Origin of the sequence: Microbacterium sp. KRD172 (genome assembly GCF_017168295.1) — a bacterium.
GTDB classification, from domain to species: Bacteria; Actinomycetota; Actinomycetes; order Actinomycetales; family Microbacteriaceae; genus Microbacterium; species Microbacterium profundi.
Window position 1 is genome coordinate 2349991 of sequence record NZ_JABFAS010000002.1, and the last position, 57030, is coordinate 2407020.

General features: G+C 67.7%; 53 protein-coding genes, 1 pseudogene and 1 riboswitch (1 of these 55 only partly in view). Of the genes and pseudogenes, 29 read left to right on the plus strand and 25 right to left on the minus strand.

All coding sequences use genetic code 11. The features are described 5' to 3' along the window. Positions 1-40: 40 nt before the first annotated feature. The 6 genes from J1M43_RS11745 to J1M43_RS11770 all read right to left on the minus strand — a co-directional run bounded on the left by J1M43_RS11745 (position 41) and on the right by J1M43_RS11770 (position 5052). Entirely contained in the window at positions 41-607 is a 567-nt protein-coding gene (locus J1M43_RS11745; protein ID WP_084595482.1) for a septum formation initiator family protein, read from the minus strand. Positions 608-656: 49 nt separating this feature from the next. Then, positions 657-1937: a phosphopyruvate hydratase gene (gene eno, locus J1M43_RS11750; RefSeq protein WP_033104865.1), complete on the minus strand. Its 1281-nt coding sequence runs from the start codon at positions 1935-1937 to the stop codon at positions 657-659. A gap of 82 nt (positions 1938-2019) precedes the next feature. Then, positions 2020-2694: an O-methyltransferase gene (locus tag J1M43_RS11755; RefSeq protein ID WP_206476782.1), complete on the minus strand. Its 675-nt coding sequence runs from the start codon at positions 2692-2694 to the stop codon at positions 2020-2022. 59 nt (positions 2695-2753) lie between these two features. Then, the gene (locus J1M43_RS11760) at positions 2754-3704 is read right to left on the minus strand and encodes a CPBP family intramembrane glutamic endopeptidase (protein ID WP_206476783.1); all 951 of its coding nucleotides are present in this window, start codon (positions 3702-3704) and stop codon (positions 2754-2756) included. Next, entirely contained in the window at positions 3701-4705 is a 1005-nt protein-coding gene (locus J1M43_RS11765; protein WP_206476784.1) for a DUF1648 domain-containing protein, read from the minus strand. The genes J1M43_RS11760 and J1M43_RS11765 overlap by 4 nt, the downstream gene beginning before the upstream one ends. After that, positions 4702-5052, minus strand: a complete 351-nt coding sequence (locus tag J1M43_RS11770) for a GntR family transcriptional regulator (protein WP_206476785.1) — start codon at positions 5050-5052, stop codon at positions 4702-4704. Before J1M43_RS11770 ends, J1M43_RS11765 begins: the two co-directional genes overlap by 4 nt. A gap of 105 nt (positions 5053-5157) precedes the next feature. Here J1M43_RS11770 and J1M43_RS11775 point away from each other — a divergent pair, with 105 nt between their 5' ends. Beyond that, positions 5158-5631, plus strand: coding sequence for a DUF4442 domain-containing protein (locus tag J1M43_RS11775; protein WP_206476786.1), 474 nt, complete (start codon positions 5158-5160; stop codon positions 5629-5631). 94 nt (positions 5632-5725) lie between these two features. Next, the gene (locus J1M43_RS11780) at positions 5726-6895 is read left to right on the plus strand and encodes an APC family permease (RefSeq protein WP_241245441.1); all 1170 of its coding nucleotides are present in this window, start codon (positions 5726-5728) and stop codon (positions 6893-6895) included. 52 nt (positions 6896-6947) lie between these two features. Here J1M43_RS11780 and J1M43_RS17185 read toward each other — a convergent pair. From J1M43_RS17185 to nhaA, 5 genes and pseudogenes are all read right to left on the minus strand, one after another. Next, a pseudogene (locus J1M43_RS17185) lies at positions 6948-7612 on the minus strand (CatA-like O-acetyltransferase). Positions 7613-7680: 68 nt separating this feature from the next. Then, positions 7681-8499, minus strand: a complete 819-nt coding sequence (locus tag J1M43_RS11790; RefSeq protein WP_188436048.1) for an SGNH/GDSL hydrolase family protein — start codon at positions 8497-8499, stop codon at positions 7681-7683. Between the two features lie 151 nt (positions 8500-8650). Further along, entirely contained in the window at positions 8651-9910 is a 1260-nt protein-coding gene (locus tag J1M43_RS11795; protein WP_241245442.1) for a HisS family protein, read from the minus strand. A gap of 74 nt (positions 9911-9984) precedes the next feature. Next, on the minus strand, positions 9985-10650 hold the full coding sequence (locus tag J1M43_RS11800; RefSeq protein ID WP_206476789.1) for a MazG family protein: 666 nt from the start codon (positions 10648-10650) through the stop codon (positions 9985-9987). A 21-nt stretch (positions 10651-10671) separates the two neighbouring features. Continuing rightward, positions 10672-11838 carry a Na+/H+ antiporter NhaA gene (gene nhaA / locus J1M43_RS11805; RefSeq protein WP_033106204.1) on the minus strand — a complete coding sequence of 389 codons (1167 nt, stop codon included), beginning with the start codon at positions 11836-11838 and terminating at the stop codon, positions 10672-10674. 161 nt (positions 11839-11999) lie between these two features. Here nhaA and J1M43_RS11810 point away from each other — a divergent pair, with 161 nt between their 5' ends. Next, on the plus strand, positions 12000-14621 hold the full coding sequence (locus J1M43_RS11810; protein WP_241245443.1) for a phosphoenolpyruvate carboxylase: 2622 nt from the start codon (positions 12000-12002) through the stop codon (positions 14619-14621). A 145-nt stretch (positions 14622-14766) separates the two neighbouring features. Next, on the plus strand, positions 14767-16134 hold the full coding sequence (gdhA, locus tag J1M43_RS11815) for an NADP-specific glutamate dehydrogenase (protein ID WP_033104872.1): 1368 nt from the start codon (positions 14767-14769) through the stop codon (positions 16132-16134). A 213-nt stretch (positions 16135-16347) separates the two neighbouring features. Here gdhA and J1M43_RS11820 read toward each other — a convergent pair whose 3' ends face one another. Then, entirely contained in the window at positions 16348-16944 is a 597-nt protein-coding gene (locus J1M43_RS11820) for a gamma carbonic anhydrase family protein (RefSeq protein ID WP_033104873.1), read from the minus strand. A 73-nt stretch (positions 16945-17017) separates the two neighbouring features. Beyond that, positions 17018-20581: a transcription-repair coupling factor gene (mfd, locus tag J1M43_RS11825; RefSeq protein ID WP_206476791.1), complete on the minus strand. Its 3564-nt coding sequence runs from the start codon at positions 20579-20581 to the stop codon at positions 17018-17020. A gap of 191 nt (positions 20582-20772) precedes the next feature. On the opposite strand from mfd, the gene J1M43_RS11830 reads away from it, so the two are divergent. Next, positions 20773-21342, plus strand: coding sequence for a GNAT family N-acetyltransferase (locus J1M43_RS11830; RefSeq protein ID WP_206476792.1), 570 nt, complete (start codon positions 20773-20775; stop codon positions 21340-21342). A 223-nt stretch (positions 21343-21565) separates the two neighbouring features. Continuing rightward, entirely contained in the window at positions 21566-22429 is an 864-nt protein-coding gene (locus tag J1M43_RS11835; protein ID WP_206476793.1) for an Fpg/Nei family DNA glycosylase, read from the plus strand. Between the two features lie 6 nt (positions 22430-22435). Here the strand turns inward: J1M43_RS11835 and J1M43_RS11840 are convergent, their stop codons facing one another. Genes J1M43_RS11840 through J1M43_RS11850 form a run of 3 tightly spaced genes read right to left on the minus strand, consistent with a single transcriptional unit; the run spans position 22436 to position 25470 of the window. After that, the gene (locus J1M43_RS11840) at positions 22436-23533 is read right to left on the minus strand and encodes a LacI family DNA-binding transcriptional regulator (RefSeq protein ID WP_206476794.1); all 1098 of its coding nucleotides are present in this window, start codon (positions 23531-23533) and stop codon (positions 22436-22438) included. Positions 23534-23561: 28 nt separating this feature from the next. Next, positions 23562-24467, minus strand: a complete 906-nt coding sequence (locus J1M43_RS11845) for a PfkB family carbohydrate kinase (protein WP_307823421.1) — start codon at positions 24465-24467, stop codon at positions 23562-23564. A 1-nt stretch (position 24468) separates the two neighbouring features. Further along, on the minus strand, positions 24469-25470 hold the full coding sequence (locus J1M43_RS11850) for an SIS domain-containing protein (protein ID WP_206476795.1): 1002 nt from the start codon (positions 25468-25470) through the stop codon (positions 24469-24471). Positions 25471-25738: 268 nt separating this feature from the next. On the opposite strand from J1M43_RS11850, the gene J1M43_RS11855 reads away from it, so the two are divergent. The 9 genes from J1M43_RS11855 to J1M43_RS11895 all read left to right on the plus strand — a co-directional run bounded on the left by J1M43_RS11855 (position 25739) and on the right by J1M43_RS11895 (position 33783). Then, a complete protein-coding gene (locus J1M43_RS11855) occupies positions 25739-27058 on the plus strand; it encodes an ABC transporter substrate-binding protein (RefSeq protein ID WP_206476796.1) in 1320 nt (439 codons plus the stop codon). After that, on the plus strand, positions 27027-28037 hold the full coding sequence (locus J1M43_RS11860) for a sugar ABC transporter permease (RefSeq protein WP_307823422.1): 1011 nt from the start codon (positions 27027-27029) through the stop codon (positions 28035-28037). The genes J1M43_RS11855 and J1M43_RS11860 overlap by 32 nt, the downstream gene beginning before the upstream one ends. After that, a complete protein-coding gene (locus tag J1M43_RS11865; protein ID WP_241245225.1) occupies positions 28037-28870 on the plus strand; it encodes a carbohydrate ABC transporter permease in 834 nt (277 codons plus the stop codon). The genes J1M43_RS11860 and J1M43_RS11865 overlap by 1 nt, the downstream gene beginning before the upstream one ends. Further along, complete coding sequence (locus J1M43_RS11870) at positions 28867-29721, plus strand: sugar phosphate isomerase/epimerase (RefSeq protein WP_206476798.1); 855 nt, start codon at positions 28867-28869, stop codon at positions 29719-29721. Before J1M43_RS11865 ends, J1M43_RS11870 begins: the two co-directional genes overlap by 4 nt. 33 nt (positions 29722-29754) lie before the next feature. Further along, a riboswitch (FMN riboswitch) is annotated at positions 29755-29901 on the plus strand. A 49-nt stretch (positions 29902-29950) separates the two neighbouring features. Then, positions 29951-30988: a bifunctional diaminohydroxyphosphoribosylaminopyrimidine deaminase/5-amino-6-(5-phosphoribosylamino)uracil reductase RibD gene (gene ribD, locus J1M43_RS11875; RefSeq protein WP_206476799.1), complete on the plus strand. Its 1038-nt coding sequence runs from the start codon at positions 29951-29953 to the stop codon at positions 30986-30988. Continuing rightward, positions 30988-31617, plus strand: coding sequence for a riboflavin synthase (locus J1M43_RS11880; protein ID WP_206476800.1), 630 nt, complete (start codon positions 30988-30990; stop codon positions 31615-31617). The genes ribD and J1M43_RS11880 overlap by 1 nt, the downstream gene beginning before the upstream one ends. Next, positions 31614-32888, plus strand: a complete 1275-nt coding sequence (gene ribA, locus J1M43_RS11885; protein WP_206476801.1) for a GTP cyclohydrolase II — start codon at positions 31614-31616, stop codon at positions 32886-32888. Before J1M43_RS11880 ends, ribA begins: the two co-directional genes overlap by 4 nt. Beyond that, positions 32885-33379, plus strand: a complete 495-nt coding sequence (gene ribH / locus J1M43_RS11890; RefSeq protein WP_206476802.1) for a 6,7-dimethyl-8-ribityllumazine synthase — start codon at positions 32885-32887, stop codon at positions 33377-33379. The genes ribA and ribH overlap by 4 nt, the downstream gene beginning before the upstream one ends. 47 nt (positions 33380-33426) lie before the next feature. Beyond that, positions 33427-33783 (plus strand): Fe-S protein, encoded by a 357-nt coding sequence (locus J1M43_RS11895; RefSeq protein WP_206476803.1) that lies wholly within the window; start codon positions 33427-33429, stop codon positions 33781-33783. Position 33784: 1 nt separating this feature from the next. On the opposite strand, the gene J1M43_RS11900 is transcribed toward J1M43_RS11895, so the two are convergent. Beyond that, on the minus strand, positions 33785-34819 hold the full coding sequence (locus tag J1M43_RS11900) for an LD-carboxypeptidase (protein ID WP_206476804.1): 1035 nt from the start codon (positions 34817-34819) through the stop codon (positions 33785-33787). A 16-nt stretch (positions 34820-34835) separates the two neighbouring features. Between J1M43_RS11900 and J1M43_RS11905 the strand changes: the two genes are divergently transcribed. Together J1M43_RS11905 and J1M43_RS11910 are read left to right on the plus strand one after the other, a co-directional pair. Next, on the plus strand, positions 34836-34970 hold the full coding sequence (locus J1M43_RS11905; protein ID WP_374058523.1) for a hypothetical protein: 135 nt from the start codon (positions 34836-34838) through the stop codon (positions 34968-34970). A 28-nt stretch (positions 34971-34998) separates the two neighbouring features. Beyond that, on the plus strand, positions 34999-36984 hold the full coding sequence (locus tag J1M43_RS11910; protein WP_206476805.1) for an ABC transporter ATP-binding protein: 1986 nt from the start codon (positions 34999-35001) through the stop codon (positions 36982-36984). A 277-nt stretch (positions 36985-37261) separates the two neighbouring features. Here the strand turns inward: J1M43_RS11910 and J1M43_RS11915 are convergent, their stop codons facing one another. Continuing rightward, a complete protein-coding gene (locus J1M43_RS11915; RefSeq protein ID WP_206476806.1) occupies positions 37262-39127 on the minus strand; it encodes a phosphoenolpyruvate carboxykinase (GTP) in 1866 nt (621 codons plus the stop codon). Between the two features lie 108 nt (positions 39128-39235). On the opposite strand from J1M43_RS11915, the gene J1M43_RS11920 reads away from it, so the two are divergent. Then, positions 39236-40678 (plus strand): helix-turn-helix domain-containing protein, encoded by a 1443-nt coding sequence (locus J1M43_RS11920; protein WP_206476807.1) that lies wholly within the window; start codon positions 39236-39238, stop codon positions 40676-40678. 36 nt (positions 40679-40714) lie between these two features. Here the strand turns inward: J1M43_RS11920 and J1M43_RS11925 are convergent, their stop codons facing one another. Next, the gene (locus J1M43_RS11925) at positions 40715-41788 is read right to left on the minus strand and encodes a winged helix DNA-binding domain-containing protein (protein ID WP_206476808.1); all 1074 of its coding nucleotides are present in this window, start codon (positions 41786-41788) and stop codon (positions 40715-40717) included. Positions 41789-41838: 50 nt separating this feature from the next. Here J1M43_RS11925 and J1M43_RS11930 point away from each other — a divergent pair, with 50 nt between their 5' ends. Continuing rightward, positions 41839-42489 carry an HAD-IA family hydrolase gene (locus J1M43_RS11930; protein WP_206476809.1) on the plus strand — a complete coding sequence of 217 codons (651 nt, stop codon included), beginning with the start codon at positions 41839-41841 and terminating at the stop codon, positions 42487-42489. On the opposite strand, the gene murQ is transcribed toward J1M43_RS11930, so the two are convergent. Continuing rightward, the gene (murQ, locus tag J1M43_RS11935; RefSeq protein ID WP_206476810.1) at positions 42476-43438 is read right to left on the minus strand and encodes an N-acetylmuramic acid 6-phosphate etherase; all 963 of its coding nucleotides are present in this window, start codon (positions 43436-43438) and stop codon (positions 42476-42478) included. The genes J1M43_RS11930 and murQ overlap by 14 nt on opposite strands. Further along, positions 43428-44342, minus strand: a complete 915-nt coding sequence (locus tag J1M43_RS11940; RefSeq protein ID WP_206476811.1) for an N-acetylglucosamine kinase — start codon at positions 44340-44342, stop codon at positions 43428-43430. Before J1M43_RS11940 ends, murQ begins: the two co-directional genes overlap by 11 nt. A 93-nt stretch (positions 44343-44435) precedes the next feature. Here J1M43_RS11940 and J1M43_RS11945 point away from each other — a divergent pair, with 93 nt between their 5' ends. Continuing rightward, the gene (locus J1M43_RS11945) at positions 44436-45293 is read left to right on the plus strand and encodes a MurR/RpiR family transcriptional regulator (RefSeq protein WP_206476812.1); all 858 of its coding nucleotides are present in this window, start codon (positions 44436-44438) and stop codon (positions 45291-45293) included. A gap of 8 nt (positions 45294-45301) precedes the next feature. Here the strand turns inward: J1M43_RS11945 and J1M43_RS11950 are convergent, their stop codons facing one another. Both J1M43_RS11950 and J1M43_RS11955 read right to left on the minus strand, forming a co-directional pair. Further along, a complete protein-coding gene (locus tag J1M43_RS11950; protein WP_206476813.1) occupies positions 45302-46390 on the minus strand; it encodes a DUF998 domain-containing protein in 1089 nt (362 codons plus the stop codon). 23 nt (positions 46391-46413) lie between these two features. After that, positions 46414-46923, minus strand: a complete 510-nt coding sequence (locus J1M43_RS11955; protein WP_206476814.1) for a phosphoribosyltransferase — start codon at positions 46921-46923, stop codon at positions 46414-46416. A gap of 149 nt (positions 46924-47072) precedes the next feature. Here J1M43_RS11955 and J1M43_RS11960 point away from each other — a divergent pair, with 149 nt between their 5' ends. Further along, the gene (locus tag J1M43_RS11960) at positions 47073-48809 is read left to right on the plus strand and encodes a thiamine pyrophosphate-binding protein (RefSeq protein ID WP_206476815.1); all 1737 of its coding nucleotides are present in this window, start codon (positions 47073-47075) and stop codon (positions 48807-48809) included. A gap of 18 nt (positions 48810-48827) precedes the next feature. On the opposite strand, the gene J1M43_RS11965 is transcribed toward J1M43_RS11960, so the two are convergent. Further along, the gene (locus J1M43_RS11965; RefSeq protein ID WP_206476816.1) at positions 48828-50591 is read right to left on the minus strand and encodes a Na+/H+ antiporter; all 1764 of its coding nucleotides are present in this window, start codon (positions 50589-50591) and stop codon (positions 48828-48830) included. A 112-nt stretch (positions 50592-50703) separates the two neighbouring features. After that, complete coding sequence (gene phnF / locus J1M43_RS11970) at positions 50704-51456, minus strand: phosphonate metabolism transcriptional regulator PhnF (protein ID WP_206476817.1); 753 nt, start codon at positions 51454-51456, stop codon at positions 50704-50706. Positions 51457-51636: 180 nt separating this feature from the next. Here phnF and phnG point away from each other — a divergent pair, with 180 nt between their 5' ends. The 8 genes in view from phnG to J1M43_RS12010 are tightly spaced (each overlapping or abutting the next) and all read left to right on the plus strand, a layout consistent with a single transcriptional unit that may run on beyond the window. Then, a complete protein-coding gene (phnG, locus tag J1M43_RS11975) occupies positions 51637-52122 on the plus strand; it encodes a phosphonate C-P lyase system protein PhnG (protein WP_307823425.1) in 486 nt (161 codons plus the stop codon). Then, positions 52119-52757: a phosphonate C-P lyase system protein PhnH gene (gene phnH / locus J1M43_RS11980; protein ID WP_206476818.1), complete on the plus strand. Its 639-nt coding sequence runs from the start codon at positions 52119-52121 to the stop codon at positions 52755-52757. The genes phnG and phnH overlap by 4 nt, the downstream gene beginning before the upstream one ends. Then, complete coding sequence (locus J1M43_RS11985; protein ID WP_206476819.1) at positions 52757-53875, plus strand: carbon-phosphorus lyase complex subunit PhnI; 1119 nt, start codon at positions 52757-52759, stop codon at positions 53873-53875. The genes phnH and J1M43_RS11985 overlap by 1 nt, the downstream gene beginning before the upstream one ends. Next, positions 53872-54768, plus strand: a complete 897-nt coding sequence (locus J1M43_RS11990; protein WP_206476820.1) for an alpha-D-ribose 1-methylphosphonate 5-phosphate C-P-lyase PhnJ — start codon at positions 53872-53874, stop codon at positions 54766-54768. Before J1M43_RS11985 ends, J1M43_RS11990 begins: the two co-directional genes overlap by 4 nt. Next, positions 54765-55577, plus strand: a complete 813-nt coding sequence (gene phnK / locus J1M43_RS11995) for a phosphonate C-P lyase system protein PhnK (protein WP_206476821.1) — start codon at positions 54765-54767, stop codon at positions 55575-55577. The genes J1M43_RS11990 and phnK overlap by 4 nt, the downstream gene beginning before the upstream one ends. Continuing rightward, a complete protein-coding gene (phnL, locus tag J1M43_RS12000; protein WP_206476822.1) occupies positions 55574-56326 on the plus strand; it encodes a phosphonate C-P lyase system protein PhnL in 753 nt (250 codons plus the stop codon). The genes phnK and phnL overlap by 4 nt, the downstream gene beginning before the upstream one ends. After that, positions 56323-57003, plus strand: coding sequence for a DUF1045 domain-containing protein (locus J1M43_RS12005; protein WP_206476823.1), 681 nt, complete (start codon positions 56323-56325; stop codon positions 57001-57003). The genes phnL and J1M43_RS12005 overlap by 4 nt, the downstream gene beginning before the upstream one ends. Beyond that, positions 57003-57030, plus strand: partial view of an alpha-D-ribose 1-methylphosphonate 5-triphosphate diphosphatase gene (locus tag J1M43_RS12010; protein ID WP_206476824.1) — the start only. 1151 nt of this gene lie beyond the right edge of the window; only the first 28 of its 1179 coding nucleotides appear in the window; it begins with the start codon at positions 57003-57005; its stop codon lies off the right edge, out of view. The genes J1M43_RS12005 and J1M43_RS12010 overlap by 1 nt, the downstream gene beginning before the upstream one ends.

Sequence of the window (57030 nt, forward strand, 5' to 3'; positions counted from 1 at the left end):
GCTTAAGGCAGGGGATCCTGGGGAATCGCTCACTGCTGGCCTATCCGCCGGCGCTCGCGTTCTGGGCGAGCCCCGCTCCGGCGATGGTGCGCAGCAGCTGCGGCATCCAGTCGGCGGGCGTCTTCTTCAGCTCATCGCTCACGGGCGTCTGCTCCTGCGGGAGCGATGCGGGGTCGATGTCGTTGTCGACGAGGTAGACGACCTCGCCCGGCTTGACGTAGTAGAGCCGCTCGCGAGCCTGCGTGGTGATGTAGGCCGGGTCTTCCCAGCGCTCCTGCTCCTGCTCGAGCGCCTCGATCTCGTCGGCGCTCACCTGCACCGACGCCTCGAGCGCGGCGATCTTCTGCCGCTGATCGATGAACGTGCCGAGGGTCGGCACCAGGACCCACGCGCCGAGCACGACGAGCGAGAGCATGATGACCATGAAACCGGAGAGCCGGATGCCGGATGCCCACTCCCGCACGTCGACCTCTCGGGTCGCGGCGCGGGACGAGCGGGGCTTCGCAGCGCCGGGCTTCGCCGCGCCGGACGGCGCCGTCTTCGTCTTGCGTGGCGGAGCCTGTGCGCTCGGGTCGGATGCGGAAGGCGGAGTCGGACGTCTCGCCATGACTCCCCCTTCCGTGATCCTGTCTCAGTCGCGCTCAGCCCTCAGGCGCTCAGCCCTGCAGGCGCGGGAACGCGGAGCGACCCGCGAACACCGCGGCGTCGCCGAGCTCTTCTTCGATGCGCAGAAGCTGATTGTACTTCGCGACGCGCTCGCTGCGAGCAGGCGCACCAGCCTTGATCTGACCGGAGTTCGTCGCGACCACGAGGTCGGCGATCGTGGTGTCCTCGGTCTCGCCGGAACGGTGCGAGAGCATCGCCGTGTATCCCGAGCGCTGCGCGAGGCTGACCGCGTCGAACGTCTCGGTGAGCGTGCCGATCTGGTTGACCTTGACGAGGAGCGAGTTGGCGACTCCGCGCTTGATGCCTTCGGCGAGGCGTGTCGGGTTGGTGACGAACAGGTCGTCGCCGACGAGCTGCACCTTTGCACCGAGTGCATCGGTGAGTGCCTTCCAACCGTCCCAGTCGTCCTCGGCGAGGCCGTCCTCGATCGTGATGATCGGGAAGTCGTTCACGAGTCCGACGTAGTACTCGGTGAGCGCGGCGGCGTCCCAGTCCTTGTTGTCGAGGCGGTAGACGCCATCGTTGAAGAACTCGGTGGCGGCGGCATCCAGGCCCAGGGCGATGTCGGTGCCTGGAGTGAACCCGGCCTTCTCGATGGCCTTGATCAGGAACTCGAGGCCGTCGCGGTTGCTGGGCAGGTCGGGGGCGAAGCCGCCCTCGTCGCCGAGGCCCGTCGCGAATCCGGCTGCCTTGAGCTCGCCCTTGAGGACGTGGTAGGTCTCGACGCCCCAGCGCAGTGCTTCGCTGTAGGTCTCCGCACCGATCGGCGCGAGGAAGAACTCCTGCATGTCGATGCCGTTGTCGGCGTGCGAGCCGCCGTTGATGACGTTGAACAGCGGGACCGGCAGGACGTGCGCGTTCGCGCCGCCGAGGTAGCGGAACAGCGGCAGGTCTGCGCTGTCTGCGGCTGCCTTGGCCACGGCGAGGCTGACGCCGAGGATGGCGTTCGCGCCCGTGCGCTGCTTGTTCTCGGTGCCGTCGGTCTCGTTGAGGATCTCGTCGACGATGCGCTGCTCGCTCGCCTCGACGCCCTCGAGTGCCGGGCCGAGCTCATCGATGATGGCGTCGACGGCCTTCAGCACGCCCTTGCCGCCGTAGCGGCTCTTGTCGCCGTCACGCAGTTCGTACGCTTCGAATGCGCCGGTGGATGCGCCGGAGGGGACGGCCGCGCGCTGGACGATTCCGTCGTCGAGGAGCACCTCCACCTCGACGGTCGGGTTGCCGCGTGAATCCAGAATCTCGCGTGCGCCTACAGCCTCGATGAGTGCCACGTATGTGCTCCTTGCTCAGGGAAAGGGTGTTGTGGTGGAGCGTCGTCGATCCATGGTCAGTCTAGTGCGCGGCATCCGTCGTTCACATGCCGACGACGACGGCAACGGCGACGCCGTCCCACCCCTTGATCCCGACGGTCTGCAGCGCCGTGGCGTCGAAGCGAGGATCCTCACCGAGCATCCGGAGAGCATCGCGTGTCCCGATCACGCGCGAGTCCGTCGTGTCGTCGCGGACGATCTCACCCTCTCGGCCGATGTTGTCGAGCACGATCACCGTTCCAGGGCGGCCGAGGCGCGCTGCCCAGTCGAGGTAGATCGTGTTCGACTCCTTGTCCGCGTCGATGAACACGAGGTCGAACGGTTCGGAACCCTCAAGGGTCGGCAGCACGTCGGCACCTCGTCCGATGCGGATGGCGACGCGCTCCCCCACGCCAGCGGCATCGATGCTCGCGCGGGCGATCGCGGCGTTGGCGGGCTCGGCCTCGATCGTCGTCACCGTGCCCTCCGCGCCGACCGCCCTGGCGAGCCAGATCGTGGAGTAGCCACCCAGTGTGCCGATCTCGAGCACTCGGCGTGCGCCGCTGATACGGGCGACGAGGTTCAGGAACTTGCCGCTGACCGGCGCCACTTCGATATCGGGCAGGCCGGCTGCGCGCTGAGCGGCGAGAGCCGCCTCGAGCGCCGGGTCGTGCCCGACGAGAGTGTCGGCGAGGTACTCGTCTGCGCGGCGCCAGTTGTCGGCGGTCGATTCAGCCATGGCTCCACCCAACTCCTGTCCTGGGGCGGCGTCAATAGACGGATGGCGACCCGCGAGGGTCATTCACCGCGCTGACGTGGAGCCGACAGCATCCGTCCTACCGCACCGTCCAACTCCGGCTGCTTGCGGAACTGGCCGGTCAGCATCAGCACGACCACGACCAGCGCGCACGTGATCCACCCTGCCACGCCGAGCATGCCAGCAAGCGCGGGATCGACGCTCGTCCCTGCCGCATAGAACCACAGGATCATCCCACCGGCGGCATTCATCGCCCCGTGCGCGAAGACCGCCGGCCACAGCGAAGCCGAGCGCAGCCGCAGCCAGCCGAGCAGCACTCCCCACGCGATGCACCCAGCCGTCATCAGCAGCACACCGGTGATGTCGGTGACGCCGAAGTTGTAACCGAGCAGGATGAGGGGTGAATGCCACAGACCCCACACCCCTCCGCTGATCAGCAGCGCGGGCCAGGTGCCGTACTGACGCAGCGCCGGCACGAGGAATCCGCGCCAGCCGAGTTCCTCGCCGAAGGCCAGCAGTGCGTTGATCGTGGCCGCGGCGAACGGAATCGCGAGCAGCTGGGCGAGGATCACTGCGGTCGCAGGAGGGGCAGGCACCCCGGCGGGCAGACTGGCCGCCAATTGCTCGGCGAAACCGGAGAACCCGACGAGATCCAATCTCACCCAACCGAACAGCGCCGCCACGGCGACGGAGACCGCGATCACGACGATGGGCGCGAACAGACCGAGCACCATCATCCACACCACGCGCTTCGCGGGGCGCAGCGGCCAGATGCCGAGGAACCGGAGCCGCTCCCCCTTCGGCACCGGGCGCAGCACGAGCATCACGATCAGCACGGCGAGTGCCGGCGTGAACATCATCACCGGAATGAGGGTGCCGGCCAGCGGGTTCGCGAGCCCGCCGTCGATCCACAGCGGCAGAGCGACCAACCATGCCAAGCCCCAGGTGAGCAGGATGAATGCGACGATGGCCGCGGGGCGGATGCGAATCATGAGTCGGTTCCCTTCATTGCGGAGGACAGTACGGATGCCGCGGTGCGAGCATCATCGATCGTGACGACGAACACGCGTCCGCTGCTGCGCGTGACCTGCAGCGCTTCACCGGTGCGAAGCACGACGCCCATGCGCCCGTCGACGGCGATGCGCAGACCCCATCCGCCGAACTCGGCCATGGGGTTCACCTGCACGACCTTCACATCGGCGATCTCCGATGCGGCGATATCCCATCGGGGCCAGCCCACGACCGAGCGCACACGCAGGCCGGCGGCATTGACGCGAACGCGGAACACGAGCGTCATGGCGATGAGTGCGATCAACAGCAGTGTGACGATTGCGAGGATCCACGCGGAGCTGTCGCCGAGCACGAACACCCAGACCGTGGTGGCGCACAGAACGAGCACTGAGACGGCGAGACCGATGATCCCTGGTCGCCCCATCGCGGCTGCGCCGAACCAGGCGGCCTTCTCTCCCGGTGCGAGCCTGAGGTGCAGCGACGCCTCGTCAGATACCTGCCCAGCAGATGTCGTCACGTTCGGCTGCACGAACCAGCCGATGAGTCCGATCACCACGAGAGCGCCGAAGCCGAGCGCCAGCACTGTTCCGATGCCCAGTGCGGAGCTGTTCGACTCGCGCTGCATCGCCACGGATCCAACGAACATGACGGAGAGGAGCGCGGCCGTGCCCAAGGAGATCGCGGCGAGCAACCGGCAGGTGACGCCCCAGGAGTTCTTCATGAGCGCCAGGATCGGCAACGTCAGCAGCAGTGGAAGCCCGAGCCCAAGCACGGCCTGAACCCAGACGAACAGCGCGGGACTCGCATAGCCGTTAGGTCCCTCCGGACCCCAATGGGTGACGATCGTCTCTGGCAGGTCAGGCAACCAGGCGACGATGAATGCGACAGCGATCGCCGCCAGGACGACCGGAACCACGAGTCCGACGAGGAGGAACGAGCGACGAGCGCGGCGGATGTCTTGGGTACTGGCGACAGTGTTCATGATTCGATCTCCGTGACGAGGGCGGCAAGAGTGGCAGGCGTGATTCCGAGCGTGGCGGCGCGGTGCACGAGCGCTGAGACGTCGCTGGCCAACTCGGCCAGCGGCGCGGCCGACGCCGACACCACCGCTCCCCGACCCCGGCGCAGGTCGATGAGTGCTTCGTCGCGCAGCTGCTGGTACGCGCGCAGCACGGTGTGCAGGTTGATGTCGAGCGCCTCAGCGACCTCGCGCGCGGAGGGCAGCCTGTCTCCTGGGACGAGGCGCCCGGCGAGGATGTCACCGCGCACAGACGACGCGACCTGCTCGAACAGCGGTCGCGAGCTCTCCGCATCGATCCTGATCAGCACGTCGCACCTCTCCCAGTAATTACTGTAATTCTAGTTCAACTAGAACAGTTGTCGCAACCCTCCACTTCGCTTTGTGGGGCGCGAGGGCTGCGTCACACTGACGTCATGCGCATCACTCCCCGTCGCCTGGCCACCGGCATGAGTCTGTGGGCTCCGAACCTGTTCAGCGGCATACGCATCCGCCGCTTCAGCGAGGACTGGACGCACGCGACCGTCGAACTGCATGTGAACCTCATCACCCGCAACTACGTGAAGACGGCCTTCGGCGGCTCGATGTCGGCCATGACCGACCCGTACTTCTTCATGCTCGTGATGCACCAGCTCGGCCGCGACTACGTCGTGTGGGACACCCGTGGCGAGATCGAGTTCGTGAAGCCGGGACGCGGGGTGCTGACGGCGGAGTTCCACGTCTCCCCCGAGAAGGTGGCCGAACTTCGCGAGCGCGCCGAGGGCGGCGCCAAGGTGCTCGAGTGGTTCGAGACCGTGATCACCGACCGCGGCGGCGACGTCGTCGCGAGGGTGCGCCGCGAGGTCTACATCCGCGAGAAGAAACGGGTCACTGCGGCGCGCCAGCCCTGAACCCCACCCGTTCACCATCGCGTGTCACGATGACCGGGTGGAACTCGCACGTCGTCTGACGCTCACGGATGCCGTCGCCATCGGGCTTGGATCGATGATCGGCGCCGGAGTGTTCTCGGTGTGGGGACCCGCGATCGAGGTCGCGGGGTCAGGGCTGCTGATCGCGCTCGCGATCGCAGCGGTCGTCGCCTTCTGCAACGCCACCTCATCCGCGCAGCTCGCCGCAGTGCATCCCGTCTCCGGCGGCACCTACGCATATGCCAGGGCCGAGATCGGCCCGTGGTGGGGTTTCATCGCCGGCTGGTGCTTCGTGATCGGCAAGATCGCCAGCTGCGCGGCGATGGCACTGACGTTCGCCGCATACGCCGCGCCGGACGGCTGGCAGGTGCCGGTCGCGATCCTCGCCGTGGCCGCCCTCGCCACCGTCAACTGCTTCGGTGTCACGCGGACGGCTCTCCTCACCCGCATCCTCGTGATCATCTCGCTGATCGGACTGACTGTGGTGGTCGCCGGAGGGTTCACGGCATCCGCTTCCGCGACCCCCGCGCCGCTCCCCGATGTCACCGCCTACGGCGTGCTGCAGGGCGCAGGGCTCCTGTTCTTCGCGTTCGCCGGTTACGCGCGCATCGCCACGATGGGCGAAGAGGTCGTCGACCCCGCACGCACCATCCCGCGGGCGATCGCACTCGCGCTCACCGGAGCAGTCGTCGTCTATGCGCTCATCGCCGTCGTCGTGATGCTCACCCTCGGGGCGGATGCCGGATCGACCGCGGCACCGCTCGCAGCGGTGGTCGACGCCGCGGGTTGGACCGCGCTCGCCCCGGTCGTGCGCGTGGCCGCGGCCTCGGCATCCCTCGGTGCTCTGCTGGCCCTGATCACAGGGATCGGCCGCACGACGCTCGCGATGGCGAGAGAGTCCGACCTGCCGCGCTTCCTCGCCGCCGTCCACCCGCGGTGGAAGGTGCCTCAGCGAGCGGAGATCGCGATCGCCATCATCGTGATCGTCATCGTGCTGTTCGCAGATCTGCGGAACGCGATCGGATTCTCGTCGTTCGGCGTGCTGCTGTACTACCTGATCGCGAACGCCGCTGCCTTCCGGCAGTCAGGGGCCGCTCGACGCTATCCGCGGGTGCTGCAGGTGGTCGGAGTGCTCGGCTGTCTGGTGCTCGTCAACACGCTGCCGATCGTCGCCTCGCTGATCGGCACCGGCGTCGTGCTCGTCGGCGTGGCGTATCGGATGCTGCGGCTGCGACTCGTTCGCTGAACGGGCGCGCCACAACTGCCGTCAGGACGACCGGCAAGCGCTCGGCATCGTCTCAGGTGGTTGTCGAGGTGAGCCATGTCGGGTCGCCCACGAGAGCCGTGAACTCGTCGATCAGGCGCGCGGTGTGGAATCCATCGGCGGCGGCATGATGCATCTGGATGGCCAGCGGCAGGAACGTGCGACCGTCGCGCTCGAAATAACGGCCAAGCGTGAATATCGGCAGCAGGTGGTCCCACCCGCCGTCGATCTGCAGCGAGAAGCCGGTGAACTGCGTCCACGGGAGACTCGACACATCGAAGGTGTTCGGGGGCATATCCCCTTGGGGAAGAAACTCGTCGCGCTCCGGTGCATCTCCAACAGCGGCGCGGCCGCATCGTGGAACCGTGCGAAATCGCTGTCGAAGGCCGACCAGACGCACGCGAAGGTCTCTCGCTCCGGGTTGAACACGGTGAACGCCGGGTGCAGCACGTCCCAGACGGCCGGCTCCCCATCGTCGGTGATTGTCATGCGGAACTCGGCGTGCCTGTTGACGATCGACGCGAGGGCCCAGACCTGTGCGATGTAGGTCTTCCGCCCGCTGTCGCGCAGCGCGGCCACCATGTCTGTCACGTCGACATCGACCGTGATGGCATACGTGCACGGCACTCGCTTGCGGTAATGCTCGAAATGCTCGCGACGCGGCCATGTGGCGAGGTCGATCGGGTGTGCGACGTTCATCGGTTCATCCCCTGCAGGCGTTGTGCTCCACGATACCGAGCCCGGCGCACCCGGTCGGTGCTCGGCGATCAGATGTCGAGTGCTGTTCTCGGGGGCGCCACGCTCACCCCGCGCGACTCGAGTGCCGTGAGCACCGCAGGCAACAGGGCGTCGGCCGTGGCGCGGTAGCCGGCAGCACTGGGGTGGAATCGGTCGAGGCTGAACATCTCGTCGGGCTGATCATGGAATGTCGGGCCGAGAACCTGTCGCAGGTCGACCGGAACGGCTCCAGTCCGCCAGGCGACCTTGGTCTGTTCCAGGGCGAGTCTGCGCGACATCCGTGACATCAGCGCTCGCAGCGGCTGCGGCACCGGCTGGAGCGTGCCGAGATCGGGACAAGTACCGACGACCACTGCGGTACCGGCATCCCTGAGCCTGATGATCGCCTGTTCCAATCGTTCTGCTGCCGCAGACGGCGGGATCGTATGGGTCACGTCGTTCCCACCGACCACGATCACCGCGACATCGGCCCGGTAGTCGCCCGGAAGGTCATCGAGCTGTCCGGCGAGCGCAGACGATTCCGAGCCGACGACGGCTGCCGTGCGCAACCGCACCGGGCACTGCATCCGCTTCGCCAGCCCCTTGGCGATACGTCCGCCCAGTGTCTCTTTGCGATGCTCCGCACCGAGACCTGCCGCGAGAGAATCTCCCAACAGCAGCAACTCGATCGGTCGACCGTCGAGTGAGCGCTTCCACACCCGGTCCGCGACCAGAGACTGTTCGCCGAGAGGCTTTCCGATTCGCCGCCGTGCGATCGCGGCCTGGTGGACAAGGAGCGATCGCCCGCCCAGCACGATCGCGGATGCCACCGCCGTCGCCACGGCGATCGCGGTGCGCACTCCTGCCATGCACACCATCACACCGCGCGGGAATGAACGCGGCGTGAACGTCAGCACACCTGTCAGCTGAAATCACGGATGTCGGCGGAGAATGCGCATTCTCGACCGACGGCCGTGATCCGTACCGACGGATGTGCTGCGGGCGACACGACAGAAACGGTCAGGTGAGCGGCTTGAGCTCCAGCGCGCCGACCTCGGCGCCGGCGGAGACCGTCGCGAAGGCGGTGTATCCGTCGGCGGCCGATCGCTCGAGCAGCGCCTTGAAGTTCTTGACCCTGCGCTCCAGGCGCACGCGCGAACCCGAACGGATCAGCGCGGCCTTGTGCGCGACGAGCTCTGCCACCGGCACGTCGGCGTCATGCACGAGCACGACGGCCTGAGCATCGGCATCCGCTCCGAGATCGACGAGATCGACGAGGCGCTCGAAGCCGAGCGAGAAGCCGACCGCCGGCACCTGCTGGCCGAGGAACCGACCGATCATGCCGTCGTATCGTCCGCCGCCGCCCAGCGAATACGGCACGGATGGATGCGCGAGCTCGAAGATCGTGCCGGTGTAGTAGCCCATGCCGCGCACCAGGAACGGGTCGAAGACGAGCGGGATGTCGCCCTCGATCCCGCGCCCTGCCGCCACTGCCTCGCCGATGCCGACGAGGTGGTCGACGATCTCGTCCGGAGCGTTCCCAGGGAGGGCCTTGCGGATCTGGCGTTCGCCGAACGGATTGAACTCCATGGTCTGCGGGCGACGCAGGAACGTCTCGAACGCGTCGACCGCGGATGCTGTGGCATCCCGCTCGCGGAGCTCCCGGACGATCCCGTCAGGACCGATCTTGTCGAGCTTGTCGATCGTGATCAGCACACCGGGGCGCTCGTCCGTGGTGAAGCCGAAGGCATCCAGCATCCAGTCGAGCACTCGACGATCGTTGATGCGCACGCTCGCACCGTCGAGTCCGAGAGCGTCCACGGCGTCCAGGGACGCGACCATGAGCTCGGCTTCGGCCCGCGAGGAGTCGTCACCCATGATGTCGATGTCGCACTGCACGAACTGGCGGTAGCGGCCCTTCTGCGGTCGCTCAGCACGCCAGACGGGACCGATCTGGATCGCACGGAAGACACCGGGAAGCTGCCCGCGGTTGCTCGCGAAGAAACGCGCGAGCGGAACCGTGAGGTCATAGCGCAGGCCGAGATCACTCAGCGCAGCGGCGTCTTCCGCACCTTCACGGATCGCCTCGGCATCCATCCCCCGGCGCAGCACGTTGTACGCGAGCTTCTCGTTGTCGCCGCCCATGCCCGAATGCAGACGCGAGTACTCCTCGAGCGCGGGCGTCTCGATCTCGTCGAACCCATGCGCCAGGTAGCGCTCGCGGATCACGGAGAGCACACGCTCACGGCGGGCCTTGTCGGCGGGGAGGATGTCGCGCATGCCGCGCGGCGCGTTCACAGTAGCCACGAGTCCATCTTTCCAGGTCTGCAGGGCGATCTCGTCGAGGCGGTCTGTCAGGAGGTTTCGGCCGTGCGGACGTCGTCCTCGAGCAGGCGCAGACGCTCGCGCAGGGCGCGCTCGGCATCCCAGCCGTTCTGGCGGGCCGTGGCCGTGAGCATCAGCAGCAGGTCGCCGAGCTCCTCCTCGGATTCCGGTGCCGCCCCGACCTCGGCAGCATCGTGAGCGGCGAGCGCGACGTCGTCTCCGGCCCCGACCCGCGCGGCTCGACCGAGCACTTTCTGCGCGAGTGCGAGGGCCGGCATCCCGTGCGGTACGCCGTCGAGAACACTGGTGCGCGAGCGCTTCTCGGCGGCCTTCGCGGCGTTCCAGTGCACGAGCACCTCTTCGGGTGTGTTCGCCACCTCGCCGGCGAAGACATGCGGATGCCGCCTGACCATCTTCTCCGTCAGCGTCTGCGCCACGTCGTCGATGTCGAACGGATCGTCCGGATCCTGCGCGGCGATCGCCGCATGGAACAGCACCTGCCAGAGCAGATCGCCCAGCTCCTCGCGGAGGTCGGCGCGTGTGCCGTCCTCGACCGCGTCGATGACCTCATGGGACTCCTCGATCAGGTACGGCACGAGGTCGCGATGCGTGATCTGCTGCGACCACGCGCACTTCTCACGCACGGCGCGCATGGTCTCGGCAGCGGTGCGCAGCGGATCAGGATGCTCGGTCATTGTGTCCCCTCGTCGAAGCGGTCACGACACCGTCGTCGCGGAGCGGCGGTACCACGCGGCACGCCATGAGACGACGACGCCCGACAGCACAAGGGCGACGAGCGAGCCCACGAGCACACCGAGGATCGCCTGATCGCGCACAGCGGGGTCGTCCGCGAAGGCGAGGTTCGCCAGCAGCAACGAGACCGTGAAGCCGATACCGCCGAGCGCCCCGGCGGCGAGGAGATCGGTGATCGTCAGGGCAGGAGCCTTGTCCTTCGGCCCGATCCGCATGGCGATCCAGCCGAAGACCGTGATGCCGATGATCTTGCCCACCGGCAGTGCGATCGCGATGCCGAAGAACGCCGGCGAGAGTTCGGACGGCGACACAGCGGGGATCACGACGAAGGCGGCGGCGAACGCGAAGATCGGCAGGATGGCACCGTTGACCCACGGCTCGAGCGCATGCCGTGTCGGCATCGCCGGGGACTGCGCGATGGCCAGCCCCAGCAGCACGCCGGCGATCGTGGCGTGGATGCCCGAGGACATCATGAGTCCCCAGACGACAACGCCGACGATCACCATCGCTGCGACGACCAGCCATGAGTGCTTCGTCGGCAGCATCCGCGACAGCACGCCGAACACGACGACGCCCACGACGGCCAGCAGCAGGTAAAGCCAGTTGAGGTCGCGAGCGAAGAGCACCGCGATGAAGATGATGCCGATGATGTCGTCGAGTATCGCCAGTGCCAGCAGGAAGACGCGCACGGCAGAGGGAAGCCCCTTGCCGAACACGGCGAGCACGCCGAGCGCGAAGGCGATGTCGGTCGCAGTCGGGATCGGCCAGCCCGAGGAAGTCTGCTCTCCCCCGGCGATGATCAGATAGATGATGATCGGCACGAGTACGCCGCCGACGGCGGCGATCGAGGGTTGCAGAGCCTTTCGGAACGAGTTCAGCTCGCCGCGGGTGAGTTCGTATTGCAGCTCCATCGCGACCACGAAGAAGAAGATCGCGAGAAGTCCGCTCGAGATCCAGTGCGCGACCGAGAGGTCGATCGACGTGCCTGGCACAGCGATGTGGAACCCCAGCACGGCATCGATCGGGCCGAACGCCGGCGTGTTCGCGAGCACGAGTCCGAGCGCCGCCGCCAGGAGAAGGAGCACCGCGGGGAATTGCTGCGTGCGAAGAAGATTTCGGGAGTCAGACATCGCTCCCATGGTATCCGCCACCCTCAGGTTCATCGGATGTCACCTGGTCACGTACGTCTCCTGCACGGAGATAACCTCGGATGGTGACTCCTGAGCCCACCAACACAGAGGCCATCCGCGTCATAGGTCGATTCGAGGCCGGACGCGGGATCCCAGACGAGATGCGCGGCGATGTCCGCATGCTCGGCGCACTACTCGGTCAGGTTCTGCGCGAAAGCGGACGCGCCGGACTGTACGACGACGTCGAGCGGCTGCGGCTGGCGACCATCCAGGCGTACGACGAGGAGAGCACCGAGGCCTTCGAACGCGCCACCGAGATCGCTGATTCGTTCTCCGTCGAGCGGGCCGACGAGGTCGCGCGCGCCTTCACCTGCTACTTCCACCTGGTGAATCTCGCCGAGGAGCACCAGCGGGTGCGCATCCTGCGCGATCGCGCCGGACACCAGGGTCGCGAGGATGCGGTGGACACCGTCGCCGCCGCATACGCACAACTGCGCCGTGAGGTCGGCGACGAAGAGGCCGCACGCAGCCTCGAGGATCTGCGCTTCCACCCGGTGTTCACCGCTCACCCTACCGAGGCGCGTCGTCGCGCCGTCTCCGCCAGCATCCGCCGGCTCTCCGAACTGCTCACGCAGCACGACACCGCGAGCGAGGGCGGCGCCGAGCAGCACCGCGCGCGCCGCCGCATGCTCGAAGAGGTCGACACGCTCTGGCGCACGGCGCCACTGCGCGCCCAGAAGCCGTCGCCCACCGACGAGGTGCGCACGGTCATGTCGGTGTTCGACGAGACCCTCTTCACCACGGTTCCGCACGTCTACCGCCGCATCGACGACGCCCTTCGCGGCGACGACTCCGGCGCGAGCGCCCCGGTCGTCCCCGCCTTCGTGCGGATCGGGTCATGGGTCGGCGGCGACCGCGACGGCAACCCGTTCGTCACGGCATCCGTCACCCGCGAAGCGGCGAACATCGCCTCTGATCACGTGCTGCGCGGCCTGGAACGCGCGATCGAGCGGATCGGGCGCGGTCTCACGCTCGACGCGGAGGACACACCTCCCAGCGAAGCCGTCGTCGCACTGTGGGATTCCTTCGTCGCGACCGACGAGAACGCTGCCACCGAGATCGCTGCGCGGTCTCCCGAAGAGCCGCACCGTCGCGTCCTGCTCGCACTGGCCAGCCGGGTCGTGCGGACCCGCTCAGGTGCAGACGGCGCCTACAGCGACCCGGAGCAGCTGCTCGCCGACCTGCGCGCAGTGCAGGCATCGCTCGCGGCATCCGGCGCGAACCGGCATGCGTTCGGCGGCGTGCAGCACCTGATCTGGCAGGTCGAGACCTACGGCTTCCACCTCACCGAGCTCGAGGTCCGCCAGCACTCGCAGGTGCACCGCGAGGCACTGGCAGAGCTCGACGCCGGCACTGAGCCCGGCGAGCGGACGCGCGAGGTGCTCGATGTCTTCCGCGCGATCGCCGACATCCAGCGCACCTACGGCCCCCGCGCCGCGGGCCGCTACGTCGTCTCGTTCACGCAGTCGGCCGAAGACCTCGCCAACGTGCACCGCCTCGCCCGCCATGCGCTGGGTGACGATGTGCCGGTACTGGACGTCGTGCCGCTGTTCGAGACGTTCGCCGACCTGCAGGCCGCGCCCGGCATCCTCGCGGAGGTCGTCGGCTTCCCCGAGTTCCGCTCTCGGATGGCCGCCACCGGCAATCGCCTCGAGGTCATGCTCGGCTACTCCGATTCCTCGAAGGACGTCGGCCCCGTGGCCGCGAACCTCGCGCTCTACGAGGCGCAGGAGAAGATCGCCCTCTGGGCGAAGGATGCCGGTATCGCGCTGACCCTCTTCCACGGCCGGGGCGGCGCCCTGGGTCGAGGCGGCGGACCGGCGAACTCCGCGATCCTCGCGCAGCCACCGCACTCCGTCGACGGCCGGTTCAAGCTCACAGAGCAGGGCGAGACGATCTTCGCCCGCTACGGCGAGCCCGCGATCGCGATGCGCCACATCGATCAGGTCGCCGCAGCCACACTGCTGGCGTCTTCACCGAGCGTCGAAGAGCGCACGAGCGGTGCCGCCGCACGCTTCGCCGACGTCGCACGGGTGATGGACGAGACCTCTCGAGAGAAGTTCTTCGCTCTGGTGAAGGCCGACGGCTTCGCGCCGTGGTTCGCCACCGTCACGCCCCTGGAGGAGATCGGGCTGCTCGCGCTGGGCTCGCGTCCCGCACGCCGTGGCCTCTCCGTGGAATCGCTGGAAGACCTCCGCGCGATCCCCTGGGTGTTCGCGTGGACGCAGGCACGGATCAACCTCGCCGGCTGGTTCGGGCTCGGAACGGCGCTGGAGAGCGTCGGCGACGAGGCCCTTCTCAAGGATGCCTACCGCGACTGGCCGCTGCTTCACGCGATGATCGACAACGTCGCGATGAGCCTTGCGAAGACCGATGAGCGCATTGCCCGTCGCTACCTCGCGCTCGGCGACCGCGACGATCTCGCCCAGCTGGTGCTCGACGAGCTCACGCTGACGAAGGAATGGGTCATCCGCCTCACCGGCGGAGGCGCCCTGCTCGAGAACAAGCCGATCCTGCAGCGGGCGGTGACGCTGCGCAGCCCGTACGTGGACGCGCTGTCGCTGCTGCAGCTGCGTGCCCTCCGTGAGCTTCGCTCAGCGGCATCGGTCCCTGACGCTTCGACAGGCTCAGCGGTCGAAGGGTCCGGGGCAGACGACGAACAGCGACGCCTGCTGCTGCTCTCGGTCAGCGGCGTGGCCGCCGGCCTGCAGAACACCGGGTGATCGCCCCGCGTCGCGCATCAGATCGCCCCGCGGCGCACATCGCGGAAACATGGGCGGTAAGGTGAAATCTCGTGCCCGATCCGGCACGCCCTCTCCCGCGACACGATCGCCCCCCTCAGCCACACTCTTCAGAAAGCCGTCCCGCGTGACCGCAACCCACACCGAATTCCACCCGCTCACCGCGTCCGTCCAGCCCGTGTTCGACACGGTACTGGCCCGCAGCCCGCACGAACCCGAGTTCCAGCAGGCCGTGCACGAGGTGCTCGGAACGATCGCCCCAGTCCTCGAGCAGCACCCGGAGTACGTCGAGGCCGGCATCCTGGACCGGATCGTGGAGCCGGAGCGCCAGATCATGTTCCGTGTTCCGTGGCTCGATGACGCCGGGAAGATGCAGGTCAACCGCGGCTATCGCATCCAGTTCTCGTCGGTGCTCGGCCCGTACAAGGGCGGACTGCGTTTCCACCCCTCGGTGAACCTGTCGATCATCAAGTTCCTCGGATTCGAGCAGATCTTCAAGAACGCCCTCACCGGCCAGGGCATCGGCGGAGCCAAGGGCGGGTCGGACTTCGATCCGCACGGCCGCTCCGACGCAGAGGTCATGCGCTTCTGCCAGTCGTTCATGAGCGAGCTGTACCGCCACCTCGGCGAGCACACCGACGTTCCTGCGGGCGACATCGGCGTCGGCGGCCGCGAGATCGGCTACCTGTTCGGCTCGTACCGCAAGATCACGAACCGTCACGAGTCGGGCATGTTCACCGGCAAGGGCACCGGCTGGGGTGGCGCCGAGGTGCGCACCGAGGCCACCGGCTACGGCGCGGTGTTCTTCGCTCAGGAGATGCTCGCGGTGCACAACGAGTCGCTCGAGGGCAAGCGCGTCGGCATCTCAGGTTCCGGGAACGTCGCGATCTACGCCATCCAGAAGGCCACTCAGCTCGGCGCGACGGCGGTCACGGCATCCGATTCCTCGGGGTACATCGTCGATGACGCCGGTATCGACCTGGATCTGCTGCGTCAGATCAAAGAGGTCGAGCGCGGCCGCATCGTCGAGTACGCGAACCGGCGCGCGAGCGCGCGCTTCGTGGAGAACGGTAGCGTGTGGGAGGTTCCGGTCGACATCGCGGTTCCCTCCGCCACGCAGAACGAGGTCAACCTCGCCGACGCCGAGGCGCTCATCGCGAACGGTGTTCGCGCGGTCTCTGAAGGCGCCAACATGCCCTGCGTGCCGGATGCGGTCGCCGCGTTCCAGCAGGCCGGCGTGCTGTTCGCGCCGGGCAAGGCCGCGAACGCCGGTGGTGTCGCGACCTCTGCGCTCGAGATGAGCCAGAACGCGTCGCGTCAGCGCTGGACCTTCGGTGACAGCGAGAACAAGCTGCGCGAGATCATGGCCGACATCCACGACGCCGCGTTCCGGGCCGCCGAGAAGTACGACGTTCCCGGAGACTACGTCACCGGCGCGAACATCGCCGGCTTCCAGCGGGTCGCGACGGCGATGCTCGCCCAGGGCGTCATCTGAGCTGACAAGGCGCTTCGTCTCGCTGACGCTCGCTCAACGCGTTTCGTCTCGATCGCTGCGCTCCTCGCTCAACGACCCGCAGCGACTACGCCCCCGCCAGGCGTCCGTGAGGGGCGTCCGTGAGGGGCGTCCGAGGGGCGCGTCCGCGGGGCGTTGAGCGAGCGCAGCGAGACGAAACGGGTTGAGCGAGCGCAGCGAGTCGAAACCGATCCCTCAGGCCGGCAGGTCGTCTCTGTGGCGCGCAAGCGACGAACCGTAACGCTCGGTGAGCTGCACCATGAGGTCCGGGGTGTCGCGATCTACGCCGAACACGTGACCGGGGAAGTCGAGTTCGGGTTGCGCAGCGGCGATCTCCTCAGCGCGATCGGGCGAGAACAGCTGCACCGGATTCCCCACGGCGACCCAGCCGATCGGCACTACGGTCCCTTCCGGCAGCACGGCACGACGATGCACGATCGCGTTCACTCGCACTTCGCAACGTTCTGCGATCCTCGCACCATTGAACACCCGAGCGCCTGAGGCGAGGAAGACCTCCTCTCCGATGCTCGCGCCGGCGACGCTGGCGAGGGTGCCGATCAGCGAGTGCGCGCCGATGTGCACGGCATCCGCCGCTGTCGCTCGCAGCAGGGCGTTCTCCATCACGATGACGTTCTCGCCGAGTGTGATCGGGCCGCCCTCCGCGGTGATCACGGCGCCGTGCAGCACTTGGCAGTCCGCACCGATCTCCACGTCGCCGGAGATGACGGCGGTGGGCGCGATGACGGCGGTGTCATGTATTCGGGGCCGAGCCCCAAGGTGCTCGTACAGCATGCGGCAAGACTAGCGCCGCGGAACATCCGGCGCACCCGCACCACTCAGGCAGGTCGTCGTGCTTCTCGGGCGATCAGGATGCCGCAGGCGATGAGGCCGCGGCGACCGGTTCGGGGAACAGCGCGGTGAAGAGCTGCGCGACCCACTCGAGCAGGCCGGCATCCGTCGGCGGTTCGCCGCCGGGGCGCGGGAGCGGCACGACCAGTGCTTCTCCCCCGCCGACGAGCTTCGCCGCGGGGTACAGGCGCTGCAGCCGCACCTTCATCGAATCCTCGAGGCGCGCGGGTGCCACCCGCAGGTTCGACCCCATCGCGACGACGTCCGCGAGCCCGGCACGCGCCGCGCGGCGACGCAGACGCGCGATGGCGACGAGGCCCTCCACCTCTTCCGGCGGGGTGCCGTATCGGTCGGTGAGTTCCTCGATCACGAGGTCGATCGCATCGTCCTTCGCCGTCGCGGCGGCAGCGGCAGACAGCTTCTGATACGCCTCGAGGCGCAGGCGCTCGCTGTCGATGTAGGTCTCGGGGATGCGCGCGTCCACCGGCAGCTCCATCCGTAGTTCATTGCCGGTCTCGACGTCTTCGCCGCGGAAGGTCGCCACGGCCTCGCCGACCATGCGCAGATACAGATCGAAGCCGACGCCGGCGATGTGCCCCGCCTGCTCGCCGCCGAGCATGTTGCCTGCGCCGCGCAGCTCGAGGTCCTTCAGCGCCACCTGCATACCCGAGCCGAGGTCGTTGTTGATCGCGATGGTCTGGAGGCGGTCGGCCGCGGTCTCACTGAGCGGCTTCGAGTCGTCATAGAGGAAATACGCATAGGCGCGCTCGCGCCCGCGTCCCACGCGTCCGCGCAGCTGGTGCAGCTGGCTGAGCCCGTACTTGTCGGCCTTGTCGATGATGATGGTGTTGGCGTTGGAGATGTCGAGACCGGTCTCGATGATCGTGGTCGAGACGAGCACGTCGTATTTGCGCTCCCAGAAATCGTCGACGACCTGCTCGAGCTGGTGCTCGCCCATCCGGCCGTGCGCGACGGCGATGCGCGCCTCGGGCACGAGTTCGGCGAGCTCGGATGCGACGCGCTGGATCGACTGCACGCGGTTGTGCACGAAGAACACCTGGCCCTCGCGCAGGATCTCGCGTCGAATGGCTGCCGCGATCTGCTTGTCGCTGCGGGCGCCGACGAACGTGAGGATCGGATGCCGGTCCTCGGGCGGCGTCGCCAGCGTCGACATCTCACGGATGCCGGTGACCGCCATCTCGAGCGTTCGGGGGATGGGCGTGGCGCTCATGGCGAGGATGTCGACGTTGGTCTTCAGCTTCTTGAGCTTGTCCTTGTGCTCGACGCCGAAGCGCTGCTCCTCATCGATGATGAGGAGCCCCAGGTCTTTGAACATCACCTGATCGGTGAGGATGCGGTGGGTGCCGATGACCATGTCGACCGAGCCGTCCAGCAGTCCCTCGAGCGTGAGGCGCGCGTCCTTGTCGGTCTGGAATCGCGACAGCGCCTTCACCTTCACGGGGAACCCGGCGAAGCGCTCGGTGAAGGTCTCCATGTGCTGTTTCACCAGCAGCGTGGTCGGCACGAGCATCGCGACCTGCTTGCCGTCCTGGATCGCCTTGAACGCGGCACGTACGGCGACCTCGGTCTTACCGAAGCCGACATCGCCCGACAACAGGCGATCCATCGGGATCTCCCGCTCCATGTCGGCCTTGATCTCATCGATGGTCTGCAGCTGGTCCTGCGTCTCTGCGAACGGAAACGCCTCTTCCAACTCACGCTGCCATGGGGAGTCCGGTGCGAACGCGTAGCCCTTGGCAGCCATGCGCGCCGAGTACAGCTTCACGAGTTCGACAGCGATGTCACGCACCGCGCGGCGCGCCTTGCCCTTGGCTGCCGACCAGTCGCTGCCGCCCATCTTCGACAGCGTGGGCGCCTCGCCGCCGACGTACTTCGACAGCAGGTCGAGCTGATCGGTCGGCACGTAGAGCTTGTCGCCCGGGTATCCGCGCTTGGAGGGCGCGTACTCGAGCACGAGATAGTCGCGCGTGGTCTTGGTGGCATTGCGACCACCGGTGGAGACCTCGCGCTGCGTGATCTCGATGAACTTGGCGATGCCGTGTGTCGCGTGCACCACATGGTCGCCGTTTTTCAACTGCAGCGGGTCGACGACGTTGCGACGGCGCGAGGCGAGCTTCTTGACGACGCGCTGGTCGCCGCCGATCGTGCGACCGTAGAACTCGTTGTCGGTGAGAACGGCGAGCTTCGCCTCTGGCACCTGGAACCCCGACTCGAGGGCCCCGAGCACGAGCGTCGCGACCCCGGCATCCGGCTCGTCCGTCAGCGTCTCGACGATGCGAGCCGCGAGCCCACGGTCCGAGAGCACATCGTTCGCGCGGTCGACGAGACCGGTTCCAGATGCCACGACCACGACGCGCCATCCATCGGCGAGACGCGCAGCGACGAACTCGATCGCGCCGTCGACGTTGCCATGGAAGGACGGGATGATCGATGCGTCGATGTTCGCAGCATCCGCGTCGTCGCTTGCGAACGGGCTCAGCCGCCACCACACGCCGTCGCGCTCGCGCACGATCTCACGCAGCCGCGCGACGCTGAGGAAGTCGCCTGCGCCGAGGTCGATCGGGGCGGATGCTCCGGACGTCGCCGCGCTCCACGCGGCATCCAGGAACTCGCGGTTCGTCTCTCCGAGGCTCTGCGCGCGTGCGCTCGCCCGCTCGGGATCCACCAGCGCGACGGCTGTCCCCGGCGCGAAGTACTCCGCGAGTGACTTGAGCGGTCCGCCCACGGCGGGCAGCAATGATTCCATCCCCTCGACGGGGATGCCCTCGGACATCTTCTCGAGCATCCCAGCGATGGCGGGGAACCCGGCGATGAGCGAGCGCGCCCGCTCGCGCACGTCGGCGGTCAGCAGCAGCTCGCGGGTCGCGGAGAGCTCGACCAGGTCGACGTCGCCGGGGAGCGAGCGCTGATCGGCGACCGAGAATGCGCGGATCTGGTCGATCTCGTCGCCGAAGAACTCGACGCGGTACGGATGCTCGGATGTCGGCGGGAAGACGTCGAGGATTCCGCCGCGCACGGCGAACTCGCCTCGACGGGAGACCATGTCGACACGGCTGTACGCCCGTTCGATGATCTGCTCGATGGCATCGTCCAGTTCCAGACCGCGGGCGCCGAGTGCGAGGGCGAGCGGAGCGGTGTCGCCGAGATTGCTGGCGATCGGCTGCAGCGCAGCGCGCACCGAGGCGACGATGATGAGCGGACGATCACCCGACCAGGTGGTGATGCGGCGCAGGGTCTCCAGGCGTCGCCCGACCGTGTCGGGACTCGGGCTGAGTCGCTCGTGCGGCAGTGTCTCCCAGGCGGGGAAACTGAGGATCTCCGCATCCGGAACGAACGAGCCGAGCGCTCCGGCGAGCGACTCGGCACGTCGGCCGGTCGGCGCGATGACAAGGAGGGATGCCGGGCGCCCCGCGCTCGCGCGCTTGTCGAGCAGGCCAGCGATCGTCGGGGCATCGAGCCCGTCGACCAGCCCGAGGTCGGCGTCGGTCTGCGCCCAGGTGAGGGCGTCGTGGTACACACTGGCCTCTTCCAAGGCGCGCAGAATCCCGGGAACAGTCACCAGGCAAGCTTAGACGTGGCGACCGACATCGCCGCCCGGCCCCGCAGGTGTCGCTTCGTGCCGCATCCCGCGCGCCGAGGCGGCACGAACAACCACCTCCCGGTCACGCCCGACCCGCAGGTGTCGCTTCGCGCCGCATCCGCGGCGCCGAGGCGACACGAACAACCACCTCCCGTCAGTAGCCTGTCGGGATGGAACCCGTCACGCTGCACACCGACCGTCTCGTCCTCCGAGCACCGACCGCGGACGACGTCGATGCGATCACGGCGGCGTGCCAGGATCCGGAGATCCCGCGATGGACGACGGTGCCGAGCCCGTACACGCGCGAGCACGGCGAGGGCTTCGTCGCTCTCATCGCGCAGTGGTGGGCGGATGACAGTCAGGCGATCTGGGGCGCCTTCCATGACGAGGTGCTCACGGGCGTCGTCGGCCTGCATCACATCACCCCGCATGATGGCGGAGCGTCGTCCGAACTCGGGTACTGGGCGACAGCTCAATCCCGCGGCAAGGGCTTCATGGTCGAGGCATCCCGTGCCGTCATCGAGTGGGGATTCACCGAGCTCGCGCTCGCGCGCATCAGTTGGCGCGCCGTCGCGGGCAACGTCCCGTCGGCGCGCACGGCTCGCGCCCTCGGATTCCGATACGAAGGGCTCATGCGCCAGGCGCTCACCAGCCCGCGCGGCCGCGACGACGGCTGGATGGCCGGCCTGGTCGCATCCGACGACCGGATGCCGGTGGACTGGCCGATCGCGCTCAGCTGAGGCCAGCACCGGCATCCGGAGGGCACCGGCACGCGCGGGAGGTGTCTGTTCGTGTCGCCTCCCGCGCGCCCACGCGGCACCTACCGCCACCTCCCGAATCGGGCCCTGCGAGGAGGTGGTCGTTCGTGCCGCCTCGGGCGCGGCGAAGCGACACGAACGACCACCTCCCGGACCCCCGGCACACGCCCTGCCGAACGTCGCGCCCAGGTGGCAGGATGGGCGCATGCCGGAGATGCCGGAGGTTCAGGGGCTCGTCGACTTCCTCGGCGAGCGCGCGGTCGGCCACGCGATCACGCGCACGAGCGTCGGCGAGATCGCGGCGCTGAAGACATACGACCCACCGAACACCGCACTGCACGGCGCCACGATCACCGCAGCGGACAGGCGAGGCAAATTCGTCGTGGTCTCGTGCGGTGAGGACCTGCACCTCGTGTTCCACCTCGCGAAGGCGGGCTGGCTGCGCTGGTACGAGCTGTTGGCGACGACGCTGATCAAGCCGGGCAAGTCACCGATTGCGTTGCGCGTCGCGCTCGACGACGACGGCGGATTCGATCTCACCGAGGCCGGCACGAAGAAGTCACTCGCGGTGTACGTCGTTCGCGATCCTAACGATGTCCCCGGCATCGCGCGCCTCGGGCCCGAGCCACTGAGCGAGGAGTTCACCCGCGACGCATTCGCCGCGCTCCTGGATGGGCGCCGGATGCAGATCAAGGGCCTGCTGCGCGATCAATCGGTGATCGCGGGGATCGGCAACGCCTACAGCGATGAGATCCTGCATGCGGCGAAGATGTCGCCCTACGCCATCAGTGGCAACCTCGATGACACCGACATCGATCGCCTTTTCACAGCGATGCAGTCGACGCTGAGGGATGCCGTCGCCGCAGCATCCGGCAAGCCACCGGCCGACCTGAAGGACGCCAAGCGCGCAGGGTTCCAGGTGCACGCGCGGCGCGGCGAAACCTGCCCGGTCTGCGGCGACACCGTCCGCAGCGTCTTCTTCGCCGACCGGTCGCTGGAGTACTGCCCGACGTGTCAGACCGATGGCAAGGTTCTCGCCGACCGACGCCTCTCGCGCCTGCTGAAGTGAGTGGGCCTACCGATCATTTTGCGTGGACGGAGGCATCACCGATGAGCGCTCGACCAAGCGTGTGTTCAGGGTATGCAGCTCGGGCGCACGGGGTTCGCCCTCGATCGCCGTGAAAAGCACCTCTGCTGCCCGCGTGCCCAGTGCCAGAGTCGGCTGCTCGATCATCGTCAACGGCGGCTCCATGACCGCTGCCCACGAGTTGTCGTCGAACCCGATCAGCGAGACATCCGACGGCACTCGGACGCCCGCTGCGCGCAATGCCAGCAGGGTGCCCGTGACCGCGTCGTTCTCAGTGCAGAACAGAGCGGTCGGTGGATCGTCCGACGCGAGCATCCGGGCGACCTCGACCGCGGCGTTCTCCTCCGTCTTGCGCCCCACCATGATCAGGTCGGTGTCGAGCACCATCCCCGCGTCATCGAGCGCGTCGAGGTATCCCTGAAGACGCTCGCCGTCGGTCCACAGATTGCGCGTCGCAACATCGATCAGCTCACGGCGTCGACGCGGGCGTTCGTCGACCGGGGGGCCCCACACGAACCCGATACGACGATGCCCCACTGCGATGAGCTTCGCGACGGCGTCACGCGCCGCGGACCGGTTGTCGATCACCACGGCGTCGAGATCGAGCCCGGCCACAGCGCGATCCACGAGCACCACAGGGATGCCGTGCTCGCCTGCCTGACGGATGTGACCTGCGGAGGCTGCATCGAGGGCGGCCGAGGCGACGATGATCCCGTCCACACGTTTATCGATCAGGACGTCCGTTGCGGCGATCTCCTCAGCGAGATCTTCGTGGGTGCTGAGAACGAGCGTCTCAAAACCGTGCGCTCTCGACGCATCCGATATCCCGCGCACGACGCCCCCGAAGAAGGGGTTCGCGATGTCGGCGATGATCACGCCGATGGTCTGGCTCACCCCTGTCGACATGCTGCGCGCCAAGGCATTCGTCCGATATCCCAACTGCGCTGCCGCCGCTGCGACCCGGCCACGCAACTCAGGGCTGACGTAACCGTATCCGCCGAGTGTCCGTGCCGCGGTGGATCTCCCGACACCGGCAGCGGCGGCGACTTCCGAGATGGTCGGCGGGACCGAGCGTTCTGAGACCATCGCCCTCGTCCCCTTCCTCATCGCAGACTCACAACATGCTAACCGGGGTGTCCTCATCGATCGGGCGCCCGTGGCCGAATGCGCCTTCGATGAAGCACTGGTCGCGCGCAGCGATGGCGCCCGCACGTAGTGCGGAGTGCAGGTCGGACGCTGTGGCCTGCGTCCCGCGCCGCCAACCAGAGCCGTACAGGTCCACGATGAAGCCTGCGACGAACGCGTCACCGCAGCCCATGGTGTCGATGATCTCCCGGTCGTCGACAGGCTCGGCCGGGACGGTGATCCGTGCGACGCCGTCGACCGCGACAGCGCCGTCCGTGCCACGCGTTCCAAGCGCGATTCCGGCACCGCGTGCGACGGCGTCTTCGAGAATCGCGAATGATTCGGCTTCCGCCATTCCCGAGCACGAGAGCAGGACCAGATCGGCATAAGGCGCCACGCGGTCGAGGTAGCTCGGCTCTCGGAACTCCGGTTCGCTCGAGAGGTCGAAGGTGACGAGGACGTCGCGAGATCGCAGTTTCGGCAGTTCTTCCTCGGTTCGCGAGTACACACTCGAATGAACGAGATCGAAAGCAGACACGTACGCGGCGCGGTCATCAGAGAGGTCGATCGGCTGCTGGACCGTGACACCGCCCCCGTTCCAGCCCAAGAACACCCGATCGCCGTCGATGACACGAAGGCATGTCACACCCGATTCACCGGCGCGCACCACACTCCGAGGAGTGGGCACGCCGGCATCCTCGATCGACGCTCGCACGAAGCGGCCCAGTTCGTCGTCGCCGAAGACCCCGAGATACTCCGCGTGCGCGCCAAGGCGCCGCGTGTAGACGGCGACGTTGACCGCGTTCCCGCCGGGATAATCGATCGCCCGGTCGAGAAACCGATCGACGATGTTGTCGCCGAAGCCCAGCACGCGCATCGGCGAGCGCGCCTTCACCTCAGTAGTCCATGACGCGGTAGTACCGGCGCAGGTCGAGGGAGTGATCCCGCACACGCTCGAGATGCTTGCTCACCCGTCCCATGACGGTGTCGAGCACGATCGGCGCGATCAGCGCGCGATTGTCCTGGCTGAATCCCTCGAGCGCATAGTCGCGGGTGTCGAAGACGTTGACATCATTCGAGATGCGCTCGGCGAAGGCCTGCGCACGGTCGGTCAGCGGTCGCGTCCGGTCCTCCCCCTGGAAGATGATCACCGAGGTGTCGTCCTCGAGCAACTCGAGAGAGCCATGGAAGAACTCAGCGCTGTGCACGCGCGTCGTGCGCAGCCACTGCATCTCTTCGAGGATGCACATCGAGTACAGATACGCGAACGACCAGAGCGGGCCGCCCCCGATGAGGAAGTAGTAGTCGGTATCCGCGTGAGCCTCGGCGAAGGCCGCTGCGAGCGGCTCCGCCTGCTCGGCTGCGGCGACGAGGGCATCCGGAAGATGCACGAGTTCATCGGCAAGCGAGGCATATCCGTCGAACTCCCCGCGCTTGTCCAGCAGCCGACCGATCAGCAGAAGCAGTTGCATGTCGAACGGCCAGGTCTTCGGCTCAGAGACGAGCGCGTGATGTGCAGCAGTCGCGATGGGTGAATCCGCGGCTCCGGTGAACGAGATCGTCGTCGCACCGGCAGCGGTGACGTACTCCATGGCGCGGATGACGTCTTCAGTCGTCCCGGTGACAGAGGTGAACACCGCAGCGGTGTGTTCTCCGAGGAGCGCATCGCCGGTCACGACGAGCTCTGCCGCTATGGCAGAGCGAACGGGGAGTGTGGACCGCTCTCGCGCCATCAGCTCGTACGGCCACATCTGGCTGTAGGTACCGCCTGCTCCCACGAGCAGCACATTGTCGATCCCCTTCGCGAGGAGCATCTCGACCAGATCCTCGATCTGCGGACGCAGCGCGACCGCGCTGGCGATCTGGTTGCGAAAAGCGTTCTCGTCGAACTTGAGCATCATCGATCCTTTCGTGTGGGCGTCGAATCTCGCCCGTGGCAATGTGGTACCGGTATCAGGTGTGACCAAATGCTGACACATGGAATGCGCACCAGTCAACTATTGCTCTAGGGCCAGATCTGACTCGGATCGACTATTCGAAAAATTGACACTGGTACCGGTACCAGGTTTTCGCTACACTCACTCGACAAGCACGCACCGACATTTCCATGGCGGATCAGTACCCGCGACCCACGCGGAACACGTCCGCACTGCAGAGAGGCAGACCATGCGCTTGACTCGCCCCCTCCCGATCGCCGCGGCCGTCGCGGCATCCGCCCTCCTTCTCGCCGGCTGTGCCGGCAGTACCCCCGCTCCGACTGCGGATATCAACGCCGAGCCGGTGTATGAGGGCAAGCTGTCGATCCTGACGAAATTCGGAGGCGATCCACTCCAGACCTATTTCGAAGATCTCGCTGCCGCCTACAACGCCGAGCATCCCGATGTCGAGATCGAACTCATCCAAGAGACCGATCAGTCGGTGAAGGACAAGACCAAGACCCTCACGGCCTCGCAGGCGCTACCCGACATCTACTTCACCTGGACGGGTGATTGGGCCCAGAACTTCATCGACGGAGGTCTCGCCGCCGACCTGACGGACCAGATCGCGCCCGGCACCGAGTGGGGTGATCGCTTCGGCGAAGCGTCGTTGTCCGCCTTCGAGAGCGACGGCAAGTATTACGGGATTCCGCTCTACAACAACGGCAAGTTCATGGGATACAACAAGACCGCCTTCACAGCGGCAGGCGTGGATGTACCGACGACATTCGACGAACTCATCAACACGTGCGCACCGCTGCGTGACGCGGGGTACGAGCCCATCGCCTTCGGCAACAAGGACGGCTGGCCTGCACTGCACTACCTGCAGCAGCTGTTCGCCTACAACGTTCCCAGTGATGTGCTCCGGGATGATTTCGATCCCGAGAAGGCGGAATGGAATGATCCGGGCTACGTCGAGTCCCTCGAACAGCTTCATACCCTCGTGAATGAGTGCACCGACTCCGGAAACGGCACGAACGGTGTTCTGTACACGACCGCGCAAGAGGCGCTCGCCGGCGGGCGAGCGGCCATGTACTACCAAGAGGTCCTTGAATTCGACACGGTCACCGCGGACGGCTCCACGCTCACCACCGATGACTTCGGTCTCTTCCCTCTGCCCGCACCCGAGGGCGCCGCGGGCGACCTCGGGGCGATCGAGGGTGCCCCCGAGGGCTACCTGGTGAACGCACGTTCCCCGCAAGCTGCGCTCGCGGTGGACTTCATGAAGTTCGTCACCCAACCCGAGAACGCCGGTGCACTCTCTGCGGCCCCGTACGGGCAGCCGAGCGCCGTCGTGGGCGCCGTCACGGAAGAGACCTCGAGTCGGGCAGTCTTCGAAGGCATCACTCTGGTCAACGAGGCGTCCCAGTTGATCGGCTGGCTCGACACCGTGACCGTTCCCGAAGTCGCCGATGCCTGGCTTGCCGGCGGCGAAGCCATCATCAGCGGCAGCACCAGCGCGGAGGAAGTGCTCGACAGTGTCCGAGCGGCCAACGACTCGGCCCGTTGAGGTGCCGTCGGGGGCCGGCCTGCGTCAGCCCCCGACGCTCACTGAAGCCATCGTCACGTCCGGCAGAGGCGGGCGCGCGGGCGGGCGCGCGGCACGTGGCACGGCCAGACGTCTGGTGTCGCTGGCGTGGGTGCTGCCGGCGCTCGTCGTGCTCGGCGTCTTCGTCTACCTGCCACTCGTGCAGAACCTCGTGTTCTCGACGCAGGAGTGGGACATCTACTCCGGGGCATCGGAGTTCGTCGGGCTGAAGAACTACGAGAAGCTCGCCCACGACCCGGTGTTCTGGACGTCGCTGGGAAACAACATCCTTTACGCGGTGCTCTCGATCGTCTTCCAAGTGGGAGGTGCGCTCGTTCTGGCCGCGATGATCGAGAGCCTGAGGAGCACGCGCTGGCGGCAGGCTCTTCGAGCGATCTACTTCGTTCCCTCCGCGGTCTCGCTCACGGTCGCGGGCCTGCTCTTCTACTTCATCTACGAACCCAATCTCGGGCTCCTCAATCACGCTCTCGATGCGGTGGGCCTGGATGCGCTCACACAGCCCTGGCTAGGCCAAGAATCGACCGCGATGGTCTCGATCATCGCGATGAGCCAATGGCAGGGCTTCGGCTACTGCACTCTGTTGTTCGCCGTCGCCATTCAGCGCGTGCCGACGGAGCTGTACGAAGCGGCAGCTCTCGATGGCATCGGCGCCGTACGACGGTTCTTCCACGTCACAGTTCCTCTCGTACGCGAAATGACCGGACTCATGGTCATCGTCACCGTATCCGGCGCGTTCCAGGTCTTCAACGAAGTGATGGTGATGACGACCGGCGGGCCCAACAACTCGACGCAGGTGCTGGCGACGTGGCTGTACCGAAGCGGATTCGTTCGCAACGACTTCGGATACGCCGCGGCGATCGCCACCGTCATCTTCTTCGTGACACTCGTGATCGCGCTCGGACAACTCTGGTACACCCGACGCAAGAAAGTGGATTTCTGATGTCCCGCACCGGATTCGTCGCCGCAATCGGTCGTGTCTTCCTCTGGTCGTTCCTGCTCGCCCTCGCCGTCGTCGTGATCTATCCGCTGCTGTGGATGGTCCTCAACGGTTTCAAGACGAACACCGAGCTGTTCGGCAATCCCTTCGCGCTCCCGCTGCAGCTCGACTGGGAGAACTACGCCGACGCATGGAATCGCGGAGTCAGCGACTACCTCATGGCCAGCGTGCTCGTGACGGTCACCTCCACGATCGCGACCGTGTTCATCAGTGCGTGGGCGGCGTACGGTCTCACCCGCGTCAGAATGCCCTTCGGTCGATCAGCGTCTTTCGTCATCCTGGGTGGTCTCATGCTGGCACCCGCGGTCGCACTCGTCCCGCTTGTGCGTATGTTCCAGGCGATGGGGCTGTACAACACGTTCTGGGCGCTGCTGATCCTCTACACCGCGTTCCGCATCCCGTTCACCACATTCCTCATTCGCGCCTACATGATCGACCTGCCGCGTGAGGTGGATGAAGCCGCAGAGATGGATGGCGCGAGCCGGTGGATGACGTTCTGGCGCATCACGCTGCCGATGAGCAAGCCGATCATCATATCCACGGTGATCCTGCACGTTCTGTTCGCGTGGAACGAATACCTGTTCGCGATGGTGTTCACCAGCGGTACGACCGTTCAGACCCTGCCGGTCGGCCTCACCAGCCTGATGAGCAAACACGGCACGGACTACCCGGTCGTGTTCGCGGGAATGGTCGTGGCCGCCCTCCCGATCATCGTCATGTTCTTCGCGAGCCAGCGGTACTTCATCAAGGGCCTATCCGAGGGAATCGGGAAGTGACGTCCGTGCTCGTCGATCGCGTGTGCGGATCCAATTTCGCCTATCAGCACCATTCGCTGGAACAGTGCTTCGACGACCTCGCCGCGCTCGATCGAACGCAGGTCGAGCTGTGGGGTGTCGCGCCGCACGCGCACGTGGACCTGCTCAGTGACGGCGATGCGCGCAGCATTCGTTCGCTGGCGGCCGATCGTGGTCTGGAGATCGTGTGCTTCACACCGGAGCAGGTGATGTATCCCGTGAATATCGCTGCGGCCGATGACACCTGGCGGGCGGCGAGCATCTCGACCTTCCACCGCGCCGCACAGCTCGCCATCGAACTGGGCGCCCAAAGGCTGCTCCTGACCTCCGGCAGAGGCCAGGAAGACGAGCCCCGGCGCTCGGCGTGGATTCGCGCCACCGACAGCCTGGGCGAGATCACCGCGTATGCGGCCGCGCTCGGCCTCGACTGCGTTCTCGAACCGCTGCAGCGCGTGGAATCGAATCTGGTCGTCACGGCGGATGACGCCGCGTTGATGCTCTCGCAGGTGGCCTCTCCTGCGCTCGGCGTCGTGCTCGACACCGTGGCTGCGAATGCCGCAGGGGATTCGATCGATGACTATTTCGCCGCGCTCGGTGACCGAGTGCGGCACGTTCATCTGATCGATGGGTCACCCACCGGCCACCTCGCTTGGGGCGACGGGTGCCTGCCGCTCGGTGACATCGTGACAGCGCTTGATCGTCAGGGTTACCTGGGTGCCGCCACGATCGAGCTCTTCGGCGATGGCCGCTACGCGCTTGATCCGCGCCCCGTTCTGGCGCGCTCGTTGGATGCCGTCGCCGGCGTGTGTGCAGTCTCCAACGACGCGGAATGAAACACGCGCTCCCGCGTTGACTACACTGAGCATCAACGTGCTCCGGGGTCGGTGTGAATCCGAACCGGCGGTGACAGTCCGCGAGCACGTCGGTTATCCGACGTGCTGATCCGGTGAAATTCCGGGACCGACGGTGATGTGAGAGCAATCTCACTAGTCCGGAAGGGAGGCAGCACGATGCGCGGCGACGCGCAGTCTGTCATCCCCGGAGTCAAACGAAGGACGACGGATGGCAGTGACCGAGGCAGAGCGCCGTGCGATGACGCACGCACTCGAACTCGCCGCGCGCGGACCGCGTGGCGCCAACCCGCAGGTCGGCGCCGTCATCCTCTCCCCCGCCGGCGACGTCATCGCCGAGGGCTGGCACCACGGCGCCGGCACCCCGCACGCCGAGGTCGACGCGCTCTCCCAACTGCCGCACGGTGCCGCACGCGGTGCCACCGCCGTCGTCACTCTCGAGCCCTGCAACCACACTGGTCGCACCGGTCCGTGCGCCGCCGCCCTCATCGAAGCGGGCGTCGCACGCGTCGTGTACGGGCAAGACGACCCCGGAGTCGCATCCGGTGGAGGAGCCGCACGTCTGCGCGACGCGGGTGTCGCGGTCGAAGCCGGCGAACAGGCGGATGCCGCGCGCGCCCTGATCTCCGATTGGTTGACCGCGCAGCAGCTCGGCCGCCCTCAGGTCACGATCAAATGGGCGCAGAGCCTCGACGGCCGGGCCGCCGCCGACGACGGCACCAGCCAGTGGATCACCGGCCCCGAGGCCCGGGCCGACGTGCACCGCCGCCGCGCAGCGGCGGATGCGATCGTCGTCGGCGCCGGCACCGTGCTCGCCGATGACCCCGCCCTGACCGCACGCGACGGCGACGCACTGTTCGAGCATCAGCCGGTACCCGTCGTGATCGGCGCACGTGAGACGCCGGCGGATGCCGCAGTGCGCCGCCACCCGCACGAACCCCTGCTCTACGACACGCACGATCTTCAAGCCGTGATCGCGGATCTTCATGCCCGCGGCATCCAGAGCGTCTTCGTCGAAGGCGGACCGACGCTCGCCAGCGCGTTCATCGCCGCCGGTCTCGCCGATCGCATCCTCGCGTACGTTGCGCCGGTGCTGCTCGGCGGCGAGCGCCTCGCCCTCACCGATATCGGTGTACCGACCATCAACGCCGCTCGACGCCTGGCCATCGACGAGTGGGTGCCGCTCGGCGCGGACCTGCTCGCGATCGCGCGCGTCACCCAGGACGACCCCCAGGAAGGAACACCCTGATGTTCACCGGAATCATCGAGGAGATCGGCGAGATCACCGCCATCACAGCGTCCGGGGACGGCTGGCGTCTGACGGTTCGAGCGCCGAAAGCCGTGCAGGATGCTGTGCACGGCGAATCCATCGCCGTCTCCGGCGTCTGCCTGACAGTGGTGGGCTCGACGACGGACACCTTCGACACCGATGTGATGAAGCAGACACTCGATGTGTCGGCCCTCGCCTCGGCATCCGTCGGCACCCGCGTCAACATCGAAAAGGCGATGCCGACAGGCGGTCGCCTGGGCGGTCACATCGTCCAGGGGCATGTCGACGGCACCGGGACCATCGTCGAGGTGCGACCGGGCGATCAGTGGAGCGTGCTGCGTGTCGAGGTCCCCGCTGACCTCGCACCCCTCGTCGTCGACAAGGGGTCGATCTCGATCGACGGAACGTCCCTCACCGTCAGCGCCGTGAGCGAGGCGACCGCGGAGGCAGCCTGGCTCGAGGTCTCGCTGATCCCCGAGACGCTCGTCTCCACCACCCTCGGAAGCCGGGGCGTCGGCGACCGCGTCAATCTTGAAACCGACATCCTCGCCCGTCATGTCGAGCGCCTCCTGGCGTTCCGGGCTGTCTCGGAAGGAGGCTCACGATGAGCCTTGCCACCATAGAAGAAGCTCTCGAGTCGCTGCGTGCAGGTCGCCCTGTCATCGTCGCCGACGACGAGGACCGCGAGAACGAGGGCGATGTCATCCTCTCGGCAGAGCTCGCGACGCCGGAATGGGTCGCGTGGACGGTGCGATGGTCATCGGGGTTCATCTGCGCCCCGATGCCGTCCGACCTCGCCGACCATCTCAACCTGCCTCCCATGGTCGAGGCGAACGAGGACGCTCGCTCCACGGCGTACACCGTGAGCGTGGATGCCGCCGAGGGCGTCACGACCGGTATCAGCGCATCCGATCGCGCGCACACTCTGAACGTGCTCGCGAACCCGGAATCCACCGCGACGAGCATCATCCGCCCCGGGCACGTTCTTCCGCTGCGCGCCGTCGACGGCGGCGTGCGCGAGCGCAGCGGCCACACCGAGGCTGCGGTCGACCTCATGAAACTCGCGGGGCTCCAGCCGATCGGTGCGATCGCCGAAGTCGTCGCCGAGGACGGCAGCATGATGCGCCTGCCCGGCCTCAAGGAGCTCGGCGCGCGCGACGCGGTGCCGGTCATCACGATCGAGCAGCTCATCGCCCATCTCGATGAGGTCGACCCGTTGGATGGCCCGATCACCTCCTCGCGAACAGGCCGCCGCCGAGTGAGCCTGCGGGCGGATGCCACGGTTCCGACCGAGCACGGCGCATTCCGCTTCCTCGCCTACAAGGACCGCGTCACCGGTACCGACCACATCGCCGTCGTCTCCGGCGAGCTCGACGAGACCGCGCTCGTGCGCGTGCACTCGGAGTGCCTGACCGGCGAGGCGTTCGGGTCCTTGAAGTGCGAATGCGGGCCGCAGCTGCGGGCGGCTCTCGACGCCATCGAACAGGACGGCGGTGTCGTGATCTACATGCGCGGCCACGAGGGACGCGGCATCGGTCTGATCAACAAACTGCGCGCGTACAGCCTCCAGGAGGACGGGCTCGACACCGTCGATGCCAATCTCGCCCTGGGGCTGCCCGCCGATGCCCGCGAGTACGCGGCCGCGGCCGGTATCCTCAGTGACCTCGGCGTGTCGAAGGTGCGACTGATGACCAACAACACCGACAAGGTCAGCAAGCTGCGCGAACTCGGCCTCGACGTCGTCGAGCAGGTGCCGCTGATCGTCGGCGTCGGCCCCAACAACCATCAATACCTCGAGACCAAGCGCGACCGCATGGGCCACATCATCGGCGAAGCAGAGCTCGCCGCGGCCCTCGCGCAGGGAAAGGACAACGCATGAGCGGCGCAGGAGCACCGTCGACAAGCTCAGGAGCCGAAGGAGGCGAGAAGATCGACGGCGCAGGACTCCGAGTCCTCATCATCGCCGGCACGTGGCACGACGTCATCACGAACGGACTGATCGCCGGCGCGGAGCGGGTGCTGACAGCATCCGGTGCCTCGTTCGAGACCGTGCGCGTGCCCGGCTCGTTCGAGCTCGCCGTCGCGGCGCAGGCGGCCTTCGCCGGCGGCGCGGACGCTGTTGTGGCACTGGGAGTCATCATCCGCGGCGATACGCCGCACTTCGAGTACGTGTCGGCAGCGACCACTGACGGGCTCACGCGTGTGGCTCTGGACACCGGCAAGCCGGTCGGTTTCGGCGTGCTCACCCTCGACGACGAACAGCAGGGCCTGGATCGCGCCGGGCTCGAGGGCTCGAAGGAGGACAAGGGCGCCGAGGCTGCGGATGCCGCGCTGCGGACGGCACTGGTCATCAAGGCACTGCGCGGTTGAGGCTCGCCTTGGTGGCGGAAATCGCCACGCCGTCCTAGCCTGAGCGCATGGAGACCCTGCGCCACATCGTGTTGTTCGTTCACCTCATCGGCTTCGCCACACTCTTCGGAAGCTGGGCTGTGCAGGCGTTCGGAGGAAAGCGTGAGTTCACGCGCCTGATGAACGCCGGAATGGCGATCGCCGCCGTCGGCGGTCTGATCCTCGCGGCGCCGTGGGGCCTGCCCGATGGCGCCGAGATGAACTACGCGAAGATCGGCACCAAGCTCGTGGTTCTGCTCATCATCGGCGCTCTCCTCGGCATCGGCCTGTCCAAGCAGCGCAAGTCCGGCAGCATCCCGCCCGCCATGTTCTGGCTTGTCGGCGTTCTCACGCTCGTCAACGCCGGTATCGCCGTTCTCTGGTGAGTCACCGGTAGTCCGCGAACACCATCTGCTGCGCTCCGTCGAGCACGATCCGTCCGCCGTAGGGCACGATCCACTGCGGCCTGGTGTGTCCGAACGGCACACCGATGCAGACCACGGCGTCTGGGTTGTAGCGGGCAACCTGCTCGATGACTGCATCCCGCTGGTCGGCGCGCAGAGAATCGGCTACCTCCGCCGTCGGGTGGAATTCGAAGTCGCTGACGGGCGGACGGGCGACGACGACACCCGCGGCAGCCGCGAGGACGCCGCGCTCCCCCAGGCCCCGCAACCAACGCGCCACCCAGCCGGCTGGCGGGCGCTCTTCGCTCGTCTCCAGGAGCAGGATCGCGCCTTCGAGGTCTTCCGCGGCGGGTAGGCGATCGGCCATCGCCAGTCCATCGATCACCTCGAGGCATCCGCCCCACGTGCGGCCTTCGACGCGCTTCGCGGGCCCGGCCCAGACCCAGGGCTCCGTCGGAACCCGGTCGCCGTACTCCGTGAGCGCACGAGGGTCCTCCCAACGCCTGCCGTTGTCTTCGGACTCCCCCGGTTCGGTCAGTTCGATCTCACCGCCGTCGAGTAGCGCAGCGCGCAGTGAACGCAGGTGGATGTCGTCCACGGCAGGGCCGGGGCCGAGGTGCACGGCTGTCGAACCGCCATAGAAGCTCGCGACGCGGAGACCCCACAGCCAGTTCGAGATGTTCGTGTTGTCGCTGTAACCGACGAAGGGCTTCGGGTCGGCCTGCGCGAGCGCACCGTCGAGGTGCGGCACCACGAGGATCTGATCGTCGCCGCCGATCGTTGCGAGGATCGCACGGATGCCAGGATCAGCGAACGCCGCATTGACATCAGCCGCGCGCGCCTCGGGTGATGCGTCGAGTCGGCTGGTGGTCGGGTACTCGACCGGAATCAGGCCTGTGAGCGAGGTCAGCCGGCGCAGTGCCTGCGCGTGCAGCTCCGGGGCGACAGCCGGAGCGGCGAAGGCCGGCGAGAGGATGGCGACGCGGTCGCCCGCGACGAGTTTGGGGGCATGCAGCATCCGCCCAGTCTGCCGGATGCTGTCGGCCATCGCGCGTGCGGAAGAAGCACAGGTGCGCCGCGCAAGACTGGGCGGATACTCCTGGCAGGCCATCGCCAGCGCCGTCGGCGTGACGAAACAGGCCGTGCACAGGAAGTACGGTCGTAGGTAACCCCCTTTTCTTCAGATCGAGGTCTCGTATGTCTCGCACGGCGCTCACTCGCCGACGTGGACGCGGTGCGCAGCAGGACGGCCCGCGCGCCACATTCCGCCAGCTCCTCCCCTTCCTGTTCGAGCACAAGAGGACGCTGATCGTCGTCGCCGTGCTGAGCGTCATCGGCGCCGCGACATCGCTGGTGCAGCCCTTGCTGGTCGGGCAGGTGATCGCCCTCGTCCAAGAGAACAAGACCCTCGGCATCCTCGTGTGGGCGCTCGTCGCCTTCGTGATCATCTCGTCGGTGATCTCGGGATACCAGCACTACCTGCTCCAGCGCACCGGCACGGCCGTCGTGCTCTCCAGCAGGCGCCAGCTGATCGCCCGCATCCTGCACCTGCCGATCCGCGAGTTCGACGCACGCCGCACCGGCGACCTCGTCTCGCGCGTCGGCACCGACACGACTCTGCTGTACGCCGTGCTCACGCAGGGGCTTGCGGATGCCGTGGGCAGTGCGCTCCTGTTCCTCGGAGCCCTGATCGCGATGCTCATCATCGATCCGGTCCTGCTGCTCATCATCGTGGTCGTCGTCGGGCTCTCGCTCACTGTCGTCGTGCTGCTCGGCGGTCGCATCCGCACGGCGTCTTCGGCTCAACAGGTGAAGGTCGGTGAACTGGCGTCGGCCGTCGAGCGCGCCGTCGGCTCGATCCGCACCGTGCGCGCGTCCGGCGCGACGGATCGCGAAACGAAAGAGGTCTCCGCGCTCGCCGACGACGCCTACGGCATCGGAGTGCGCATCGCGAAGGTCTCAGCGCTTGTCGTGCCGATCTCGGGCGTGGCTCTGCAACTCTCCCTTCTCGCCGTGCTCGGTGTCGGTGGGTTCCGCGTCGCAGCGGGTGCCATCACCGTCGCCTCGCTGGTCACGTTCGTGCTGTTCCTCTTCATGCTGCTCATGCCGCTCGCGACGACGTTCGGGGCGATCACCTCGGTGAACCAGGCGCTCGGCGCCCTCGGACGCATCCAGGAAGTCCTCGACCTTCCCACGGAGGACCAGGAGGATGCCACGATCGCGGCGTCGGTGTCGGCCCCTTCGACAGGCTCAGGGATCGGACGAGGGAGCTCTGGGATCGGACGAGGGAGCTCAGGGATCAGGCTTGCGGACTCGGAGGGCGGGCTTGCGGACTCGGAGGGCGGGCTTGCGCCTGCTCTCTCCTTCCGCGACGTGCGTTTCCGGTACCCCGACACCGTGATCGCGGCGCGTGAGGCGGCCGCGAACGAGGCCCGCACGCTCCTCGTCGACGCGCATCTCGAGCGCGCGGCAGAGAGTGCGGTCGACCTCGATCAGCCTGACCGCGACGTTCTCCGCGGCGTCACGTTCGACGTCCCGCGCGGGGCGCGGGTGGCGCTGGTCGGGCCGAGCGGTGCCGGGAAGAGCACCATTCTCTCGCTCATCGAGCGCTTCTACGATCCGACCGGCGGATCCATCCGCCTGGACGGCCACGACATCCGCACCTATCCTCGCGCGGAGCTGCGTGCGCACTTCGGGTACGTCGAGCAGGATGCTCCGACCCTCGCCGGCACGCTCGCCGACAACCTGCGGCTCGCCTCCCCCGATGCCACAGATGCCGACTGCGAGCGCGTCCTTCGCGCGGTCAACCTCGGTGATGTGCTCGAACGCGGCCCGCTCGGCCTCCAGACGCCGGTCGGTGAGGACGGTGTGATGCTGTCGGGCGGTGAGCGTCAGCGACTCGCGATCGCGCGCGCACTGCTCACCGAGGCACCGATACTGCTGCTGGACGAATCGACCTCATCGCTCGATGGTGTGAACGAGCAGCGCATGCGCGCGGCGATCGACGCCGTCTCCGCCGACCGCACACTCGTCGTGATCGCCCATCGACTCTCGACTGTTGTCGACAGTGACGTGATCATCGTGCTGGAGCACGGCGAGGTCGTCGGCCGAGGCACGCACACCGAGCTGATCGAGTCGACGACGCTGTATCGGGATCTCGCCCGCCATCAACTGCTGGCGTAGCACCCCGCCCTCAGGACGGGCCCTCGGGGCGGGCCCTGAGGGCCCTGCAGGCGCCATCCGGGTACGCACACATACCGGACGGCAAACATTCCGGACGCGCACAGATTACGGACGCTGCCCCGATCTGCTGACTGATTCCCCCGAAACGTCAGCAGAACGGGACAGGCCCGGCTGATCGGGCGCAAGCCCGGTCATGTCGCGGCGGCAGGAGGTCGGGACCACTCAGCCATGGGTCAGCCCCTCCCATCCCGCCGCCGCGGGTCTTCACGCGCGGCGCTTACTGCGCCTGCGCAAGGCGGTACCGCAGCGACGCGAGCTCGGTGCGCAGCGCCGCCGGCAGCGTGTCGCCGAAGGTGTCGTAGAAGGCCTCGGTCGAGTCGGCCTCCTGTGCCCACGCGGCGGGATCCACCGCGAAGAGCTCTTCGAGATCCTGCTCCGGGACATCGATCCCGTCGAGGTTCAGATCCTCCGCGATCGGCAGACGCCCGATCGGGCTGTCGACAGCGTCGACCTCGCCGCTGATGCGACGGATGATCCAGTCGATCACGCGGGCGTTGTCACCGAATCCGGGCCAGAGGAACCGGCCGTCCGAACCACGGCGGAACCAGTTGACCTGGAAGATGCGCGGTGCACGGTCGAAGCGCAGAGACCGGCCGACCTTCAGCCAGTGCGCGAAGTAGTCGCCCATGTTGTAGCCGCAGAACGGGAGCATCGCGAACGGGTCGCGCCGCAGCTCGCCGACGGTGCCCTCCGCTGCCGCGGTGCGCTCGGAGGAGATCGTGGAGCCGAGGAACACGCCGTGCGTCCAGTCGGTCGCCTCGACGACCAGCGGGACATTCGTCGCACGCCGTCCGCCGAACAGGATGATGTCGAGAGGCACCGCCTCTTCCCAGTCGTCCGAGATCTGCGGGCACTGCGATGCGGCGACCGTGAAGCGCGAGTTCGGGTGGGCGGCGGGCCGACCCGAGTCAGGCGTCCAATCGTTGCCCTCCCAGTCGGTCAGGTGCGACGGAGGCGTGTCGGTCAGGCCTTCCCACCACACGTCGCCGTCCGGTCGGAGCGCGACATTGGTGAAGATCGTGTTGCCCCACAGCGTCTCGACCGCGGTGACATTGGTCGATTCGCCTGTGCCGGGTGCGACGCCGAAGAATCCCGCCTCGGGATTGATGGCCCACATGCGACCGTCCTCACCGGGACGGATCCACGCGATGTCGTCGCCGAGCGTCTCGACCTTCCAGCCGGGGATGGTCGGGCGCAGCATGGCGAGGTTGGTCTTGCCGCACGCTGACGGGAACGCCGCCGCGACATGGTAGGCCTTGCCCTTCGGGTCGATCACGCGGATCAGCAGCATGTGCTCCGCGAGCCAGCCCTCGTCGCGGGCGATGACGGACGCGATGCGCAGCGCGAAGCACTTCTTGGCGAGGATGGCGTTGCCGCCGTAGCCCGAGCCGTAGGAGTACACCTCGAGGGTGTCGGGGAAGTGCACGATGTACTTCTCGTCGTTGCACGGCCATTCGACGTCCTGCGCGCCCGGTGCCAGCGGAGCGCCGACCGAGTGGACGGTCTTGACCCACGGCGCACCTTCGGCGATCTGCCGAGTGACGGCATCGCCCACGCGCGTCATGATGCCGATGGACGCCACGGCGTACGCGCTGTCGGTGATCTGCACGCCGATGTGCGACAGCGGGCCCCCGACGGCTCCCATCGAGAACGGCACGACGTACATCGTGCGTCCGCGCATCGAGCCCTCGAAGATCTCGTTCATCCTCTGCCGCATCTCGGCGGGATCGGCCCAGTTGTTCGTGGGGCCGGCATCCTTCTCGTGCTCCGACGCGATGAACGTGCGCGCCTCCGTACGTGCGACGTCACTGGGGTGCGAGCGCGCCAGGTACGACCCAGGACGCCACTCGGGGTTGAGCTTGATGAGCTTGCCCTCCGAGACGAGTCCGCGCAGCAGCGCGTCGTTCTCGGCCTGCGAACCGCCGACCCAGTGCACCGATGCCGGCTTCGTGAGGGCGCGGATCTCCTCCACCCAGGCGACGAGCTCAGCCATCGCGGGGGTGTCGTAGGCGGGGACGGCGCCAAGTTCGCGCGCCGCGGAGACGGCGGGAACGCGGGGTGTGAAGGTCTCGGCCATAACCATGTCTACTCCCTCGAAGAGTCGGTGTGTATGTCCATTCTGCGCAACATCACTTGCAGATTTCGCGGATTCGGGTCGTAAGAATCAGTGTTCTTTCGATATGCTCAAGGAATGAGCGGCTCCGGCATCCATCTCACGACTCTCGGCCATCGCATCCGACACCATCGCGTGGCGAAGGGCTTCACACTCGACGAGCTCGGCGCGCAGGTCGGCGTCGCCGGTTCGCAGCTGAGCCTGATCGAGAACGGCAAGCGCGAGCCCAAGCTCTCGCTCCTGCAGGCGATCGCCCAGGCCACCGCGACAGACGTCTCCGATCTCATCTCCGGCGAGCCTCCGAACCGTCGGGCGGCTCTGGAGATCGAGCTGGAGCACGCGCAGGCCAGTCCGGTGTTCCGCCAGCTGGGGGTCGCACCCGTGCGCGTCTCGAAGGGGATGCCTGACGAGACGATCGAGGCGATCCTCGGACTTCATCGCGAACTGCAGCGCCGCGAGCGCGAAGCCATCGCGACGCCCGAAGAGGCGCGACGTGCGAACACGGAGCTGAGACTGCGCATGCGGGCGCAGAACAATTACATCGGCGACATCGAGAAGCTCGCAGAAAAGCAGCTGAAGGCCGCCGGTCATGTCAGCGGCGCCCTGACCCACCGCACGGTGAGCATCATGGCGCAGAAGCTCGGCTTCGAGCTCCTCTACGTCAACGATCTGCCCCACTCCACACGCTCGGTGACCGATCTGGAGAACAGCCGCATCTACCTGCCACCGGCCTCGATCCCCGGCGGTCACGGGCTGCGCTCGATGGCGCTTCAGGCGATGGCGCATCGTCTGCTGGGGCACACGCCGCCGACCGATTACGCCGACTTCCTGCAGCAGCGCCTGGAGATCAATTACTTCGCGGCGAGCTGCCTGGTGCCAGAGACGGCGGGCGTCGCCTTCCTGCAGCAGGCCAAGAAGGATCGCAACCTCGCGGTCGAGGATTTCCGTGACGCATTCGGAGTCACGCACGAGGCAGCCGGAATGCGGATGACGAACCTCATGACCGAGCACCTCGGCATGAAACTGCACTTCCTCCGCGTCGACGAGACCGGCGCGATCACCCGGGTGTACGAGAACGATGACCTTCCGCTGCCGATGGACGTCACCGGCGCGGTCGAGGGTCAGCCGGTGTGCCGGAAGTTCCAGGCGCGCGCCGCGTTCACGCAGCAGAACCGCACGACGGAGCACCATCAGTACACCGACACCCCCTCCGGCACGTTCTGGTGCGCGACGCAGACCGGGGCCGCCAGCGACGGCGAGTTCTCGGTCACCGTGGGAGTCCCGTTCGATGACGCGCGCTGGTGGCGTGGTCGGGAGACGACAGATCGCGCAGTGTCGACCTGCCCCGATGAGGCATGCTGCCGCCGCCCCGCCCCCGAGCTCGCGGATCGATGGAGCGCCAAGGCATGGCCGAGCGCCCGCGTGCACACGCACATGTTCTCGCCGCTCCCCCGTGGCGCGTTCCCCGGAGTCGACGAGAACGAGGTCTACACGTTCCTCGCCAGGCACGCGGCGGAGTGAGCAGCCGGCACGCGCCCGGCGCGACGCCGGGCGGGGTCAGCCCGCGATGAAGGCCGCGTAGCGGTCGAGTGCAGCGGCGACGTCGGCATCGCCGGCGGCAGCGGCTGTCAGCAGCTCGGGCACGGGGTCATCGGTGTGCCGTCCGACAGCGGTGGAGTGCCGCCAGGTGCCGACGACGATGCCGTCTGCGACGAGGATCGGGCGCACCATCCCGTTCTTCCCCGGTCCGATCGCCGTCAGCAGCTCTGGTGGGCACGCGACAGTGCGATCGGTGTACGAGATGTAGTACTCCTCGAACGATCCGAGCGCGATCACGGTGGGGGCTGCCGTGCTTCGCCTTGGCATCGAGCTCGCGGCGAACATCCCCTCATCGATCTGGCGGATGCGCACGTCATCGGCGGAAGCGGCGGCCGCCGAGCGTGCGGCGCCGAGCGTGATACCGGCCCACCACGCGAAGTCCTCGGCGGTGGCGGGGCCATGACCGAGGATGTATCGCACGAACATCTCCGCAGCGGGATCGCTCGGAGCTGCGGATTCGGGGATGTGCTCCTCAGCGAGGACGAACTGCTGGTCGCGCGACACACCTCCTGCACGCGCGACGATCGGCTCCTGGCACACGATGCCGCGCAGGGCGAGATTCTGCACCGCGAACAGACCGCGCTGCCCGCCCGGCTCGATCCCGGCTCTCTGCAGGACCTCGAACAGTTCGACGCGGGTGAGACCGTTGCCGCCGTTCAGAGCACCTCGGACGACCCGCTCGACGGTCGCGAGTTCGTCGTCGCCCAGGCCGAGCTCCCGGTAGCGCGGCGCCGCCTTCTGCAGCTGCCGCTCCCCCGTCACCGTCAGCATCCAGGCGAGATCCTCAGCCGCGACGATGTGCAGGGTGCCGCGCTGCGTCCACGCCCGAACGAGCACGCCCCGGTTGAAGAGCCGATCGACACCGCTCAGCGTGGGCGCGCCTGACGCCCGCGCAGCAAGCGCCCACCGTCCGGCCCAGAAATCCTGCGCCTGCACCGCGAGCATGTGACGCGCGGCGTCGGTCACGGAACGGGCGGGGGCCGTGAGCCGGTGCGAGCGCATGCGCAGCGAGCGCAGCAGGTGCGGATCCATGACCCCATACTGCCGCGTGCCTCGGACGTCCGCCGGGATAGCCTGAATGCATGACGACGACCATCACCGCACGCGCTGTCCTTCTCGACATGGACGGCACGCTCGTCGACTCCACGGCCGTCGTCGAGCGCCTGTGGCTCGAGTGGGCGCAGCCGCACGGACTCGACCGCGACACTGTGCTCAAGACCGTGCACGGGCGTCAAGGCTGGCAGAGCATGGCGATCCTCCTCCCCGAGCGCGATCACGCGATCAACCGCGAGGAGAACCAGCGGATGCTGGCGCGGGAGAGCGCCGAGACCGACGGCGTCATCGCGATCCCGGGCGCCGCCGAACTGCTCCGGTCATTGCAGGACATGCCGCACGCGATCGTCACCTCTGCCGATGTCGCCCTGATGACGGCGCGGATGGGCGCCGCTCGGCTTCCGATGACCGAACTCGCGATCACGGCCGAGCACGTCTCGCAGAGCAAGCCCGATCCGGAGGGGTTCCTGCTCGCGGCATCCTCACTGGGCGTCGATCCAGCCGACTGCGTGGTCTTCGAGGACTCCGGCGCCGGCATCCGGGCCGGAATCGACGCCGGTATGACCGTGATCGGCGTCGGTCCGCATGCGCCATCATTCGCGCCGGCGCATCACGTCGACGACCTCACTCAGGTCGCGATCGCCCCCGCGGGGGACGGATTCGAGATCAGGATCGGCTGAGCGCCGCGATCGCCTCGCGCAGGATGCCGTCGACCTCTGCCAGAGCGAGCGCCGCACGCGGCGCATCCGCGCCTGTCGCGAGGATCAGCAGGGCCAGCTTCACCGAGCCGTCCGCTGCGCGCAGGGCCGCAGAGGCCTCGTCGACGCCGACGCCGGCGAGCTGCGTCACGGTGCGCACCGAGCGCGCATGCAGCTTCTCGTTGGTGGCGAGCAGATCGACCATGACGCCACGGTAGGTCTTGCCGAGCTTGATCATCGACAGCGTGGTGAGCATGTTCACGACGAGCTTCTGCGCAGTTCCGGCCTTGAGCCGCGTGGAACCCGAGATGAATTCAGGACCTGTGACGACCTCGATCGCGATCTCAGCGGCGGCACCTATCGCGGAGTCGGCGTTGGATGCGATCGCCGCTGTCAGCGCACCGACGCTGCGCGCGTAATCGAGGCCGCCGATCACGTACGGCGTGCGACCGGATGCGGAGATCCCGACGACCGTGTCTCGTTCACTCAGCTCGAGCGCGCGCAGCGACGCCTCCGCAGCATCCGCATCGTCCTCCGCGTTCTCGACCGCGGAGCGGATCGCGGTCTCGCCACCTGCGATGAGACCGACGACCATCGACGGGTCCGTGCCGAATGTCGGCGGGCACTCGCTGGCGTCGAGCACTCCCACTCGGCCCGCCGTTCCTGCTCCGATGTAGATGAGGCGTCCGCCGCGACGGAACCGCTCGGTGATGCCCTCCACCGCACGCGCGATCTCATCCGCACGCTCTGCCACCGCGACCGGCACACGCTGATCCTCGGCGTTCATCCGGCGCACGAGCTCTGCCGTGTCGAGCAGATCGAGGTCGCCGCGCTCGGTCGTCGACGCCTCGGTGCCGAGGGCGGCGAGCTCCTCGAGCAGATCTGCGAGTCGGGTCGCGTCGGAGTCATTCGCAGAGGTGTCATTCGGCACGATGCACGAACCTTTCGTGGGGCATGTCTGTGCGGTGCACGAGGTGCGCCGCACCGTCGAAGGCGTCGCCGGCGGGGTGCACGATCGTGCCGCCGGCTGCGGTGAGGGAGCGCTCGAGTCCGGCGCGGAACCAGGAGTGATCGGTGAGTCCGCCATGGATGGCGACGTCGACGACGCGATCGGATGCGGCGAGCGCGGTCGATGTGAGCAGGCGCACGGCTTCGGCGGCGATGTCCGAAGCGACGACGTCGCCTGCCGCGGCGGCGTCGAGCACGAGCGGAGCGATCGTCGCCAGCTGCCTGGCGGTCGCGATGCCCGCTGCCAGCCAGGTGACGGGATCCGGATGCGGCGCCACATGCGCGCGCACGGCATCGGTGAGCATCGTCTCGGGGCCGAGGCCGTCTCTGGCGCGCAGCACGGCACGCGTGCCTTCCCGCCCGATCCACGATCCGCTGCCGAAGTCACCGAGATCGGGGCCCCAGCCGTCGACCAGGCGCAGCCCCTCGGCATCCGCACCGAGTGCGACGGCACCGGTGCCGGCGATGAGCAGAGTGCCGGGGGCACCGCCCAGCGCCCCGACGTGCGCCGTCACGACATCCGAGGCGACGGCGACAGGCGCACCGAGCGCGTCGGCGAGCAGACGCGCGAGAGCGGCTGCGGCATCCGGCGCCGTCCACGCTCCTGCCGCGCCCACGCCGAGGCCGTCCATGCGCCCAGCTTTTTCGGGTCCGGCCTTCTCGAGCAGCTTCAGGATCGCTGCGGCGGCATGGTCGACGCCGTCGACCGCGGCGAGGCCGGGGGTGCCATCGCCCGTGTGCGTGTCACGACCATCAGGCGTGATCACGGCGACGCGGCACCGCGACTTGCCCAGATCGACGGCGGCAGTGATGTGCTCGATCGGCATCTCTGGACTCTCGTGTCGTCGGCTGCGGTTGTCGGAAACAGTCTACAGTCGAATGCAACAGACTGAAAACTATTTACCTCCCGAGGAGCGCGGATGAGCATCCAATCGACGATCGAAGCATCCACCTCGACTCTTCCGCCCTCTCTGGCTCGCATCGCGGGAGCCGTGAGGGAGAATCCGTCGATCGTGATCGACATGACGATCAACGAGCTCGCGGCCTCCTGCAGCACCTCCGTCGCCTCCGTGGTGCGCTTCTGCCGCGCGATCGGTTTCAGCGGTTATGCACCGTTGCGCATGGCACTCGCCACCGAACTCGGCAAGGAAGCCGCGCAGTTCTCGGCGAAGGGAGCCTACGGTTCGGAGATCTCCGACGACGACTCCCTCCGCGAGGCCCTCTCGAAGCTCGCGGCGCTGGAACTGCTCGCGATCGAAGAGACCGTCGCTCGACTCGACTTCGACGTGCTCGAGGCTGCGATCTCCGACATCGACCGGGCCGATCGCATCCTGCTCTACGGCATCGGCGCCAGCCGGTTCGTGGCAGAGGATCTGGCCCACAAACTGCTGCGCGTCGGTCGCAATGCGCGTCTGATCACCGATCCCCACGAGGCGATCACCGCGACCGTGCTGCACACGGGGCCGACCGTCGCGGTCGGGTTCTCACACTCCGGCGTCACGCCCGAGACCGTGCGTTTCCTCCGCAGCGCCGGCAGCAATGGCGCCGCGACGATCGGGGTGACCTCGGCGAAGGGCTCGCCTCTCGCCGACGCGGCGGATCATGCGCTCTTCACCGAGGTGCGTGAGTCGACGTTCCGCGCCGGCGCGATGGTCAGTCGCATCGCTCAACTCGCGCTGGTCGACTGCCTCTTCATGGGCGTCGCCAAGCGCCGCTTCGCCGAGACGGTGGATGCTCTCACACGCACCCGCGACGCCACCCGCGCCCTGCGGGACTGAGTCCTCGCTCACGCATCACCGGGCTCGCCGACCGCCGTCGACACCTCCTCGGCAGCCCGGAGGAAGACGATGATCCAGCTGAAGATCAGCACGGCGGCGATCAGCTCGACGGCGGTCAGGTTGTAGTAACCCGTCGCGAAGAACACGGCCAGCAGCACGATGACGGCGACGTAGGCGTATCCGAGCGCGATGAAGACCTTGGAGATCCTCGGCAGCATCCAGGGCAGACCGATCACGACGACGGCGAAGGCCACGGCCATCCCCGTCGCGACGGTGTTGTGCACCACGAAGAACGCATCGACGGGGAAGATGCCGACGCAGGTGAGGAAGACGCCGATCAGGATCATCCCGATGCGCACGAGTCGTCGGCCTCTGGCGTCCCTCGGTGCGTCGACGGGGAGTCCGGCCGTCGAGTAGCGCGCGATCGTGGTCACGATGATGCCGGCGACGATCAGCGTGCCGTTGAAGATCCAGGACGAGTCGTTGCTCGCCATGCCGAGGGCGGAGAGATTGTCCTGCCACCAGTGCGCATCGGTCGCGGTCAGCATGCTGGCGAACGCGCCGACCACGAGGAAGACCGCGAGGACGAGGGACAGCGACATCGGCGTGAGCGACACAGCGCTGAGGAAGCACACGTACGCCGTCAGCGCGAAGGCGACGGCGACGAGCACAGCGCCGGGGAAGGCGAAGACAGGGGCGTCGGTGAAGCTGCGGGCCAGGAGCAGCGCGATCCCCGCCCAGCCGAGGAGCGCAGTGACGGCATACGCGAGGGCGATGGCGGCGATGTCGTACCAGCGCAGTCGGTCATCGCGCATCACGAGCCCGTCGCTGTGGATGACGCGGCGTCCCGGTCGGACACCGAGCCGCCCCAGCAGCGCCGACAGCACCGCGACGACCGCGCCGCCGATCGACGCGTACGTCCCGATCGAGCGATCACCGACGATCGACAGCTCATGACCCCAGAACACGAACACGGACACGACGAACCCGATGGCGAAGAACACCGCTCCCACGAGCAGAGCGGCCGTCTCGAGCGAGACCGCCCCCTGCGGCGGGCGCAGCAGCGTCCGCCAGGAGAACTGTTCGGACGCGTTCACAGCAGGATCGGACTCTCGATCGGTCACGCCGTTGGCGCGAGACCCAGGTCTTCTTCGCGGACCGTGCCCTGGAACGACCACGGGAAGTTGATCCACAGATCGGTGTCCTTCCACGCGTAGTCGGGCTGGATGATCGTCGACGGCTTGGTGTAGATCGTCACGGATCGCACCTCTGCGCCCTTCGCCCGCAGCAGTTCCACCGCCAGTGCCAGCGTGCGCCCTGAGTCCGCCACGTCATCGACCAGCAGTACACGGCGCCCGTCGAGATATGCCATGTCCAGTTCGGGCGGAAGCACCTCCGGCGCATCCAGGACAGTACCGATGCCGGTGTAGAACTCCACGTTGATCGCTCCGCAGTTCTTCGCGCCCAGCCCGTAGGCGATCGCTCCTGCGGGCAGCAGCCCACCGCGGGCGATCGCGACAACGACCTCCGGCTCGAATCCGCTGGCGACGATGCTGCGCGCGAGGTCTCGCGTCGCTGCTCCGAAGCCGTCCCAGGTGAGTGTCTCGCGTTCGATCGCAGCATCCGTCATGCGTCTATTCTGCCGTTAGAATCGTCGATGTCCGGATTGCCTCGAAAAGGGGCGCCGGTGCCCGAAAAAGGGGCACGAAGCATTCGCCGCGATGTCGCGCGAAGCGAGACACACACGGAATCGATCCGTCGTCTCGAAAGGCATTCCCCATGCCCACTGTGTCCGCTCACGTCGCCCTCACTCTCGCTCAGCACATCGACGCCGTCTTCGGTGTGATGGGCAACGGCAACGCCCACTTCCTCGACGCGCTCGAGCGCCAGACGCCGGTGAAGTTCACCGCCGTGCGCCACGAGCAGGGCGCGGTCGTCGCCGCCGATGCCCATCACCGCGCGTCCGGGAGGATCGCCGCCGCCACCACCACCTACGGCGCCGGGTTCACGAACACCCTGACCGCGCTCGCGGAGGCAGTGCAGGCGCATGTGCCGCTCGTGCTCGTGGTGGGCGACGAGCCCACCTCCGGCCCGCGCCCCTGGGACGTCGATCAGATCGCGCTCGCTTCGGCCGTGGGCGCGCGGACGTACACGGTCGGACGAGCGGATGCCGCGGCGACGACGATCATCGCGATCGAGCACGCACTGACCTATCGCGTGCCTGTCGTGCTCGCGATCCCCTACGACGTCGCCGCGCTCGAAGCCGGACCGGTGCCTCCTGCACCGGCACCGCGCATCCCGACGCCGCTCTCACCCAAGGGAGAGTTCGCCGAAGGGATGCTGGATGACATCGCCGCCGCGCTGCGCGATGCCGAGAGGCCAGTCCTGCTCGCCGGTAGGGGTGCGTGGCTGGCGGGTGCCTCTGCCGCGCTGGGCCAGCTCGCCGATGCGACCGGGGCGCTCACGGCATCCACCGCGCTCGGGCGCGGAGTCTTCCCCGCAGCGGAGTACGACCTCGGCGTCACGGGCGGGTTCGGCGCCGAGGGCGCGATGCGGCTCATCCGCCAGGCCGATGTCGCCGTCGTCTTCGGTGCCTCACTTAATCAGTTCACGATGCGCTTCGGCGAACTGTTCGCGCCGGGTACGCGAGTGTTCCAGATCGATGTCTCCCCGACAGCGACGCATCCGCACGTGGGCGGGTTCCTGCGCGGCGATGCACGGATCGTCGCCGAGCAGCTCGTGGCCCGGCTTCAGGACGGGCACCTCGGTGCACGCGTTCCTCGGAGAAGTGCACGTACTTCGGAGGAATCCGACGAAAAGGTCCGAGCGGAGAGCACTTCTCCGAACGAAGTGCCCGCATCGTGGCGGGAATCCGTCGACGTCGACGCGGCCCGCGCATACGAGCGCGGTGATGATCTCGCCGCCGACGGCAGGCTCGACCCTCGCTCGGCGGCCCGGCGGATCGCAGAGCTCCTGCCGGAGGACAGGGTCGTGGTCTCCGACGGCGGGCACTTCATCGGCTGGGCGAACATGTACTGGCCGGTGTCGGCGCCGGATCGGATGATGATGGTCGGCACGGCGTTCCAGGCCATCGGCCAGGGCTGGCCGAGCGTCGTCGGCGCGGCCAGGGCACGGCCGGACTCGACGATCGTGCTCACCTCGGGCGACGGCGGGGGGCTCATGGCGATCGCCGATCTCGAATCGGCCGTCCGCGCTGCCGGCGGTCGCGGCTGCGCAGTGATCTGGAATGACGCCGCTTACGGTGCCGAGGTCCACCTCTACGGTCTGAAGGGCCTCGCCGAGGAGCCCATGCGCATCCCCGAGGTCGACTTCGCGGCCTTCGCCGGGGCGGTCGGCGCCGAAGGCGTCGCGGTGCGCACGCTCGAAGATCTCGATCGGCTCCGCACCTGGACCGCGGAAGACCCGTCGACCCGCCCGTTCCTGCTGCTCGATCTGCGCATCTCGGGCGATGTGGTCGCGCCGTATCAGCAGGAGATCATCCGCGTGAACTCCTGATCGGCAGCGCGGGCGCTGTCAGTCGATCTGCTCGATCCCCTGCATCCGCACCTGCTCGAGATCGAGTCGCGCGGAGATGCTGCGCACGACGAGATCATCGACGGTGCCAGCGCGCCGCAGACCGTGCAGCACCTCGCGCTTGTGCTCGAGCACCGCGAGCTTGAGCCGGGCGTACTCCTCGTGCCGGATGAGCGGCGAGCGCTGCAGGACGTCGACGTCGGCCGACGTGGCCACCATCTGCAGCGTCGTGCCGTCCGTGATCTCATCCGACGCGCTGACGCCGACCGGGTCGGGATCCAGGTCCGCGATCGCGCCGCCCGCCAGCGGATCCGGCTCATCCAGCAGATCCTCCATCGCACCGACCTCTGCGTCGATCAGTGCGCGCTCCCTCGCCATCGCTCGGGCATTGGCGAGCTCGAGCATCTCGTAGCCGTCGCGGCGCACCCGATCGCGCACCTCGTCGCTGATGCCGTGCTCGGAGGCGAGGGCATCCAGCGCCGCCATCGCCGCCCCGGAGATCGCGCGCTCTGCGAGTTCGAACTCCTCATCGGCCGCGTTGTCATCAGGGAACCCCGCCCACCTCACGACAGCGGGCAGCAGCGGACCCTGCACGAGCAGGCTGAGCAGGATGACCCCCGCCGTCACGAAGATGATGTCGTCCCGACCGGCGAGCGCCGTTCCGTCCGGAGCGGTCAGAGGCACCGACAGCGCGATCGCGAGCGACACGGCCCCTCGCATGCCCGCGACAGTGCTGACGATCTGCGCCCGAGTCCTCAGTCCCCGCGGATGCACGGCGACGCGGGCTCCGCCGAGCCGCTGGAAGGGCACTGACAGCAGTTGGAAGCCGAAGCGCACCAGCAGCAGCGTCACCCAGACAGCGACCGTCGTCAGCACGAGCCACCCGATCATCTGCAGGGAGGTCTGATGCACGACCCACTGCACTTCGAGTCCGATCAGCACGAAGAGGGCGCCGTTGAGCAGGAAGACTCCGAACGGCCATACCGCCTCGGACTGCCGGCGCGACGCGGCCGTCGTGATCCGCGGTCCGAGATACGCCGCGATGAGACCTGCGACGACCACTGCCAGCACACCGGACGCGTGGATCATCTCGGCGAGCAGGAAGGCGACGAACGGCAGGAGCAGCAACGTCACGTTGATCGTGATCGTCGTCCTGACCCGTCGCAGCACCAACCACCCCGCGGCGGCGACGAGGGCTCCTACGGCGATGCCTCCGAGATACGAGACGACGACTGTCCAGGTGACGGAGAGGGGCGTCACGTCGCCGCCGACCGCGAGCGAGACGGCGATCGCATAGAGCACGAGCGCCGTGCCGTCATTGGTGAGGCTCTCAGCCTTCAGCTTCATGAATGCCCGCTGCGGCAGCAGTCGACCGAGGGCGGCGACCGCGGTGGCATCGGGCGGAGCGACGGCCGCACCGAGGATGAGGGCGATCTCCCACGGCATCCCGAACAGCACGGCCACGCCGGCCACAGCGAAGGCCGAGGCGACGACCAGCAGGGTGCTCATCGGGAGGATGTAGCGGAAGTCACGGCGGATAGAGCGCAGCGATGTCGTCAGGCTCTCCCAGTAGAGCATCACCGGCAGGAAGAGCAGCAGCACCGTCTCCGGCGGCAACTGCACCTCGCGCAGTGCGGGCACGAACCCGAGCAGCAGGCCGAAGACGACCAGCACCAACGGCAGCGCCAGCCGTACCCGCGGCGCCAGCATCGTCCCGATCAGGATCGTGAGTCCGAGCAGGACCGTGATCTCGAGACCTTCCATGCGACCACCCATCTGCATCGCGGGCTGATCCGCGAACGTGCTCAGGACACAGCATCCATTGTGCTCTCGCTATTCCCGCCGCGACAGGCCGAGCCGATGCGGGCGCAGCCCCTCACTCCGGATGCGGGGGCTCGATGTCCAGGCGCACGCGCTGTGCGGCGAAGCGCGTCACCAGGTGCTGCAGCGGGGTGCCGTCGGGAAGGGTGTCGAGCGCCTCGGCGACGAGCACGATCGCTCCTGGACGGATCTCGAGCATCTCCGCCTCCTGCGCTGTCGCGTGCCGCGCGCCGACCACAGTGGAGGCGCGTACGTAGTCGTCGACGCCCTGCGCGGCGAGGGCCGCGGTGAACGACCCGGTGCGCCGGAATGCTCCTGCGATGTCAGGCAACCGTTCGGCGGCGAACCAGTGCGTGCCGATGGAGATCGGATGGCCGCCGACCGACCGCGTGCTCTCGATCCTGACCGCCTCCCCGCCGGGTATGCCCAGCCGGAGCGCGATGTCCGCCGGCGCGGGTTCGGTCGCGCTGTCGAGCACGCGGCTCTTCGTCCGGGTGCTCTCCTCCTCACCGAGGCTGCGCATCATCCGGGTGCGCAGGCCGATCCGGTGCACGAGCACCGACTCACCCGTGACGAAGGTGCCGCTCCCCCGTCGCGATTCGATGAGTCCGTCCTGCGCGAGCGCGGCGATGGCCTGGCGGGCCGTGTGACGATTCACGCCGTACCGCTCCGCGATCGCGTTCTCGGTCGGCAGCCGGTCCCCCGGCCGCAGACGCCGCTCGGAGATCTCGCCGCGCAGCTCTTCGGTGATGAGCCTCCACGCCGAATAGCCGCTGTTCGAACGCGGGGCCGCGTCGGGGTTCGTCATCGCACTCCTGCCCTCCGGACCCTGCGGCCGTGACCGATTCACCTGTTGTTCATCGTCTGGTGCGCCGAAGTTGTCCCGGTGCGCTTTCCTTCTCGACCATACCGGCCTACTGTCGAGTTGTATAGATACGTAGATAACTTTACGCAGCAAGAAGGAGTCGGACGTGAAGGACATCGCATCGTGACAGCGGACACGAACGGGGCGCACGAGACCTCGGTCGACGAACGTCGACGCGCCGCCCGCGCGCTGTCGCAGGCGTCACTCGATGAACTCAGCGCGCTGTGGGCTCAGTGGTCGCAGCGGCCGGACGTCACCTACCTGCGAGGACCGGAAGCCGGGCTCGTCATGGTGCAGGGGCGCATCGGCGGCACCGGCGACCGGTTCAATCTGGGCGAGGCGACCGTGGCCAGGGCGACAGTGATGCTTCATGGACCGGGCGTCGACGGCGCGAGCGGCACATCGTACGTGCTCGGCAGCCACCCCGAGCACGCGGGACTCGCCGCGGTGTTCGATGCGCTGCTGAGCGCTCCCGCGCAGCGCGAACGCGTCCTCGCCGAGGTGATCGAACCTCTCGAACGCGCTCAGAGCGCGCGGGATGCCGAAGCCGGAGCGGACGCGCGGAGCACCGTGGTCGACTTCTTCACCGTCGCAAGGGAGCACGAATGAGCATGCTGACCGCCCGGAACCACACTCCGGGGTTCGCCCATCCCGTGCGAGACGCGCAGCGCGTGTTCCGTGCGGTGATGGAGGCCCTCGCACGACCCACCACGCCCCAGCGCATCGATCCCGTGGTCGCACCGCCGGAGCCGCTGGGCGCCGCACTCGGAGCGGTGATCCTGACGCTGTGCGACGAGCAGACCCCCGTCTGGCTCGACTCCGCACTGCGCAGCGCACCCGAGGTCGAGGCCTGGATCGTGTTCCACACCGGTGCACGCATCGTCGACGCCCCGGCAGACGCATCGTTCGCGATCGCCTCCTCACCGGAGACCGCACCCGCGCTGTCGGCGTTGTCGCGCGGAACCGACGAAGAACCGCATGAATCGGCGACACTCGTGATCGATGCACGCGCATGCGCGGGCATCGACGGCCTTACCGCCAGCGGTCCCGGCATCCGCGAAACCCGCACGTGGGACGGCGCCGGACTCCCCGACGGATTCCTTCCGCAGTGGCAGGAGAATCGCGCGCTGTACCCGCGGGGCGTCGACCTCATCCTCGCCCACGAGCACACGGTCTGCGGGCTGCCAAGAACGACGGCGCTCACGGGCGCTCTGCAGCACGGTCTCGACAGAAGGAGCGCCTGATGTACGTCGCCGTCAAGGGAGGCGAGAAGGCGATCGCCAACGCGCACGCGCTGCTCGCGAAACGCGGTCGAGGTGAGACGGATGCCGCCCGCATCGATCACACGCAGATGCGCGATCAGATGGGCGTGCTCGTCGCACGCGTGATGACCGAGGGGTCGCTCTACGACCCCGACCTCGCGGCGAAGGCCCTGCTGCAGGCACAGGGCGACGTGCTCGAAGCCGTCACGCTGTTGCGCTCGTACCGCACCACACTGCCCCGGTTCGGCCACACGGTCGCGATCGACACCGCTGGACTGCCGTCGGAGCGGCGCGTGTCGGCCACCTTCAAGGACCTGCCCGGCGGTCAACAGCTCGGCGCGACGTTCGACTACACGCACCGGCTGCTCGTGGACGAGCTGGAGACGCCCGACCTGCCCGCCTCGGATCCCGTCGAGGAGCAGTCCATGCCGAGAGTCACCGACCTGCTCGGAATAGACGCCCTGATCGAACCGGATCGTCCGGCCGAGGGATGGACGGACCCGGACCCTGCGGATCTCACGAGGCAGCCGACCGTGTATCCCATGACCAGGGCGGCGCGGCTGCAGGCGCTCAGCCGTGGCGACGAGGGGTTCCTGCTGTCGCTGGGATACTCGACGCAGCGCGGGTTCGGCAACAACCATCCCTTCGTCGGAGAGGTGCGCGTCGGACAGGTCGAGGTCGAGCTCGAGATCCCTGAACTCGGTCATGCGGTGCCGATCGGACGGATCGAGGTGACCGAGTGCCAGATGGTGAACCAGTTCGTGGGCAGTGCCGAGCAGGCGCCGCAGTTCACCCGCGGGTACGGCCTCACGTTCGGTCGCGCGGAGCGCAAGGCCATGTCGATGTCGCTCGTGGACCGTGCATTGCGCCGCGAGGAATTCGACGAACGCGTCGTGTCGCCGGCGCAGGACGAGGAGTTCGTGATCTCGCACGCCGACAACGTGCAGGCCACCGGGTTCGTCGAGCATCTCAAACTGCCGCACTACGTCGACTTCCAGGCGGAACTCGGGCTGATACGCCGACTCCGCGCCGAGTTCGACGCACGCCACGCCGAGGACTCGCGTCCTGATGACGCTGCAGAGAAGGGAGTCGGATCATGAGCCTCTCCACCTCACCGCGCATCGTCTACAACGAGGGCTACCTCGATGAGCAGACCAAACGCGTCGTGCGCAGAGCGCTGCTCAAGGGCATCGCGATCCCCGGCTTCCAAGTGCCGTTCGCATCGCGCGAAGTGCCGATGCCCCGCGGCTGGGGCACCGGCGGCGTACAGGTGACCGCGTCGATCATCGGAGACGAGGACACTCTGAAAGTGATCGACCAGGGCGCCGACGACACCACGAATGCCGTGTCGATCCGGCAGTTCTTCGAACGCGTCGCGGGAACCGCCAGCACGACCCGCACGGACGAGGCCACCATCATCCAGACCAGGCACCGGATCCCGGAGACGCCCCTGGCCGAGCAGCAGATCATCGTCTACCAGGTGCCGATCCCCGAGCCGCTGCGCTTCCTGGAGCCCAGAGAGACCGAGACCCGGCGCATGCATGCTCTCGAGGAGTACGGTCTGATGTACGTCAAGCTCTACGAGGACATCGCCAGGTACGGGCACATCGCGAAGACGTACGACTATCCGGTGCTCGTGCACGGCCGCTACGTGATGGCCCCGTCGCCCACCCCGAGCTTCGACAACCCGAAGATGCATCAGAACCCCGCGCTGCAGCTGTTCGGCGCGGGACGCGAGAAGCGGATCTACGCCGTCCCTCCCTACACCGACGTCGTGAGCCTCGGCTTCGACGACTTCCCGTTCGAGCCGCAGACCTTCGAGCAGGCGTGCGAGATCTGCGGCTCGCGCGGGGTGTACCTCGACGAGGTCATCACCGACGACAGCGGCGGGGCGATGTTCGTCTGCTCCGACACCGACCACTGCGAGCGCACGGCCGCCGCCGCGCGGCTCGACCAGGACGCTGAACGCCACGACACGGAGATGAACGCATGATCGACGAGACTCCCCTGCTCAGCGTTGATGCCGCCGGGCATCGCTATGGGGACCGCTTCGGATGCCGGGACGTGAGCTTCGACCTGTGGCCGGGTGAGGTACTCGCCGTCGTCGGCGAATCGGGCTCGGGCAAGTCGACGCTGCTCGGGATGCTGTCGCAGCGGCTCTCCGCGGATGAGGGCCGGATCAGCTACCTGACGACTTCCGAGAACGGGCTGGAGGGCGCACAGGGCGCCGGCCACGCGCTGCTCGATCTCGCGACGCTCAGCGAACGGGAGGTGCGCCGACTGTGGCGCACCGAATGGGGGTTCGTGCACCAGAACGCCGCCGACGGACTGAGGATGCACGTCAGCGCCGGAGGCAACGTCGGCGAGCCGCTGATGGCCAACGGCTGGCGGCACTACGGCAGCATCCGAGCCGAGGCGGAGGCCTGGCTGGGGCGTGTGGAGATCCCCGCCGAGCGCATCGACGATTCCCCTTCGACCTTCTCGGGGGGAATGCGGCAGCGCGTGCAGATCGCGCGGAATCTCGTGTTCGGGCCGCGTCTCGTCTTCATGGATGAGCCCACCAGCGGTCTGGATGTCTCTGTCCAGGCGCGTCTGCTCGATCTGATCCGCTCGCTCGTGACCGAACTCGGTCTGGCCGTCGTGATCGTCACCCACGATCTCGCGGTCGCGCGTCTGATCTCGCACCGGACGCTCGTCATGAAAGACGGCGCCGTGGTCGAGTCGAGCCTCACCGATCGGGTGCTCGATGACCCGCAGGCCGCGTACACCCAACTGCTCGTCTCATCGATCCTCCAGGGATGAACCTCATGATCCACAACGAATCGCACGATCTGCCGACGGATGCCGTGCTCTCCGTGATCGACGTCGCGAAGACCTTCACTCTTCACCTGCAGGAGTCCCAGCGCCTCCCGGTGCTGCGCGGGCTGACCTTCGACGTGGCACGAGGGACGTGCGTCGTGCTCGGCGGCGAATCGGGCGCTGGCAAGAGCACCGTGATGAAGATGATCTACGGCAGCTACGGCACCGACTCGGGGCGCATCCTGCTGAGTCATCACGGTGAGGTCCTTGACCTCGCCGCCGCGCAACCGCGGCAGGTGCTCGCGGCGCGGCGCGACACCGTGGGCTACGTCAGCCAGTTCCTCCGCGCCGTTCCTCGCGTTCCCGCGCTGGACGTCGTCGCCGAGCCGCTCGTCGAGCGCGGTGTCGACCGCCCGGAGGCCCGTGACCGTGCCGGCGCCCTCCTGGCACGACTGAGCATTCCCGAACGGCTGTGGAAGCTGCCTCCCGCGACGTTCTCCGGCGGCGAGCAGCAGCGCGTGAACGTCGCGCGCGGCTTCATCATCGATCGTCCGCTGCTGCTGCTCGACGAGCCGACCGCGTCGCTCGACGCCCGCAATCGTGCGGTCGTGATCGACCTGATCCGCGAGAGCCTCGGCAGAGGGTCCGGCATGCTGGCGATCTTCCATGACGCGGACGTGCGCGAGGCCGTGGCGGATGCCGTGGTCGATGTGCAGGCGTTCACGCCGGCACGAGAGGAGGTCGCCGCGTGACGAGGTACGCCGTGTACGCCGTTCCGGGAGCGCATGACGCTGATGCGGATGCCGCCCGCCGTCTGCGCGATGCAGCCGAGGCATGGCTCGCCCGTGAGGACGTGCGCGACCTCACATCCGATGCGCGGCGCTACGGGTTCCATGCCACTCTCAAGGCTCCGATGCGCCTGGCGGACGGTCGCACCGAGGCGGAGCTGCGCGCGGCGGCCGACGCGTTCGCGGCTGAGCACCGGCCACTGAGCATCCGCGCACCGCGCGTGACCGCGATCGACGCGTTCCGTGCGCTCGTTCCCGCACCAGGACAGCAGTCCGCGCTCGCGGACCTCGCCGCCGAGAGCGTGCAGGTGTTCGACGAGTTCCGTGCGCCGCTCAGCCCGGAGGATGTCCGTCGGCGCCGACCGGAGCGGCTCACGCCCCGGCAGCGCGAACTCTTCGAACGCTGGGGCTACCCGTATGTGCTCGACGAGTTCCGCTTCCACCTGACGCTGACGGATGCCGTGCCCGTCGAGCGCAGCGCAGGGGTGGACGCCGCACTCGACGAGCACTTCGCTCCGGTGACCGGCGTCGACGTACCGCTCACGGCGATCGCGATCTGCGTCGAACCCGCTCCCGGCGCCGCATTCGAGCTCTTGTCCGTCCATCCGTTCGCCCTCCGAACCCCACAGGAGACCACCTGATGTCATACACGTTGACCAACGCGCGCA

Bases quoted from the DNA above. Each gene is read 5' to 3' on its own strand.
- J1M43_RS11905 (WP_374058523.1), top strand. From the start codon at position 34,836: ATGCTGTCGGCCATCGCGCGTGCGGAAGAAGCACAGGTGCGCCGCGCA.
- J1M43_RS11960 (WP_206476815.1), top strand. From the start codon at position 47,073: ATGCCCACTGTGTCCGCTCACGTCGCCCTCACTCTCGCTCAGCACATC.
- ribD (WP_206476799.1), top strand. From the start codon at position 29,951: ATGGCAGTGACCGAGGCAGAGCGCCGTGCGATGACGCACGCACTCGAA.
- J1M43_RS11765 (WP_206476784.1), bottom strand. From the start codon at position 4,705: ATGAACACTGTCGCCAGTACCCAAGACATCCGCCGCGCTCGTCGCTCG.
- J1M43_RS11955 (WP_206476814.1), bottom strand. From the start codon at position 46,923: ATGACGGATGCTGCGATCGAACGCGAGACACTCACCTGGGACGGCTTC.
- J1M43_RS11745 (WP_084595482.1), bottom strand. From the start codon at position 607: ATGGCGAGACGTCCGACTCCGCCTTCCGCATCCGACCCGAGCGCACAG.
- J1M43_RS11915 (WP_206476806.1), bottom strand. From the start codon at position 39,127: ATGGTTATGGCCGAGACCTTCACACCCCGCGTTCCCGCCGTCTCCGCG.
- J1M43_RS11990 (WP_206476820.1), top strand. From the start codon at position 53,872: ATGAGCCTCTCCACCTCACCGCGCATCGTCTACAACGAGGGCTACCTC.
- J1M43_RS11800 (WP_206476789.1), bottom strand. From the start codon at position 10,650: ATGACCGAGCATCCTGATCCGCTGCGCACCGCTGCCGAGACCATGCGC.
- J1M43_RS11920 (WP_206476807.1), top strand. From the start codon at position 39,236: ATGAGCGGCTCCGGCATCCATCTCACGACTCTCGGCCATCGCATCCGA.
- J1M43_RS11810 (WP_241245443.1), top strand. From the start codon at position 12,000: ATGCGCGGCGATGTCCGCATGCTCGGCGCACTACTCGGTCAGGTTCTG.
- J1M43_RS11820 (WP_033104873.1), bottom strand. From the start codon at position 16,944: ATGCTGTACGAGCACCTTGGGGCTCGGCCCCGAATACATGACACCGCC.
- J1M43_RS11830 (WP_206476792.1), top strand. From the start codon at position 20,773: ATGGAACCCGTCACGCTGCACACCGACCGTCTCGTCCTCCGAGCACCG.
- J1M43_RS11985 (WP_206476819.1), top strand. From the start codon at position 52,757: ATGTACGTCGCCGTCAAGGGAGGCGAGAAGGCGATCGCCAACGCGCAC.
- ribA (WP_206476801.1), top strand. From the start codon at position 31,614: ATGAGCCTTGCCACCATAGAAGAAGCTCTCGAGTCGCTGCGTGCAGGT.
- J1M43_RS11760 (WP_206476783.1), bottom strand. From the start codon at position 3,704: ATGATTCGCATCCGCCCCGCGGCCATCGTCGCATTCATCCTGCTCACC.
- J1M43_RS11895 (WP_206476803.1), top strand. From the start codon at position 33,427: ATGGAGACCCTGCGCCACATCGTGTTGTTCGTTCACCTCATCGGCTTC.
- phnK (WP_206476821.1), top strand. From the start codon at position 54,765: ATGATCGACGAGACTCCCCTGCTCAGCGTTGATGCCGCCGGGCATCGC.
- phnH (WP_206476818.1), top strand. From the start codon at position 52,119: ATGAGCATGCTGACCGCCCGGAACCACACTCCGGGGTTCGCCCATCCC.
- J1M43_RS11850 (WP_206476795.1), bottom strand. From the start codon at position 25,470: ATGCTCAAGTTCGACGAGAACGCTTTTCGCAACCAGATCGCCAGCGCG.
- J1M43_RS11775 (WP_206476786.1), top strand. From the start codon at position 5,158: ATGCGCATCACTCCCCGTCGCCTGGCCACCGGCATGAGTCTGTGGGCT.
- ribH (WP_206476802.1), top strand. From the start codon at position 32,885: ATGAGCGGCGCAGGAGCACCGTCGACAAGCTCAGGAGCCGAAGGAGGC.
- J1M43_RS11925 (WP_206476808.1), bottom strand. From the start codon at position 41,788: ATGGATCCGCACCTGCTGCGCTCGCTGCGCATGCGCTCGCACCGGCTC.
- phnF (WP_206476817.1), bottom strand. From the start codon at position 51,456: ATGACGAACCCCGACGCGGCCCCGCGTTCGAACAGCGGCTATTCGGCG.
- J1M43_RS11755 (WP_206476782.1), bottom strand. From the start codon at position 2,694: ATGGCTGAATCGACCGCCGACAACTGGCGCCGCGCAGACGAGTACCTC.
- J1M43_RS11835 (WP_206476793.1), top strand. From the start codon at position 21,566: ATGCCGGAGATGCCGGAGGTTCAGGGGCTCGTCGACTTCCTCGGCGAG.
- J1M43_RS11880 (WP_206476800.1), top strand. From the start codon at position 30,988: ATGTTCACCGGAATCATCGAGGAGATCGGCGAGATCACCGCCATCACA.
- phnL (WP_206476822.1), top strand. From the start codon at position 55,574: ATGAACCTCATGATCCACAACGAATCGCACGATCTGCCGACGGATGCC.
- J1M43_RS11795 (WP_241245442.1), bottom strand. From the start codon at position 9,910: ATGCGCGACATCCTCCCCGCCGACAAGGCCCGCCGTGAGCGTGTGCTC.
- J1M43_RS11855 (WP_206476796.1), top strand. From the start codon at position 25,739: ATGCGCTTGACTCGCCCCCTCCCGATCGCCGCGGCCGTCGCGGCATCC.
- nhaA (WP_033106204.1), bottom strand. From the start codon at position 11,838: ATGTCTGACTCCCGAAATCTTCTTCGCACGCAGCAATTCCCCGCGGTG.
- J1M43_RS11865 (WP_241245225.1), top strand. From the start codon at position 28,037: ATGTCCCGCACCGGATTCGTCGCCGCAATCGGTCGTGTCTTCCTCTGG.
- J1M43_RS11940 (WP_206476811.1), bottom strand. From the start codon at position 44,342: ATGCCGATCGAGCACATCACTGCCGCCGTCGATCTGGGCAAGTCGCGG.
- J1M43_RS11780 (WP_241245441.1), top strand. From the start codon at position 5,726: ATGATCGGCGCCGGAGTGTTCTCGGTGTGGGGACCCGCGATCGAGGTC.
- J1M43_RS11790 (WP_188436048.1), bottom strand. From the start codon at position 8,499: ATGGCAGGAGTGCGCACCGCGATCGCCGTGGCGACGGCGGTGGCATCC.
- J1M43_RS11945 (WP_206476812.1), top strand. From the start codon at position 44,436: ATGAGCATCCAATCGACGATCGAAGCATCCACCTCGACTCTTCCGCCC.
- J1M43_RS11900 (WP_206476804.1), bottom strand. From the start codon at position 34,819: ATGCTGCATGCCCCCAAACTCGTCGCGGGCGACCGCGTCGCCATCCTC.
- J1M43_RS11930 (WP_206476809.1), top strand. From the start codon at position 41,839: ATGACGACGACCATCACCGCACGCGCTGTCCTTCTCGACATGGACGGC.
- J1M43_RS11965 (WP_206476816.1), bottom strand. From the start codon at position 50,591: ATGGAAGGTCTCGAGATCACGGTCCTGCTCGGACTCACGATCCTGATC.
- J1M43_RS11840 (WP_206476794.1), bottom strand. From the start codon at position 23,533: ATGGTCTCAGAACGCTCGGTCCCGCCGACCATCTCGGAAGTCGCCGCC.
- J1M43_RS11910 (WP_206476805.1), top strand. From the start codon at position 34,999: ATGTCTCGCACGGCGCTCACTCGCCGACGTGGACGCGGTGCGCAGCAG.